General features: G+C 67.1%; 41 protein-coding genes. 11 read left to right on the top strand and 30 right to left on the bottom strand.

Annotated features, from left to right (window positions below):
• Positions 1-99: 99 nt before the first annotated feature.
• Positions 100-534 carry a YybH family protein gene (locus AC1DSO_RS11705; protein ID WP_477068983.1) on the top strand — a complete coding sequence of 145 codons (435 nt, stop codon included), beginning with the start codon at positions 100-102 and terminating at the stop codon, positions 532-534.
• A 234-nt stretch (positions 535-768) separates the two neighbouring features.
• Here AC1DSO_RS11705 and AC1DSO_RS11710 read toward each other — a convergent pair whose 3' ends face one another.
• The 8 genes from AC1DSO_RS11710 to AC1DSO_RS11745 all read right to left on the bottom strand — a co-directional run bounded on the left by AC1DSO_RS11710 (position 769) and on the right by AC1DSO_RS11745 (position 7,023).
• Positions 769-1,290 carry a cupin domain-containing protein gene (locus AC1DSO_RS11710; RefSeq protein WP_477068984.1) on the bottom strand — a complete coding sequence of 174 codons (522 nt, stop codon included), beginning with the start codon at positions 1,288-1,290 and terminating at the stop codon, positions 769-771.
• Between the two features lie 115 nt (positions 1,291-1,405).
• Complete coding sequence (locus AC1DSO_RS11715; RefSeq protein ID WP_477068985.1) at positions 1,406-2,566, bottom strand: SDR family NAD(P)-dependent oxidoreductase; 1,161 nt, start codon at positions 2,564-2,566, stop codon at positions 1,406-1,408.
• A gap of 87 nt (positions 2,567-2,653) precedes the next feature.
• The gene (locus AC1DSO_RS11720; protein ID WP_477068986.1) at positions 2,654-3,052 is read right to left on the bottom strand and encodes a winged helix-turn-helix transcriptional regulator; all 399 of its coding nucleotides are present in this window, start codon (positions 3,050-3,052) and stop codon (positions 2,654-2,656) included.
• Between the two features lie 122 nt (positions 3,053-3,174).
• Positions 3,175-3,804 carry a glutathione S-transferase family protein gene (locus AC1DSO_RS11725; protein ID WP_477068987.1) on the bottom strand — a complete coding sequence of 210 codons (630 nt, stop codon included), beginning with the start codon at positions 3,802-3,804 and terminating at the stop codon, positions 3,175-3,177.
• A 57-nt stretch (positions 3,805-3,861) separates the two neighbouring features.
• Positions 3,862-4,293, bottom strand: a complete 432-nt coding sequence (locus AC1DSO_RS11730) for a DoxX family protein (protein WP_310083310.1) — start codon at positions 4,291-4,293, stop codon at positions 3,862-3,864.
• A gap of 134 nt (positions 4,294-4,427) precedes the next feature.
• Positions 4,428-5,723, bottom strand: a complete 1,296-nt coding sequence (locus AC1DSO_RS11735; RefSeq protein ID WP_477068988.1) for an epoxide hydrolase family protein — start codon at positions 5,721-5,723, stop codon at positions 4,428-4,430.
• A gap of 62 nt (positions 5,724-5,785) precedes the next feature.
• A complete protein-coding gene (locus AC1DSO_RS11740; RefSeq protein ID WP_051950095.1) occupies positions 5,786-6,202 on the bottom strand; it encodes a nuclear transport factor 2 family protein in 417 nt (138 codons plus the stop codon).
• 68 nt (positions 6,203-6,270) lie between these two features.
• Positions 6,271-7,023 (bottom strand): SDR family NAD(P)-dependent oxidoreductase, encoded by a 753-nt coding sequence (locus AC1DSO_RS11745; protein WP_310083316.1) that lies wholly within the window; start codon positions 7,021-7,023, stop codon positions 6,271-6,273.
• A gap of 113 nt (positions 7,024-7,136) precedes the next feature.
• On the opposite strand from AC1DSO_RS11745, the gene AC1DSO_RS11750 reads away from it, so the two are divergent.
• Positions 7,137-8,042 carry a LysR family transcriptional regulator gene (locus tag AC1DSO_RS11750; protein ID WP_310083318.1) on the top strand — a complete coding sequence of 302 codons (906 nt, stop codon included), beginning with the start codon at positions 7,137-7,139 and terminating at the stop codon, positions 8,040-8,042.
• A gap of 229 nt (positions 8,043-8,271) precedes the next feature.
• Here the strand turns inward: AC1DSO_RS11750 and AC1DSO_RS11755 are convergent, their stop codons facing one another.
• The 3 genes from AC1DSO_RS11755 to AC1DSO_RS11765 form a co-directional block, all read right to left on the bottom strand.
• On the bottom strand, positions 8,272-8,679 hold the full coding sequence (locus AC1DSO_RS11755; protein ID WP_477068989.1) for a hypothetical protein: 408 nt from the start codon (positions 8,677-8,679) through the stop codon (positions 8,272-8,274).
• A gap of 46 nt (positions 8,680-8,725) precedes the next feature.
• Positions 8,726-9,469, bottom strand: a complete 744-nt coding sequence (locus AC1DSO_RS11760) for a FadR/GntR family transcriptional regulator (RefSeq protein WP_477068990.1) — start codon at positions 9,467-9,469, stop codon at positions 8,726-8,728.
• Between the two features lie 130 nt (positions 9,470-9,599).
• Positions 9,600-12,938, bottom strand: coding sequence for a TonB-dependent receptor domain-containing protein (locus AC1DSO_RS11765; protein ID WP_477068991.1), 3,339 nt, complete (start codon positions 12,936-12,938; stop codon positions 9,600-9,602).
• A gap of 383 nt (positions 12,939-13,321) precedes the next feature.
• Here AC1DSO_RS11765 and AC1DSO_RS11770 point away from each other — a divergent pair, with 383 nt between their 5' ends.
• The 5 genes from AC1DSO_RS11770 to AC1DSO_RS11790 are packed head-to-tail and all read left to right on the top strand — an operon-like array spanning position 13,322 to position 20,670.
• A complete protein-coding gene (locus AC1DSO_RS11770) occupies positions 13,322-15,511 on the top strand; it encodes a polysaccharide lyase 6 family protein (RefSeq protein ID WP_477068992.1) in 2,190 nt (729 codons plus the stop codon).
• Positions 15,512-15,516: 5 nt separating this feature from the next.
• Entirely contained in the window at positions 15,517-17,694 is a 2,178-nt protein-coding gene (locus AC1DSO_RS11775) for an alginate lyase family protein (RefSeq protein ID WP_477068993.1), read from the top strand.
• Between the two features lie 8 nt (positions 17,695-17,702).
• Positions 17,703-19,004: an MFS transporter gene (locus tag AC1DSO_RS11780; RefSeq protein WP_477068994.1), complete on the top strand. Its 1,302-nt coding sequence runs from the start codon at positions 17,703-17,705 to the stop codon at positions 19,002-19,004.
• Positions 19,004-19,756, top strand: a complete 753-nt coding sequence (locus AC1DSO_RS11785) for an SDR family NAD(P)-dependent oxidoreductase (protein WP_477068995.1) — start codon at positions 19,004-19,006, stop codon at positions 19,754-19,756. Before AC1DSO_RS11780 ends, AC1DSO_RS11785 begins: the two co-directional genes overlap by 1 nt.
• Positions 19,757-19,770: 14 nt before the next feature.
• Positions 19,771-20,670 carry an alpha/beta hydrolase fold domain-containing protein gene (locus tag AC1DSO_RS11790; protein WP_477068996.1) on the top strand — a complete coding sequence of 300 codons (900 nt, stop codon included), beginning with the start codon at positions 19,771-19,773 and terminating at the stop codon, positions 20,668-20,670.
• Positions 20,671-20,710: 40 nt separating this feature from the next.
• Here the strand turns inward: AC1DSO_RS11790 and AC1DSO_RS11795 are convergent, their stop codons facing one another.
• The 14 genes from AC1DSO_RS11795 to AC1DSO_RS11860 all read right to left on the bottom strand — a co-directional run bounded on the left by AC1DSO_RS11795 (position 20,711) and on the right by AC1DSO_RS11860 (position 37,097).
• On the bottom strand, positions 20,711-22,075 hold the full coding sequence (locus AC1DSO_RS11795) for a DUF1501 domain-containing protein (protein ID WP_477068997.1): 1,365 nt from the start codon (positions 22,073-22,075) through the stop codon (positions 20,711-20,713).
• 4 nt (positions 22,076-22,079) lie between these two features.
• Complete coding sequence (locus AC1DSO_RS11800; protein WP_477068998.1) at positions 22,080-23,771, bottom strand: DUF1800 domain-containing protein; 1,692 nt, start codon at positions 23,769-23,771, stop codon at positions 22,080-22,082.
• A 75-nt stretch (positions 23,772-23,846) separates the two neighbouring features.
• Positions 23,847-24,845, bottom strand: a complete 999-nt coding sequence (gene virB11, locus AC1DSO_RS11805) for a P-type DNA transfer ATPase VirB11 (protein ID WP_477068999.1) — start codon at positions 24,843-24,845, stop codon at positions 23,847-23,849.
• A complete protein-coding gene (locus tag AC1DSO_RS11810) occupies positions 24,842-25,957 on the bottom strand; it encodes a TrbI/VirB10 family protein (protein ID WP_477069000.1) in 1,116 nt (371 codons plus the stop codon). Before AC1DSO_RS11810 ends, virB11 begins: the two co-directional genes overlap by 4 nt.
• A complete protein-coding gene (locus AC1DSO_RS11815; RefSeq protein WP_477069001.1) occupies positions 25,954-26,709 on the bottom strand; it encodes a TrbG/VirB9 family P-type conjugative transfer protein in 756 nt (251 codons plus the stop codon). The genes AC1DSO_RS11810 and AC1DSO_RS11815 overlap by 4 nt, the downstream gene beginning before the upstream one ends.
• The gene (locus AC1DSO_RS11820) at positions 26,706-27,887 is read right to left on the bottom strand and encodes a TrbL/VirB6 family protein (RefSeq protein ID WP_477069018.1); all 1,182 of its coding nucleotides are present in this window, start codon (positions 27,885-27,887) and stop codon (positions 26,706-26,708) included. Before AC1DSO_RS11820 ends, AC1DSO_RS11815 begins: the two co-directional genes overlap by 4 nt.
• 2 nt (positions 27,888-27,889) lie before the next feature.
• Positions 27,890-30,244: a VirB4 family type IV secretion/conjugal transfer ATPase gene (locus AC1DSO_RS11825; RefSeq protein ID WP_477069002.1), complete on the bottom strand. Its 2,355-nt coding sequence runs from the start codon at positions 30,242-30,244 to the stop codon at positions 27,890-27,892.
• Entirely contained in the window at positions 30,241-30,528 is a 288-nt protein-coding gene (locus AC1DSO_RS11830) for a VirB3 family type IV secretion system protein (protein WP_056045755.1), read from the bottom strand. The genes AC1DSO_RS11825 and AC1DSO_RS11830 overlap by 4 nt, the downstream gene beginning before the upstream one ends.
• A gap of 3 nt (positions 30,529-30,531) precedes the next feature.
• Positions 30,532-30,849, bottom strand: a complete 318-nt coding sequence (locus AC1DSO_RS11835; protein WP_477069003.1) for a TrbC/VirB2 family protein — start codon at positions 30,847-30,849, stop codon at positions 30,532-30,534.
• Positions 30,849-31,466, bottom strand: a complete 618-nt coding sequence (locus AC1DSO_RS11840; RefSeq protein ID WP_477069004.1) for a lytic transglycosylase domain-containing protein — start codon at positions 31,464-31,466, stop codon at positions 30,849-30,851. The genes AC1DSO_RS11835 and AC1DSO_RS11840 overlap by 1 nt, the downstream gene beginning before the upstream one ends.
• Positions 31,467-31,804: 338 nt before the next feature.
• The gene (locus AC1DSO_RS11845) at positions 31,805-33,397 is read right to left on the bottom strand and encodes a response regulator (protein ID WP_477069005.1); all 1,593 of its coding nucleotides are present in this window, start codon (positions 33,395-33,397) and stop codon (positions 31,805-31,807) included.
• 8 nt (positions 33,398-33,405) lie between these two features.
• Positions 33,406-36,354 (bottom strand): hybrid sensor histidine kinase/response regulator, encoded by a 2,949-nt coding sequence (locus AC1DSO_RS11850; RefSeq protein ID WP_477069006.1) that lies wholly within the window; start codon positions 36,352-36,354, stop codon positions 33,406-33,408.
• A gap of 204 nt (positions 36,355-36,558) precedes the next feature.
• The gene (locus AC1DSO_RS11855; protein ID WP_477069007.1) at positions 36,559-36,801 is read right to left on the bottom strand and encodes a hypothetical protein; all 243 of its coding nucleotides are present in this window, start codon (positions 36,799-36,801) and stop codon (positions 36,559-36,561) included.
• 8 nt (positions 36,802-36,809) lie between these two features.
• Positions 36,810-37,097 carry a hypothetical protein gene (locus tag AC1DSO_RS11860; protein ID WP_477069008.1) on the bottom strand — a complete coding sequence of 96 codons (288 nt, stop codon included), beginning with the start codon at positions 37,095-37,097 and terminating at the stop codon, positions 36,810-36,812.
• 119 nt (positions 37,098-37,216) lie between these two features.
• On the opposite strand from AC1DSO_RS11860, the gene AC1DSO_RS11865 reads away from it, so the two are divergent.
• Positions 37,217-39,589 carry a PAS domain S-box protein gene (locus tag AC1DSO_RS11865; RefSeq protein WP_477069009.1) on the top strand — a complete coding sequence of 791 codons (2,373 nt, stop codon included), beginning with the start codon at positions 37,217-37,219 and terminating at the stop codon, positions 39,587-39,589.
• A 16-nt stretch (positions 39,590-39,605) separates the two neighbouring features.
• On the opposite strand, the gene AC1DSO_RS11870 is transcribed toward AC1DSO_RS11865, so the two are convergent.
• From AC1DSO_RS11870 to AC1DSO_RS11880, 3 genes are all read right to left on the bottom strand, one after another.
• Complete coding sequence (locus tag AC1DSO_RS11870) at positions 39,606-42,698, bottom strand: efflux RND transporter permease subunit (protein ID WP_477069010.1); 3,093 nt, start codon at positions 42,696-42,698, stop codon at positions 39,606-39,608.
• Complete coding sequence (locus AC1DSO_RS11875; protein ID WP_477069011.1) at positions 42,695-43,780, bottom strand: efflux RND transporter periplasmic adaptor subunit; 1,086 nt, start codon at positions 43,778-43,780, stop codon at positions 42,695-42,697. Before AC1DSO_RS11875 ends, AC1DSO_RS11870 begins: the two co-directional genes overlap by 4 nt.
• Positions 43,781-43,859: 79 nt before the next feature.
• Entirely contained in the window at positions 43,860-44,483 is a 624-nt protein-coding gene (locus tag AC1DSO_RS11880; RefSeq protein WP_477069012.1) for a TetR/AcrR family transcriptional regulator, read from the bottom strand.
• Between the two features lie 95 nt (positions 44,484-44,578).
• Between AC1DSO_RS11880 and AC1DSO_RS11885 the strand changes: the two genes are divergently transcribed.
• On the top strand, positions 44,579-46,033 hold the full coding sequence (locus AC1DSO_RS11885) for an efflux transporter outer membrane subunit (protein WP_477069013.1): 1,455 nt from the start codon (positions 44,579-44,581) through the stop codon (positions 46,031-46,033).
• Between the two features lie 20 nt (positions 46,034-46,053).
• Here AC1DSO_RS11885 and AC1DSO_RS11890 read toward each other — a convergent pair whose 3' ends face one another.
• Positions 46,054-46,791, bottom strand: coding sequence for an anti-sigma factor family protein (locus tag AC1DSO_RS11890; RefSeq protein WP_477069014.1), 738 nt, complete (start codon positions 46,789-46,791; stop codon positions 46,054-46,056).
• Positions 46,788-47,288, bottom strand: a complete 501-nt coding sequence (locus AC1DSO_RS11895; RefSeq protein WP_477069015.1) for an RNA polymerase sigma factor — start codon at positions 47,286-47,288, stop codon at positions 46,788-46,790. The genes AC1DSO_RS11890 and AC1DSO_RS11895 overlap by 4 nt, the downstream gene beginning before the upstream one ends.
• A 125-nt stretch (positions 47,289-47,413) precedes the next feature.
• Between AC1DSO_RS11895 and AC1DSO_RS11900 the strand changes: the two genes are divergently transcribed.
• Positions 47,414-48,643 carry a S8 family serine peptidase gene (locus AC1DSO_RS11900; RefSeq protein WP_477069016.1) on the top strand — a complete coding sequence of 410 codons (1,230 nt, stop codon included), beginning with the start codon at positions 47,414-47,416 and terminating at the stop codon, positions 48,641-48,643.
• A gap of 99 nt (positions 48,644-48,742) precedes the next feature.
• Positions 48,743-49,459: hypothetical protein (locus AC1DSO_RS11905; RefSeq protein ID WP_477069017.1), on the top strand; the 717-nt coding region annotated here is incomplete at its 3' end.

The raw sequence follows: 49,459 nt of genomic DNA on the forward strand, positions 1-49,459 counted from the left end.
TCTGCGCGCAGCGTCCACGATGGCAAGGCCTACCGCTGTGACCGCGTCGCAGGCAATCGCCCACCCCCTGACCGAAACCCCAAAGTCCCGGAGACCCCATTGACGAACAGGTTCGCGTTCCTTGCCAGCATGACCCTGGCGACGGCCTCACCCTTCGCGGCCCACGCCGCCGGTCCGGACATCCAAGCCCTGGAGGCGCAGTGGGCGCGGGCGTTCAACGCCGGCGACGTCGGCCACGTCGTCGAACTCTATGCCGCCGACGCCTGGCTCGTGATCCCCGGCGCAGCGCCGGTGAAGGGGAAAGCCGCGATCAAGGTGGCGCTCGCCCAAATGTCCGGGCAGGTCACGAAGATGGATTTGCGCACGCAGTCGGTGCTGGCCCTGGGCGCCGGCGTGCTGGTGGAGAACGGCGTGGCGAGCTTCGACGCCGACGACGGGGCAGCCAATCCCAAGACGTCCAACTACCAAGTCATCTGGAAGCGTGACCGGCAGGGTCATTGGCGCATCGTCCGCGACGTCGTCAGCCCTCTTTAGAACGTGCGCCTCGCGGAGGGCGGCTGCCCGGTTCACGGGTCTCGCGGTGACGGTTCTGTCGCTCCCGTCGCTTGGTCGGTTTAGATCGCCAGTGGCCACTCATAGTTCTCCGCAGCATCCGTATCAGCGCGGCAAGGTCACGCCGTGCCGAATGTCCAGATTCCGCGGGGCGGCCAATTTCCGCTTATGGCGCGGCCCGGCCGCCGCGACGCTTCGTGGGCGCGGCGGCTTACCTCAGACCGTCTCGCCCCGCACGATGGCAGCGACTTCGTCATCGGTGAGCGGAGGCCCGACGATGTCCATCCCCGCCTCGTTGGCGCAATCGATCAGCGCATCTACGTCGGCGATTGTGAGGTCTCTGTCGACGATCCGCTCGAAGAAGGTCTCAAACTCCCCCGGCGCCACCGTCACCTGGAAGCGTACCGGCGCATCGCCATAGGCGCGCCAAGTATGCGGCATGAGTTTCGGCAGCAGGATGACATCGCCAGGGCCTGCCGCACGGCAGCCTGTCGGGGTCCAGAGCACGATGTCGCCCGACTGGATCAGGAAGATCTCGTCGTCCTTGTGGTGGAAGTGACGCGGGGGGCCAAATCCGGGCGGCGCCCGATAGTCCATGATCGCAAGCGCGCCTTGGGTGTGGTCAGGAGACAGGCGTGTCCGGGAGGCCTCGCCCCAGGATGTTGTCGTAAAACCCTCGTCGGTCTCGGCATCCACCAGAAGATCGCGAACGTCATTCGACTTCGACACAGTCGTCACTTTCAACTCCATTTACTGATATTGGTCGCAGACCGCCAACACGCATGGCGCTGGCGTGAAAATGCCGACGAAGCGACAGTCTCAATCGGTACTCAGCGCATCCGCAGGACCGGCTTCACGCGCCGTTCGTTGGGACGCGCACGCCCGTCATGGTCTCGCACAACGACCAAAGGCGATCGGCGACACTCACGTCGAGGGCCCAGGATTTCACGCCGTACGGCGCACGACCCTCGTCGGGCACGACCGGCGCGATATCGCAGTCCTCCAGATAGACGCCGCCCTTGCCGTCCAGGTCTCGACTGACGGCCGCCCATGTGGCCGTCGCGCCGCCCTGCTGCACGGTCTTGTAGAGGTCGCCCCCGTTCTTTGGGCGACGCCAGAGGTTGAGAGCCTCGGTGACATGCAGGGCCCGAAGCGTTGCGGCGGCGAGGCGCCCGAGCGCGACCTGGCGGCTTGGCTTCTGGCCAACACCGCCCGCGGCAAAGAGGTCCGACGTGGGCACCGGGCCCGGCGTCGTGGCGAAGACCCGGATCTGCTTGTCGCGCCACAGCTCGTCCTCCTTGATCGACAGGAGGATCAGCGCCGTCTTGGACTGCGCGTAGGCGCGCATTCCCGTGTAGGGCGTGTGATGGAAGTTGATGTCGTCGAGCAGCACGCCACCCGCGTGGTGACCCCGGGAGGCGACATTGATCACTCGGGCGCCCTTCGCCCGTTCCAGCGCCGGCAGAAGCCGCACGGTCAGCCGATAGTGCCCAAGGACATTGGTCGCGAACTGTCGCTCGTAGCCACGATCGTCACGCTCGAGCGGCGTGGCCATGATGGCGGCGCTGTTGATGAGGATGTGCACCGGTCGTCCGGACTGGACGTAGCGCGCAGCGAAGGCGTCGATCGAGGCGGGCTGTAGCAGGTCGACATATTCGACGCTGGTGTTGGCGATGCCAGACAGTCCGCGCCGCGCACGATCGACATCGCGGGCCAGGACGATGACGTGTGCGCCAGCGCGAGCCAGGGCCCGAGCCGCTTCCCGGCCCGTGCCGCTATGGCCGCCTGTGATCACCACGACCTTGCCGCGCAGATCGACGCCCTTCACGACCTCCATGGCCCAGGTGCGATGACCGAAGGGCGACGGGATCCGGTGTTGTCGCGCGTCCGGAATATCGGGCGCGACATAGAGCGGAAGGCTCGCGGACGGGTCGCCTAGCGCCTTGTAGAAGAGGCCGACGATCCCGCCATAGGTCGCGGTCAAGATGCCGGCCGCCGCCAGCGCGAGGATCAAGGTTTTCTGCATGGCGCTAGAGTCGTCCGCCAAGCCGTTTCCATCAAGTAGGATGGATTTTCAGACCTAGTCTGGAAGAGCAGACCGCTATGAAGCGATGTTCTGGCCGGCTTCGAGCAGGCCATCATACTTCAGAGACCAGTCCAGCATCGCCCTGAGCGTTGGCATTAGGTCTATCCCTGCCTGGGAAAGCTCATATTCCACGCGCTGCGGTATTTCCGGATAGGCGTTGCGGATCACGATGCCGTTGGCCTCGAGGTTCCGAAGCTGCTCGGTCAGCATGTGCTGGGTGACGCCGGGAAGCGCGCGCCGCAAGGCGCCAAAGCGCGTCGGGCCCTGGATCAAGGTGCAGACGATCTCGATCTTCCATTTGCCGGTGATGGCGCGGATGGTGCGCTGGAAGCGAAGGATGTCGGTCGCCTCGGGGCCTTCGCACCCGTCGCAGTCGTCTCCGTAGACGCGCGGCTCGACAGTCTGGTCTCTCATTCGAACGTCCTGAAATCCCCATGCGTCTGAAACACAGCACAGGAAAACTTAGGTGAGGATGTTCGGCCCCACCTTGATGAGACCGAACATTCCCTATGCGAGTTGGCGCCGCGGCGCGCCAGTCAATGCGCCAGCGCCAGCGTGCTGGTGATCGCCGCGGCGACCGCTGGACGCGACAAGATCTCGTCGTGCCAGCGCTTAACGGCCGGGAACGGGGCGAGGTCCGCGCCGAAGGCCCTGTGGCGCCAAATCCATCCGAAATGGGCGATGTCGGCGATCGTGTACTGGTCGCCCGCGACGTAAGGGTTGCGCTGGAGGACGCCGTCGAGAACCCCGAGCACGCGTTCCACTTCCTTGCGCGCCGCCGTGCGGGCGTCGCCTTCGGGCGCCTTGCGCATCTCGAGCAGGAAGGCCTGCAGGAAGGCGGGGCTGGCGGCCGAAGCGTGGAAGAAGAGTTGTTCGAACACCTTGCCCCGACGCTCCGGATCGATCGGCAGCAGTTGGCCGGTCTTTTCCGCGAGGTAGACGAGGATCGCCGCGGACTCGCTGAGCACGACGTCGGCGTCCCCGGCCGGCGCGCGATCGATCAGGACCGGCACCTTGCCGTTCGGATTGAGGGCCAGGAAGGCGTCGCTTCTTTGCTTGCCCTGGCGAAGATCGACGGGGACGAGGCTGTGGGACAAGCCCATCTCTTCGGCGGCGATGGCGACCTTGACGCTGTTGGGCGTCGCGAAGGCGTGGATCTCGAGCATTGGGAAGTTTCCTTAATGATGCTGGCCGGAACGGTGCTGGCCGCTCCGGCCTGTTCCTCAGCCGCGGCGAGCGTCGAGGCTGATGCGGCCGCCGCCGAAGGCGACGACGTGCAGAAGGCCGCCGGCCATCGCGATGTTCTTGAAGAAGTGGATGAACTGGTTCTGGTCGCCGAGCGCGTTGTGGAAGACCGCTGCGGTGACGAGCGAGAACAGCGCCAGCACGGCCGCGACGGCGCGGGTGCGATAGCCCAGCAGCAGGGCCAGGCCCCCAGCAAGCTCGACAAACACTGAAAGGCCGAAGGCGACGCTGGGCATCGGCAGGCCGACCGATTGGATGTAGCCGATGGTCATGGCCGGCGCGGCGATCTTCGATAGGCCCGACAGCAGGAAGATGGCGCTGATCATGCCGCGGCCGACGAGCGGAACCAGGGTCGAGGTCAGGTTGGAAGCCGTAGCGTTCGGCGCATCGGCAAGGGTCTGGGTATTCATGGCTTTAGTCCTTGATTTGGGTTGCAGGGGTTGTGTCCGGGCGTGAGGGGCCATGCCGCCGATCCGGACACGGGCCCGGCGGCATGAAGGCTGTTGAAGGTGTGGGAGGCGCGGGAGCCGAAACGCGGTGGCGTTTAGCCGCCGCGGACGGTGACGAACGCCTTGCGCATTTCGCTGGCGAAAAGCGCGGGCTGCTCGAAGGCGGCGAAGTGGCCGCCGCGATCGACCTTGTTCCAGTAGATCAGGTTGGGCCAGAGCGCCTGCGCCCAGGCCTTGGTGGTCGTGAAGATCTCCCGCGGGAACACGGTCGCCGCCATCGGCAAGTCGATACGACCGGCGTTCACGCCACGGCCGTTGCGCGCATTCTCCCAGTAGAACCGGGCGGAGGAGGCCGCCGAGTCCGTGAACCAATAGATCGAGATGTCGTCGAGCATTTCGTCCAGGCTCAGGGCGTCTTCGGGGTCGCCGCGGTTGTCGGTCCAGGCCTGGAACTTCTCGTAGATCCAGGTCGCCAGCCCGACCGGAGAGTCTGCCAGCGCATAACCGATCGTTTGCGGGCGGGTGGCTTGTTCGCGGAAGTATCCATGTCCATCGCCCGTGAAGCGTTGGAAGGCCTCGATGGCGGCCCGCTCCTCGGCGGTTGGGTGCTCGGGCAGGTGCTCGGGAATGACGAACTGCCAGTTCACATGCGCCGCGGCCAGGCCCGCAGGCCGTTGATGGGCCAGCGCATGCGTAACGCCCGAGCCCCAATCTCCGCCTTGAGCAACCCACCGGCTATAGCCAAGCCGTTGCATCAGGGTGGCCCAGGCGCGGGCCGTCCGCTCGACCGTCCAACCTGTCTCGGTGGGCTTGTCCGACCAGGCAAAGCCGGGCAGCGACGGGATGACGACGTCGAACGCGTCCTCGGCGCGACCGCCGTAGGCGGTGGGGTCGGTGAGCGGTCCGATCACCTTCAGGAACTCGACGACCGAACCCGGCCAGCCGTGCGTCAGGATCATGGGAAGCGCGCCCGGATGCTTGGACCGCACATGGATGAAGTGGATGCCCAGGCCGTCGATCTCGGTGCGAAATTGCGGGACCGCGTTCAGACGCCGCTCGAAGCGCCGCCAGTCATAGTGGTCACGCCAGTAGGCGACCAGCGCCTTGGCCTTGTTCAAGGGCACGCCTTGCGTCCAGTCGGTCACAGTCTCCTTTTCGGGGAAGCGAGCCATGCGCAGGCGCTGCTTGAGATCGTCGATCGCCGCTTGCGGAACGGCGACGCGAAACGGGGTGATGGCGGCTGTTGCGGGCGGCGTGATGGGCGCGCCGACGTCCGCGCGGACCTCCGATGAGAGGCCAGCCAGTGTGACGACCGCCAACCCTTCGGCCAGACCGCGCAGGGCTTGGCGGCGCGAGGCTGAGGGAAGGTTCGGGGAGAACGGATTGAACACGGGGCAACTCCTTGCTGCCGGGGCTCGCCCTTTGAGGGCGAGCGCGTTGTCGGGAACGCGGATCAGACCGCGGGCTGGGCGCTGGCCCGTCGAAACTCGTCCGACGTCTCGTCGAGGAAGACGTAGAGCGCTGCGATCTTGCCATCGCGAACGATCAGGACGTCCCAGCCGGTGTATTCGAACGCCGCGCCGCGCGGACCCGACCCCCAGGCCAGGCGCCCCGCGTTGTGGAGCACCTGAGGGGCGCCATGGGGCGTATAGACGTAGTGCGGATGCGTCGCGCGCAGGTCGCCGGCGAACTTGTCGATCGCCTCGCGCCCGACGATCGCGCCGGGCGGCACGTAGAGGACCGCGTCCTCCGCCCAGAGTTCATCGATCGCCGCGCGGCGCTTGTTGTCATCGCCCTCGCCGAAGACCTCCTGGAGGTTTCGGTCGAGCAACTCGCGGATACGCTCCGCCGATTCCGTGGACTGGATCATGATGGTCTCCTTGGAAGGGAGCCCGGCCTCGGGCTGCGACATCGCCCCGAGGCAGGCTCTATGATGGCTCAGATCTGGGCTTGGCCGCCGTCGACGAAGAGCTCGATGCCATTGATGAAGCTGGCGTCGTCGGAGGCCAGGAACAGCACCGCCTTGGCGATCTCGTCGGGCTTGCCAACGCGGCCGGCGGGGATCAGGCCGGCCAGATAGTCCCGGGTCCCTTGCGCCTGGTCGCCGCCGCCGAACAGGTCGTCCAGGCCGGCGGTGTCGGTGACACCGGGGCTGATCGCGTTGACGCGGATATGGCGATCCTTCAGGTCGAGCATCCAGTTGCGGGCGAAGTTGCGCACCGCGGCCTTGGTGGCGGAATAGACGCTGAACGCAGGCGTGCCCGAGATGCTGGTGGTCGAGCTGGTCAGGATGATGGACGCGCCGTCCTTGAGCAGCGGCAGCGCCTTCTGGACCGTGAACAGCACGCCCTTCACGTTGGTGTCGAAGGTGCTTTGATAGTGCTCCTCGGAAATGGCGCCGAGGGGGACCATCTCGCCGCCGCCAGCATTGGCGAACAGCACGTCGATCTGGGCGTGCTTCTGCTGGATGGCGTCGTAGAGCCGGTCAATGTCGGCCAGTTTCGACATGTCGCCCTGGACGGCGGTGACGCGGCCGCCGATCTGCTTGACGGCGGCGTCGAGCGTTTCCTGCCGGCGGCCGGTGATGAACACAAAAGCGCCTTCGGCGGAGAACGCCTTGGCCGCGGCCAGGCCGATGCCGCTGGAGCCGCCGGTAACCACCACGACCTTGTTGCTGAACTTGTTCGTCATCGTCTGTCTCCTTGGGGCCGGCCGTGCGCCGGTGATGACGAATAGATGCAGTCAGAACGATGATGCGTGTAGTCAGTGAATATGGCACTTAGCGTTCTATTGGAGGAACGCTGATGCGTATCGACCTCAACGACTACGCCTACTTCGCCGAAGTCGTGGCGCACGGCGGCTTCGCCGCCGCCGGGCGCGCCTTGCGCGAGCCCAAGTCCAAGCTCAGTCGCAGGATCTCCGGCTTGGAGGAGAGACTGGGGCTGCGCCTGATCGAGCGGTCGAGCCGGCGGTTTCGCGTCACCGACACCGGCCTGGCGTTCTATGAGCGATGCCGCGCCATGCTCGCCGAGGCCGAGCAGGCCGAGGCGCTTGTCTTGCAGGCTCAGGCCGAGCCGCATGGACGGATCCGTTTCAGCTGCCCGACGGGCATGCTGCAGCCGATCAATGGCCTGATCTCGTCGTTCCTTGCGCGCTATCCTCGGGTGCGGCTGCAACTCGTCGCGACCGATCGTGCGGTGGACTTGATCGAGGAGCGCATCGATCTGGCGTTGCGCGTGCGCACAAGCCTGACCAGCGACGCCGCGCTGACGATGCGCTCGCTGGGCACCTCGACCCGTATCTTGGTCGCCAGCCCGCAAGTGGCCAGCCAGGTGGCGACCATCGAGCAACTGGCCACGCTGCCGGCGCTGGCGACGAGCGACTCGGCCGACGATCTTGAGTGGCACCTGGAGTCAGGCGATGGCCGCACCCATGTCGTCCGCGTCCAGCCGCGCATGGGCTGCGAGGCCATGACGACCATACGGGACGCGGCGATCGACGGCCTCGGCGTGGCGATTTTGCCAGACCACGTCTGTCTCGAGGCTTTGGGGGCCGGGCATCTGGTGCGGGTGCTGCCGGCCTGGCGCGGGTTTCAGGGCATCGTGCATCTGGTCTTCACGACACGCCGTGGTCTCTCCCCGGCCGTCCGAGCGCTGATCGATCATCTCGCGGCCGGATTTCCGCGCGATGTCCTGAGCAAGCGAGCTTAACTCCATAAGGCAAGTGCTATAGGCAGTGACGCCGCATATGTAGTTTGTGGATGCCGCAAACTCGCCGGGGTGCGGTTCCCTGATGCCGGCGCTAGCGGCCTGATTGACCGGTGCATCCGTCTTTTATTGTAGTCACGGTCAGTTGCCGAAGGCAGGCCCTAAGCTGTCGTTTCGTGCCTTGAAAATCATCTGCGAACGCAGGTGGACGAGGCTGGACGCGAGGTTAAATTCAGCAAAAAGTGTGGGTAGGAGTGTGGGTAGAAAGTCTCCATTCTAAGGAGATTATTGAATATAAACGATAATTTAGATGGTTCTGGCGGGCTCCGTCTCCGCCACCCTTGCCGAGCGCGCCGAAATAGTTGATCCGGCTGTCGAACAGCTGGTGAACCTTGGCGTCCGTCAGCGTACTGCCGAAGATTTCGAGGTACGCCGTCCTGGTCGCTTCGAACAGCCTTGGGCAGGCTTCCAGCCGGCAGGCCAAGGAGGCCGGTAATGGGCTCACGCCCTTACGAGCAAAGAAATGCGCCGCGCAATGGGTGATCGCTGCGCGACCTGAGCCCATCGTCGACTCAAGCTCGTCGAGGCAGGCGATAGATCCGTCGCGACCGGCCACCCCTTCCACGAACAGTCCAAGCAACTTCGCTCGTTCGCCAGGTCTCGGCGTGGCCGTCTGGTGTTGGGCGTCAGGCGGCGCCGTTCTGAACCGAGAGCTTGAAGCGGTCGCGGTGCTGCAGGGCCTTGCGGCGCAGCTGCACGATGGCCTCGGTTTCCTCGGCGGCCAGCATGGCTTCGAACAGGCGGCTGAAGTGCTCGCGCATCGCCAAGCGCGCGGCGTTCGGATCCCGCCTGCGGATGGCGTCGAGCACGGCCCGATGCTCTTCGATCCGATCCTCGAATCCGCTTTTGCACACGTTGCTGTAGACTTGGACGACGCGCGGGGCCTCGTTTCGCATCCGCCAAAGGGTGCGCACGAAATGCTCGATGATCGGACTGCCGCTGTTCTCGGCGATCAGAAGGTGGAAGCGCTCGTCAGCCTCTTCGGCCGCCTCGTCGTTGCCCGCCATCACCCGCATGGTCTCTTCCAGAAGCGTCATGGCTTCGGGGCCCATGTTGAGCGCCGCCAGCGCCGCGGACTCCGCTTCGACGACCGCCCGGACCGTCGTCAGCTCAAACGCGTCAACCTCGGTCAGCGGCGACAGATCCGCTTGCCGGCGTGGTCGGACATAGACGCCCGAGCCCGTCTTTACGGCGATATAGCCCTGCGCCTCCAAGGCGATCTCGGCCTCCCGCACGGTGACGCGCGACACGCCTAGCCGTTCTGCCAATTCGCGCTCTCCGGGCAGGCGGCCGCCAGGAGCGAACTCACCAGACTCGATGAGCTCGACGATCTGCTTCGCGACCTGTTGGTAACGCCTATCCATGGTCATCCGCCGCTGCTCCGCTGCCTTTCGTCCGGATCGCCTCGAGACGACTCAGTGTTCCCAACTCCGGCCGATGGGACATTGGAGAGTTCTATCAGGGGTGAACCAAAGCGGTATACCCCTGACGGGTCAAAGCCTAGTTCCGGAACCGGAACCCGATCGTGAACTGCCGTCCGGGCGAGCCGTAAAGCGCCGCCACGGGATTGTCGGCGTAGTAGTACCGGCTCGTGGCCTGGTTGGTCATGTTCAGGCCCTCGATCGAGAACGACGCCCGGTCCGACAGCTTGTAGCTGAAGGAGAAATCGACGTTCAGCGTATCCTTGGAACCGCCGAAGTCGTTGATCAGCGGCGTATCGCACGCCACGCCGCCGACGACGCCGGGCGCGCAGGCGCCGGCCACCAGCGGGTAGGTGGTGTAGTAGCCGTCGCGCTGGGCCAGGGAGACGCGCGTGTTGATGCGCTTGTCTTCGTAATAGAGCGTCAGGTTGACCGCGTTGGGCGACGCGCCCAGCCAAGGGGCCTTGCCCAGGGTCGCCGGCGTCGTGTCCGAGCCCGGATCCAGGATGTAGGTGAGCTCGGACTGGATGTGGGTGGCGTTGAGCTGGATGCCGGTATTCTTCAGCAGCCCCGGGAGGAAGGTGAAGGCCTGCTGGTAGTTGATCTCCCAGCCTTTCAACTCCCCGCCGGGCGCGTCGCGGAACTGACGCGCGGTGGCGTCGTAGTCGCCGCGGATATAGGCGGCTTGGTCACTGTTCGGGCCGAACTGCTCGATCAGGCTCGCAAGCCCCGCGGCGTCGAGGAAGGTCGACAGCGGCGCGGCGAAGCGCACGGTCTGCGGATAGGAGCCGATCTTCTTCTTGAACACAGCCACCGAAATCAGGCCGCCCTCGGCGTAGTACCACTCTACCGCGGCGTCGAAATTGTTGGCGCGGAAGGGCGACAGCTTCGGATTGCCGATCGTCAGGGTGGCGCCGGAGGTCACCCCGCCCTCCGGGATCGTCAGCTGGGTGATGGTCGGGGCCAGCTGCTGCAACGTCGGGCGTGACATGGTCTGCGCCGCGCCGAACCGGAAATAGAGATTGTCGCGCGGGCGGATGGCGATGTTGAACGACGGCAGGACGTCCGAATAGGAATTGCCGCCCTCCACGGTCCGTCCGCCGGTCGAACGGCCGGTCGAGTCGACATCGGTCGTGGCGTAGCGCGCGCCGATGTTGCCGAAGGTGTTCCAGCCGTCCAGGAAGTCATAGTTGAAGTTGACCTGTCCGTACGCGCCGGCGGTCTGCTCGCGCACCGCGAAGGTCTCGCGTCCCTGCTGGCGGAACTGGGTCAGGCGCCAGTCGCCCCACTTGTTGACGCACTCGCAAGTGAAGCCGAACAGGGCGTCGAACTTCTCGATGTCCGGGCCGAACCACGACGTCGTCGTGCCGGCAGGCACGTCGAGACCCTGGCCGAAGTCGATGACCTTCCCTAGACTGGCGATCGAAACGCCCGCTTCCTTTTCGGTCGGGTTGATCTGGACGTTCTGGCGCTCGGTCTGCGAGGTCGAGAAGCGATAGTCGCGCTGGGTTCCGCCGAACTTCAGGGTCAGGTTGTCGCTGAGCTCCCAGGTGAAGTCGGCCTTCCACGAGTTGTAGCGGTTTTCGACGACCTTCTTGTGGTAGCGCAGGAACGAGACCCCCTTGAGAATCGTCCACTGGTTGGGATCGGCGGCGTTGAAGCCGGCGTCGAACATTGGCATGTCGCCGCCATCGCGCTCGTCATAGGTGAAGGTGGCCGGCTGATCGAACTGACCCCACTCGGCCATCTTGCCGTAGGAGTTGAGCTTCGAGCGCGACGCGCCATAGGTGAAGTCGGCCTTGAACCGGTCACTGAACTCGTGGGTCAGGTTGAACGAAAGCTGGTCGAAAGTGGTGTTGTAGCTGCCCTGGTCGGCGCGCGCCGACCAGTCCAGGTTCCGCAGCTTCAGGTAATCGGCGACCCCGTTGGTGACGCTGGCGGCCAGCACGTCCGTCGCCGGGCGACCGATCTGCTGGGCGCGCATGGCCAAGCCGTCGGCGGAGGCCACATAGCCGGGCGAAACGGGCGAGTTGTAATAGTCGTAAACGTCGAGATTGTTGGGGTTGTATGAGAAGCTCGTGCCGGCGACGAGCGCGCCGCCATAGGTTGCCTGGCCGCAGTCGATCGGCGAGGCGAAGGGACCACCGGCCGTATAGGTGCAGGCGCCGGGGTAGAGCCCGCGCTTGGAGGCCAGCGCGGTCGCGGCGCTAGCCGTGGCGTAGGTGGCGTTGGTGTTGTTGCGGTTCAGGCCGAACGGCAGCAGCTGGTTCAGCGTCGAGGTGCTCTTCTGGTTCGAATGGAGCCCATCGATGGTGAGGCGCGTCCGCGACGAGATATCCCACTGGTAGGCCGCGGTGAGGCCCAGGCGCTTTTGATGCAGGTCCTGTTGTTCGGGGCCGGCCAGGGCGGGGAAGATGATTTGCGAGCCGTCCAGTGACGGGTGGAGCAGGGCGTAGGCGGTTGGATCCGAGCCGGTCACCGCGTCGATATAGGCCGGATTGGTGATGGCGGCGGTGGCCGACACCGTGCCTGGGTTGGTCGCCGTCGGATTCGAGATGCGGTTGCTGAACAGCGTGCCGACGGGCGCGGAGAAGCCGGCGCGTCGCGGGTTCTCAAGCGTGGCCCAAGTCGCCGAGCGATAGACGTACTCGCCCGTCACGATCTGACGGCGGTACTGATCGGTTTCGGAGTCCTTCTCCGAATAGGCGGCAGAGGCCAGGAAGCCCATCTTGCCGTCGGCGAAGCGCTTGGAGAACAGGCCGGCCAGGCGCGGATTGTGGTGCTTGCCGTTCTGATAATAGGCGTCCTCGACCGAGAGCGCGTAGCGATCCTTGCGGTAGTCGAAGGGGCGGCCCGTCTGCAGGTCGACCGTGGCGCCCAGCGAGCCTTCGTCGGTCTCGGCCGAGGCGGTCTTGCGGACCTTCAGGCTGTTGAAGAGCTCTGAGGCGAACACATTGAAGTCGAAGGTCCGGGTGGAGTTGATCGCGGTGGAGTTGGTGTCGTTGGTGCCCGCCGTCGACAACGCCTCGAGGTTGTTGATGCGCACCCGCGTGAAGTCGCCGCCAAGGCCGCGGACGGTGATCGTGCGCCCTTCGCCGTTGTCGCGGTCGATCGAGATGCCGGGGATGCGCTGCAGCGACTCGGCGAGGTTGGCGTCGGGGAAATCGGCGATGTCTTCGGCGTTGATGGCGTCGACCATGACGTCCGACTGCCGTTTGACATTCAGCGCGCTCTGCAGGGAGGCGCGGTAGCCCGTGACGATCACGGCCTCAACCTCATCGGCGGCCTTGGCCGCGCTCTGGTCCTGTACCGACGGCGCTTCCTGGGCGCAGGCCTGACCGAAGCCCGAGCCGATAATCAGGCACGTCGATGCGAGCAGCATGGCGCGCACACCGGCGCGCCGTGGATGGGTGTCCATAGTTCTCATCCTCCCCGAATACCAATTTTCTAAATTTGGCTTACCTATTTGGTTGACCCCGTGTGAGCGAATGTCAACTCCCCATCATGCTGTTTTCCTAAGGCGCACCCAGGTCAGGGCCTGATAGAGTATGGGCTACCGACGGCCGGGCGCGCCGGTTTGAAGCTCGCCAGCATATGGATTGCTGGCCGCGAAAGCGCATTAGATCCATGCTCTTCGGGTCGCCGCAGGCAGCGCAGCGGAAAATTGGTCGACAAATTGGTTGACAGCTTGTCGCCCAGGTGGTCGGCTAGCGTGTCCCGTCCCATTGGAAGCGCAGATCGCGCGGCGTTGGTTTGAGGGGCATAGGAAGCGATCACAGCTTCGGGCGGGGAGGACGTCGATTGAGAAACCTGCGCTCGAACCTTGCCGCCCTGCTGGGCCTTGGCGCCCTGGCCGGCTCGGTCCACGCCGATGCGGTCGAGCGTCTGGTGCGCACCCCGGAAGCGTTCAAGGCGGCGGTGGGAGCTTCCGTCCCCGGCGACGCGGTCGTGCTGGCCAACGGCGTCTGGCGCGATTTCGAGATGGTGTTCACCGGCGAGGGGACGGCCGCCAAGCCGATCACGCTGCGGGCCCAGACGCCGGGCAGGGTCGTGATCTCCGGCAAGTCGAACCTGCGCATCGCCGGCCGGCGCCTAGTGGTCTCGGGCCTGACCTTCAAGGATGGCTTCAGCCCTTCGCCCGAAGTCATTTCGTTTCGGGGGGACGGCAAAGCGCTGGCGTTCGACTCCCGCGTGACCGAGACGGTGATCGACGGCTTCAACAAGCCCGATCGCGCCGCCGAGGACTATTGGGTCGGCCTCTACGGCCAGAACAACCGCTTCGATCACAATCATCTGCAGGGCAAGCTGAACAACGGCGTGACGCTTGCCGTGGTGCTGAGCTCGCCCGAGAGCCAGCAAAATCATCACCGCATCRACCACAACTATTTCGGTCCCCGGCCTCCACTGGGATCCAACGGCGGCGAGACGATCCGAGTCGGGACCAGCCCATTCTCGCGCGCCCGTTCCCTGACCGTGGTCGAGGACAATTATTTCGAAGGCTGCAGCGGCGAGGTCGAGATCGTCTCGAACAAGTCCGGCGGCAACATCTATCGCCGCAATGTCTTCGTCCGCTCGCAAGGGTCGCTGGTGCTGCGCCATGGCGAGGACAACTTGGTCGAGGACAATGTCTTCCTGGGCGGCGGGGTGGCCCATACCGGCGGCGTGCGCGTGATCAACGCCGGCCAGACGGTGCGCAACAACTACTTCCAGGGCCTGCGCGGCGACGGCTTCGCCGCGGCTCTGGTGCTGATGAACGGCGTCCCGAACTCCCCGCTCAACCGCTACAATCAGGTGCTCGACGCCCGTATCGAGAACAATATCTTCGTCGACGTCGGCTCGGTGGTGTTCGGGGCGGGCGCGGATCAGGAGCGGACCTTGCCGCCGGCCCGGAGCACCCTGACCGGCAATGTGTTCCTGGGCGCGGGGCGGCGGGAGATCTTCAAGGTCCTGGCGCCGATCGACGGCCTGACCTTTACCGGCAACCGCCTCGATGGCGTCGCGCCGCTTGCGAGCGTGGCTGGGTTCGAGACGCGGGTGATCGGCCGCGAGACCCTATCGGATGGCCGGGTCTATCCGGACGGCGCCGCGCGCAAGGCGCTGGGCCTGAGAGAGCCGGTCAGGCTGCTGGCCCGTGAAGAGACGGGCGTGGCCTGGTATCCGAAGGGCGATCGGGCCGTCGCTTTCGACAGCGGCCGCGTCCTGAGGATCAAGCCAGGTCAGGACCAACTGTCGGCGGCCGCCGCCAAGGCCAAGGCTGGCGACATCATCGAGCTGGCCGCCGGCGACTATGCCGAAGGCCATGTCATCGAGGTCAGCCGGCCCCTGACCTTTCGCGCCGAGAGGGACGCTGAACCGGTCGTGACCTTCGATCGCGCGACCCTTTTCAACCTGGTGGGTCGAAGCGCTCTGAAGCTGCAAGGGCTGCGCCTGTCGGGCGCCAACGCACCGGACGCGACCGGCAACGCCGTGATCCGCGTGAGCCCCAGCGACCCGCCGAGCAACTACGCGGTCGAACTGATCGACACCGAGGTTTCGCACCTGCGGGTCAGCAAGGCGTTCGCCGTGCTGAAGGGCGAGAAGAACACCTTCGCCGACCATGTGACGATCAGCGGATCGCGCTTTACCGACATCAGCGGGTCGGTGCTCGACCTCGCCGGTGAGACCGGCGGCTCGGGCCTCTACGGCGTCGAGACGGTCGACATCGCCGGCAGTCAATTCACGCGCCTGGGCGGACCCGCGCTCGACATTCTGCGGGGCGGGACGGACGAGAGCACCTTTGGTCCGCGCGTTCTGGTCAGGGGCTCAGCGTTTCGCGACGTCGCGCCGGGCCAGCCGTCGATGCGACTGGACGGCGTCCAGGTCGTGAAGCTCGACGGCAACCTCTTCGAACGCGCGGCTCCGGCCCGCGTCACAATCCACGTCGGCAAGCCCGTTCTCAGCGAGGCCGGCAACACCGGTGCGGCGCTCGAGATCGTCGATCAGCGCAAGTAGGTCAGATGTCCAAGCTTAGAGTGAAGTTGTGCGCCGGGTTCGCGGTCCTGGCCCTGGCCGGGGCGGTTCAGGCCGCTACGCCCGCCAACCCCGCACCGCCCCAGCCGTCGTCAGCCGCCGCCGCTCAGGTCCCGCCTCTGTTCGCCACCACCTTGGCCAAGAGCAAGGCCTTCGTGGATCCGCAACTGCGCAAGACCATCGACGTGCCGGTCCCGGCCGACGCCGGCGGCGGCTACACCCACGAGCGGCACAAGGACAATTATCGCCTGATCTACGAGGCGGGGATGCTCTACCGGCAGACGGGCGACCAGGCCTATGCCGACCTCGTTCGCCGTGTGCTGCTGGACTACGCCAAGCTCTATCCGTCCCTGCCGCTGCATCCCAAGCGCGCCAACCAGGTCCCGGGCAGGCTGTTCTGGCAGGTGCTGAACGACAGTGTCTGGTTGGTCAATTCCGTCCAGGGCTATGAGGCGGTCAAGGACGCCATCCCGGCCGCCGACCGCGCGACCATCGAGGCGGGCGTGTTCCGGCCGATGGCGGCGTTCCTGTCGACCGGCTCGCCCAAGACCTTCGGCAGCATCCACAATCACGGCACCTGGGCGCTGGCGGCGGTCGGCATGACCGGCTACGCGATCGGCGATCAGGGCCTGGTCAAGCAAGCCCTTTACGGCCTCGACGGTTCAGGCAAGTCGGGCTTCTACAAGCAGCTGGAAGAGCTGTTCTCGCCCGACGGCTACTATGCCGAGGGGCCGTACTATCAGCGTTACGCCCTGTCGCCGTTCCTGCTGCTGGCCCAGTCGATCCAGCGCCACGATCCGTCGCGCAAGATCCTCGACTATCGCGGCGGCGTGCTGCGCAAGGCCGTCTACGCCAACATCCAGCAGAGCTACGCCGGCCTGCTGTTCCCGATCAACGACGCCATCAAGGATAAGGGGATCGACACCCCCGAGCTGGTCCACGGCGTGGCCGTGACCTATGCCGCGACGAAGGATCCGGCCTTGCTGTCGATCGCCATCCAGCAAGGTTCGGTGGTGCTCAGCCCCGAGGGGCGCGAGGTCGCCGCCGCCATCGCGCGCGGCGAGGCCAAGCCGTTCCCGTTCGCCTCGATCAAGCTTCGCGACGGAGCGAAGGGCGACAAGGGCGCGTTGGTCGTGCTGCGCTCTGGGCCCAAGGCCAAGGACCAGGCGCTGGTCTTCAAGGCCACGTCCCAGGGCATGGGTCACGGCCATTTCGACAAGCTGTCCTGGCAGTTCTACGACGCCGGCCGCGAGGTCGTGACCGACTACGGCGCGGCGCGGTTCCTGAACGTCGAGGCCAAGGCCGGCGGCCGCTATCTGCCCGAGAACGACAGTTGGGCCCAGCAGACGGTCGCCCACAACACGCTCGTGGTCGACGAGAAGAGCCAATTCGGAGCCAAGACCGAAACGGGCGAGGCGCACTGGCCGACGATCCTGGCCTTCGACACCAAGGACGGCGTCCAGATGACAGCCGCCAGCATCGACGACGCCTGGCCGGGCGTGCGCTACCGCCGCGCCATGGCGCTGATCGACAGGCCCGAGGTCGGGCGTCCGATCGTCCTGGATCTGGTCCGAGCTGAAGGCGGCGGCAAGCATCGCTTCGACCTGCCGCTGCACTATGACGGTCAGATCGTCGAATCCGGCTTGAAGTTCCAGGGCGGGACCAGCGAGCTGAAGCCGCTGGGCAAGGCCGACGGCTATCAGCACCTTTGGGATCGCGGCCGGGCGCCGGTGAAGGACGGGGCGCGTGTCTCGTGGTTCAACCAAGGCCGGTTCTACGACTACGTCTTCGCGTCCGCCGACATCGATCAGGTCGTCCTGACCGAGCTGGGCGCCAACGATCCCAATTACAATCTCCGCAACGAGCGGGCCTTCGTCCTACGTGGCGATGACAAGGACAGCTTCACGCTGGCCGGGGTGCTCGAGCCACACGGCGCCTACAGCGCCGCCGAGGAATACGCTCGCGACACCATCGCCTCGGTGAAGGCCGTCGAGCGCGTGTCGGAGAACGGCGCGGACCTCGTCTTCATCCGCCTGAACTCCGGCAAAAGCCTGGTGATCGGTGTCTCCTGGGATCCCGATCCCGCCAAGCGCCACCGGGTCACGACCTCCGCCGGCGCCTACGCCTGGACCGGGTTCTCCGGTCTGGCCGGTTCCGCACAATGAGGCGCGAGATGAAGTTCAAGGGCCTTCGCTGGCTGATCGTCGGGATGGTCGGCCTGGCCACGGTGATCAACTACATCGATCGCAACGCCCTGGCGGTGATGTGGCCGCGGATCTCCAAGGACATGGGCGTCGGCAAGGAAGAGTATGCGCTCATCCTGACCTGCTTCATGCTGTCCTACGCCGCCGGCCAGACGATCTTCGGCAAGATCTTCGACGCCCTGGGCACGCGGGTCGGCTTCATGCTGTCGATCCTGGCCTGGTCGGCGTCGATCGCCTTGCACTCGGTCGCGCGGTCGATCCTGGCGCTTGGCGTGTTGCGCGCGGCCCTGGGCGTCAGCGAGGCCGGCAACTGGCCCGGCGCGGCCAAGGCCAACGCCGAGTGGTTCCCGGTGCGCGAGCGCGCCTTCGCCCAGGGCATCTTCAACGCCGGCGCTTCGGTCGGGGCCATCATCTCCGCGCCCTTGATCGCCTGGCTGTTCCTGACTTTCGGCTGGCGCGCGACCTTCCTGGTCATCGGGGTGCTGGGTGTCATCTGGGTGGTTCCGTGGGCCATCGTGTGCCGCGCCGGGCCCGAGGACCACCCGTGGCTGTCGGACGATGAGCGCCAGCACATCCTCACCGGCCAGCGTCTGACGACGGGCGAGGCCGAGGTGGAGTACAGGCCAACATGGCTGGGCCTGCTGCGCCACCGCGAGGCCTGGGGCCTGATCCTGGCCCGCTTCTTCATCGATCCGGTCTGGTGGCTGTTCGTGTCCTGGCTGCCGATCTATCTGGCCGAGCGCTTCGGCTTCGACATCAAGCAGATCGGCCTGTTCGGCTGGGTGCCCTATGTCGGGGCGGCGGCGGGCAGCCTGTTCGGCGGCTGGATTTCCGGCTGGCTGATCGGTCGCGGCTGGCGGCCGGGCCTGGCCCGCAAATGGGCGATCACCCTGGGCGGCGTATTCATGCTGCCGGCTCTTCTGCTGACCATCGGCGCGTCCACGCCGCTGCACGCGGTGTTGCTGATCGCCGTGATCCTGTTCGGCTTCCAGATCGCCATCAACAACATCCAGACCCTGCCCAGCGACTATCTGCCCGGCCGGTCGGTCGGCTCGTTGGCTGGGATCAGCGGCACCGCCGCCGTGGCCGGGGTCCTGATCACCACCTGGATCGTCCCAGTCGCCACCAAGGTCAGCTACGCCCCGGTCTTCGTCATGGGCGCAAGCCTGGTTCCTCTTTCCATCCTGTCCATCTGGCTCTTGGGCGGCCGAGGCGAACGCCTCGCTGATCCCGCCCTCGCGGCCCGCACTCCCAATGGAGCAAAATCCTGATGCGCCTCGAAAACAAGACCGTCATCGTCACCGGCGGCGCGCGCGATATCGGCAAGGCCGTGTCCCTGAAGCTGGCGGCCGAAGGGGCCAATGTCGCGATCAACTACTTCGGCAGCGAAGAGGGCGCCAAGGCGACCTTGGCGCAGATCGAAGCCGCGGGCGGTCGCGCGCTGATCCTGAAGGGCGACATGACCTCCGCGAGCGACGTTCAGGCGCTGGTCGACACGGCCCTGTCGACCTTCGGCGCCCCGATCGGCGCTCTGATCAACGTCGCTGGCGGCATGGTCGCTCGCAAGACGCTGGATGAGATGGATGAGACCTTCTTCGACCACGTCATGCGCCTGAACCTGACTTCGGTGTTCCTGACCACCAAGGCCGCCGTCCCGCACATGGCCGCCGGCTCGGCGATCGTCAACCTGTCCTCGCAGGCCGGCAAGGACGGCGGTGGTCCTGGCGCCACGGCCTACGCCACGGCCAAGGGCGCGATCATGACCTTCACCAAGGCCATGGCCAAGGAACTGGGCCCACAAGGGATCCGGGTGAACGCCCTATGCCCGGGCATGATCGGCACCACCTTCCACGACACCTTCTCCAAGGACGAGGTTCGCGCCCGCGTCGCGGCCGGCACCCCGTTGCGCCGTGAAGGCCGCGCGCCAGAGATCGCCGATGCGGTGGCCTATCTAGCCAGCGACGAGTCCAGCTTCCTGACGGGGGTCTGCCTGGACATCAACGGCGGCCTGTTGATGAGCTGATGGGAGAGACATCGATGATCGCCCAAACTCTCGCCGCCAAGGCTCTCGCCGCCATCACCCTGCTGGCCGCGACGTCCGTCGCCGCCCAGGCCCCGACCGATCCCGCCCCGCCGGTCTCGGTCAAGGCGCCGAAGGTGACCAAGGACGTTGTCTACCTGCAGGCCAGCGGCAAGGACCTGCATCTCGATGTCTACCGCAACACCGCCTTCAAGGGACCGCGCCCAGTGCTGGTCTATATCCACGGCGGAGCCTGGTGGAAGGGCGAGAAGCCGGCCGGATGGGGCGGTTTCCGCGCCTATCTGGCCGCGGGTTTCTCGGTGGTCACGGTCGAGTACCGCCTGACCGACGTCGCGCCAGCGCCGGCGGCGGTGCAGGACGTTCGCTGCGCCCTGTCATGGGTGAAGGCCAACGCCAAGGCCTATGGCTTCGACGCCAAGCGGGTGGCGCCATACGGCACCTCGGCCGGCGGTCACCTGGCCTTGATGGCCGGCATGCTGCCCAAGACCAACGACATCGATCTGCCAGCCTGCCGCGACCAGCCGACCGTGTCGGCGATCCTCGATTTCTACGGGCCCTATCACCTGCGATCCGACCTTCCCGGCGCATTCAAGAGCCCGTCGACCGCGCGGTGGATCGGCGGAGGGCCGGAGGCGCTGTGGACGACGATGTCGCCAGCGGCCTACGTGCGCAAAGGCCAGCCGCCGGTGTTCATCGTCCATGGCGATACGGATCCGACCGTGCCTTACGAAGCGTCGCTGGCGCTGAAGGCCGACCTGGACAAGGCTGGCGTTCAAAACCGTTTCCACACCGTGCCGGGCGGCGTGCATGGCAAGTTCCCGAAAGAGGAACAGGACAAGATCGAGCGCGAGGCCCTGGAATTTCTGACGCTGAATAAGGTGGTTGGCGCTCGATAGCGCCAGGCGCTGGCCGGCCAGACCGAAAGTCGGCTGGGACCTAGCCGAACAGCGGCACGGGCCCGCGACCGCCGCCGTTCCAATTGGCCCAGTTGGGGAAGACATAGGGCAGGTCGGCGGCGCTGACACCGTACCACTGGGCGATGGCGCCGACATATTCCTCGGTGGCGATGGAGGGGATCCAGCGGCCGTCGTTGGAAGCGTCTTCCGGACCGCCGAAGGCCGTATCCGGATAACGGCCGTGCACCTTGCCGTTGGCCAGGGCCCCGCCGACGACGAGGTGGTTGGAGCCCCAGGCATGGTCGGTGCCGCCGTTGGCGTTGCCTTTGAACACCCGGCCGAAGTCCGACATGGTGAAGGCGGTGACGTTGTCCTTCAGGCCCAGGGCCTTCATGGCGTTGTAGAAGCCGGCCAGGGCGTTGGCGAGGTCACCGTAGAGGGTGTTGTGAGCGGCCAGCTCGTTGGTGTGGGTGTCATAGCCGCCCTGGCTGACGAAGAAGGTCTGCTTGGCGTGGGCCAGGGTGTTGCGGGCCTCGATCATCCGTGCCGCGCGCAGCAACTGGCGGGAGATGTCCGAGGTCAGGGCCGCGCCGGTGGTGGGATGGACGAAGTACTTGTCCACGGCCGAGGTGGTCGAGGTGATGATGGCGTTGGCGGCCGTGGCTTGGGCGTAGGCCGAGCTCATGCCCTTGCTGGTCAGGTCGGTGATCGCGCCGTAGGACGAAGCGTCGGCGAACACCTCCAGCGCCGCTTGGCGGGCCTTTACGGCCGCGTCGGTGCTGGCGGCGTTGTAGCCGTTGCGGACGATCGATCCCGACGACGGCAGGATCAGCGGCGCGGAGCGGTCGCCGATCAGGGCCAGCTGCGAGCCGGCGATCGAGATCAGCGGCGGCAGGTTGGCGGCCGCGGCGCGGTCGTTGATCCGGCCCATGAAGCCGTCGCGGTTGGCCGCGCGGGCGCGCATGCCCTGCCACTGGTTCTGCTGGTCCTCATGGGACATCAGGTTGATCGGCCGCAGATCCGGGCGGCTGGTGTAGAGGGCCTTGGTCAAGGGCGCGAACAGGGTGCCGGTGTTCAAGACCACGCCCAGGCCGCCGTCGTCCCAGGCGGTCTTCAACGGAGCCAGGGCGGCGTGCAGGCCAAAGGCCGTGCCGCTCAAGGGCACGAGGCTGGTCTGGGCCAGGGCGATACTGGACCCGCGCTGCTTGGCGTAGTCGGCGTAGCGGCCGTCGGTGGGCGCGACCAGGTTCCAGGCGTCGTTGCCGCCGAACAGGAACACCCCGACCATGGCGCGGTACGATCCGCTATCGGCGGCCAGGGCGCTGGCCAGGCCCAGCTGGCCCAGGGCCGCGACGGCCGAGCCGCCGGCGGTCAGTTGCAGGATTTCACGACGAGAGACGGACATACGCTTACCGATCGACTTGGAAGAGGGGCGAGGAGGCGGCGATGTACAGCGCCGCCTGGGCGCGACGACGGGCCTGCAGGGCCGGGTCGGAGTTCTTGATCGCGGCCATGGCCGAAGCGATCGCCTGGCGTTGGGCCGGGGTCATCGCGCCGTTCAGCATCACCAGATTGATCCGGTCGATCGTCTTGGCGTCATTCGCGCCGCTGGCTTCCCACGACGCCCAGTTGGGGACCGTGCCCGTCGCGCCCAATGTTGGCTTGAACTCGCTGCGCGTCGCGTCGCCGCCCACTGTCCAGTCATAGAGGAAGTTGTGCCGGCTGATGGTCGTGGACGTGGTCATCAGCTTGCCCACCGGACTAACCAGGCCGGCGCCCTGCGGCAGCGGGAAATCGTAGGGGTAATAGTTGAATACGGACGGCGGCCGGAACGGAGCCTGGCTCATGCCGGCGTCGCGGGTCGTGAAAGCATAGCCATCGGTCGTGTAGCCGATGGCGCGGCCCAAGGAGGTGGCCAGCAGCACCGGTTCCTTCACTTTGCCCGGCAGTTGCGAAACGACGCGCGCCTCGCTATCGAGATAGATCGCCCGAACCACGGCCTTCAGGTCGCCGCGCACGCCCGCGCCGTTGTTGGCGAACACCGCCGCCACGCGCTCGACATAGGCCGGAGTCGGATTGGCCAAGGTCAGCTGCTGGATCAGCCGCTTGCAGATAAAGGGTCCGGTGTTGGGGTGGTAGAACACCGCATCGACCACCGCGTCGACATTGGCCTGCTGGCTGGCGCCGGCCGCGACCGTCTTGCCGAGGAACGTCTTGGCGCCGGTGTCGAAGCGCGTGGCGTACATCACCATAGGCCGCGACCAGTCACGCTTGTTGTTGTCGGTCAGGGCCGCCCCGTTCAGCCGCGCCCAGGTCCACCCCGTCAACGCTCGCGCCACCTCCCTCACGTCGGTGTTGCTGTAGGTGGGAATGGTCGCGCCCGTGCTGTCGGTCTGGGGCGTGCCATCCGGATTGAGCAGCACCGTTCCGACCGAAAACAGCTGCATCAGCTCGCGGGCGTAGTTCTCGTTAGGCTGGCTCTTGTTGGAGTCGGCCATGTCCAGGTAGTCGCCCATAAAGCCGTTGAGCGTGACGGCCTGGAGGATGTCGCGGTAGTTTCCAAAGGCGTTGCTGAGCAGGATCTGCTGGAAGGTCGCCAAGCCGGCCGTGTTGTGGACATCCTGCTCGGACGCGACGACGATCTGCGAGAGGGCGAAAGCCACCCGTTGGCGCAGCTGGTCATCCCTGCCGATCGCATCGGCGTAGAACCGCATCTGCATCGGCGAAGCCGAGAAGTTGTCCCGGTTGCAATTGGTCAGATCCGCGCCCGTCAACGTCGAGCAGAAGTTTCCCGGCACCGGCTTGCCGGCTAGATCGGCATAGCTGCTGGAAGTCAGGGTGAACTGCTCGTCGAGCCAAGCCGTCACCGACCTCTTGGCGACGATCGCGTTGATCAGCTCCGGCGTCGGGCCAAAACTGGCCTGCTTGGCCAACCGCGCGGCCTCGTCCGGCATGATCTCGCCCGTCGGGGCGAGCGCGATGGCGTCGGCGGCGCCGCTTTTCGTCGAGCCGCCGCCGGCGCTGTCGCTCGGCGCGCCGCCACAGGCGGAGAGGAAGATCGTGAGGCTAAGCGCCGCCGAGCCAAGGTGCTGTTTACGCATAACAAAGTCCCTGACGCGCCAACGGGCGGCGCGCCTGAAGCTGGAAAACCAGAGAAAAACTGAATGGGAGAGAGCTTAGCGGTCCTGGAAGACGACCTCCCGGACCTTGCGGACGCCGCTTTCGCGGTGAAGCTGAACGAAGACATCGACGACGCGCCGGACATGATCGACGACGTCGGCGCGGCGCAGGTTGGCGCCGGCCTGCAGGGCCATCAGCGCCAGCTGGTCGATCGCGCCAGCCGGATTGTCGGCATGGACAGTGGTCATGGAACCGGGATGGCCGCTGGACACCGCGCGCAGAAAGCTGAACGCTTCGGCGCCGCGCAGTTCGCCCAGGATGATCCGATCGGGCCGCAGGCGAAGCGAGGCCTGCAACAGGTCCTCGGCGGTGACACGGGCCTCGCCCTGTTCGCCACGCACCGCCACCAGGCCGACGGCATTGGGATGGACGAGGCGGATTTCGGGCGCGTCTTCGATCAATATGAGGCGCTGATCGAGGGGAACTTCCTTGAGCAGGGCGTTCAGGAAGGTGGTCTTGCCTGTCGAGGTGCCGCCGCTGACCACGATGTTCTTGCCGGCGCGCACGGCGGCGGCCAGGAAGTTTCGGACATCGCCGGCGTCGAGAAAGGCGCGGAGGATCGCGTCGGAACTGGCCGGGGGCGTCAGCACCTGGTCGAAGGCGCCGGTCGAGGCGTAGTCGGTTAGGCTGAGGTCGCTGACCACGTGCTTGCGGATGGCCAGCGCTAGACCTCCACGCGTCGCCGGCGGGGCCACGATCTGCACCCGCGCGCCGTCGGGCAGGACAGCCGAAAGCAGCGGGTGCTCGCGGCTGACGCCCTGGCTGGAGAGGCTGGCCACCTGACGCGCCAGGCGCCAGAGGTTGGTTTCGTCGAGGGTTGGAACCTCGACGCGCTCGGCCAAGCCGCCCAGCCGCTCGATCCACAGCTCGCCAGGACGGTTGACATAGAGATCGGTCACAGCCGGTTCGGCCAGCCAGGGCGCGAGCGGGGCGAGGTAGGCCTCCAGATAGACGCCCATTCTCGACGAGAGGGGCTTGGGCGCGAGGGCGGTCATCGGCGTACGCCCGAGAAGTCGAGATCCCGGGCGACGAAGATCGTCACCGGAGCGCCTTGCGCGGTCTGGATGGTCGGCGAGACCTTCTGGTCGGTCTTGGCGACCGTACCGGCGAGATTGGCCGCCTCGGCCGCTGTGCCGATGTAGATCTGCGAGGTCGAGCGGGCGTTGCCGACGGCGGCGACGCCGGCGTTCAGCACCGACATCAGGATCGAGCCGCCGAAGCGGCTGAAGAAGTGGCGGTCGACCTTGCCTTCCAGACCGCCACGACCCAACGGGTCGGCAGCGGGAGAAGCAATTTGGATCGAGACACCGTCGGGACGGATCACCCGCGTCCAGATGACGAAGACGCGCGAGGCGCCGAGGGCCACACYCGACTTGTACTGGCCGATCGCCCGGCTGCCGCGCGGGATCAGGACGGTGGAACCGTCAAAGCTCTTGATGTCCCGCGTGACCATCGCCCGCGCCAGGCCGGGCAGGTCCGAATTGATCGCCGTTTCCATGACCGCCGGGATCACCGCGCCTTGCGGAATGATCGCGTCGAGGTCGCGCATGGCGGTGGCCTTGGCCGGCTCGGCGTCGCTGGCCGAGACGCGGTCGGCGAAGCGTTCATCCGGGTTCAGGCCGGTGTCGGCCTTCGACATAGAGGAGGTCTGGGCCATGTCGACATTGGCCTTGATCAGCGTGGGCGCGCCGCCGAAATCGACCACGAGGGTCGGAGCGCGGCGGCGCTGATCGACGTCAACGTCTGGCGTTGGCGGCAGCGGCTCGGCCGCCATCGCGGCGATCTGCGCCGGTGTCGGCGGCAGGCTGTTGTTCTCGGTGAACTGTGGGCCGGGAATGTTCGGGGGCGGCGCCTGGGACGAGGTCGAGGGCGTCGTGGCCTCGGCCTTAGCCGCCACGGCGGCGCGGTGTGGACGCGTGTGGGCGTCGGCGCGGTGGCTGGACATCCACAGGAAGACGCCGATCCCCAGCACCCCGAAGCCTGCCAAGATCACCGGCGTCGGGACGCCGGCATGAGCGCGGGCCACAGTCGGACGGACCTGGGCGTCGGCGGCGGCGAGGTCTTCGACAACCTGGGCGGACTGTCGCGGATCGAGGTGGACGCTCATTGGGCGGCCTCCTGACGAGTCGAAAACGCGCCGTTGGTGACGGTCAGGCTGGACTTGCCCGAGCGCAGCACGAAACGCGGAGCCAGCTGGTCGACGACCAGGTAGCCGTCGCGGAACACGGCGTTGGCCAGGCCCTCGACGCCGTCGGCGCCGACCACGAATACGGCCGGCAGGTCGGCTTGCGCGGGCCAGGCGAAGTAGGTCGCCACGCCGTCATCGAAGACCTTGGCGGGCTGGATGGCGGCGTCGCCCTTGACGCTGTAGGCGCTGTTGCGCGCCACGGGCGCTGCTGGAGGTGGCGGCGGGGCCGCAACAGCGACGGGCGCAGGCGCGGGAACGAGGAAGCGCACCACGTACGCCAGGTCCTTGGTCGAGGCCTTTGGCGCGGCGACGACCAGCTCGAACAGGTAGCGACGACGATCGGTCACCACGGTCATGTTGGTGGCGGCCGTGCGGTCCAGCGGCTTGAGGAACAGCAGGTTGGCCTTCTTGTTCGGCGTGACCTGCCAGCCCATGGCGTCGCCGATCGAGACGTTCTCGATCCGCTCGTCGGGCGCGAATTCCAGCATGGTCTGGATGCCGAAATAGCCGGTCAGGCGCACGACCTGGTCGGCGTCGTAGGCGACAGTGCGGATACGCGGGTCCACGGCGCCGGGGCGCGGTGTCTGAGTCGCGAAGGCCGAGCTGGCGACCGCTGTCGTCAGAACGCACGCGACGAGCAGAGTTTGGAAACGAGGGTAGGCGAAGGTCACTGGTCTCTCCGGGCGCCCGAGGCGGCGCGGCGGGGGGCGGGTGTTCGGCGATGGCTGTGGCCCAGCGGCGGGACTTGGCCAGCTTGAGCGGCTTGGGCGACGTGTCCGCGATCGGAGACGATCGTCAGCAGGCGTGGCCCGATGGGATCGGCGGACGTGACGCCGGTGTCGCGGCGGTCGAGCGCGATCGCGGCCGCGGCGATGGTGGCGGCCCGGCTCATCGGCTCGACTTGCGAGGCGGCGTAGCGTGGCGCGTCCGGCGCGACGGCGCGATCGGACCAGGCCGCGCCGGCCAGGCCTCGCGGCAGGCGCAAGCCCGCGGCGGTGACGCAGACGGCGATCACAGCCAGTACCATGACCAGGGCGAAAACCAGGGTGAGCACCAGCACGGTGACGGCCGGGTCGACGTCGAAGGCGGCGAACTGTTGGCCTGCGCGCGCCTCGGCCAGGGCCTTCAGCGACGGGGACAGCATGGCCAATTCCAGCGACAGGGTCAGGGTGGCGATCAGCGGGGTGAGCGCCAGGGCGATCATCGCCTTCAGCCATCCTTCGACCAGACCGCGCGTGGTCTCGAACAGGGTCAGGCCGACGACCAGCGGCGCCAGGGCCAGCAAGATGGCGAGCACGACTTTACTGGCGAGCAGCACGCCCAGGGTCGACAGCACCAGGGTCAGACCGCCGGTGTTGACCGCGAAGGCGCCGAAGCCGGGCCCGCTCTGCATCGCCGCCGGACCCGCGCCGGCCCGGCTGGCCATCAGGGTCGCCGACTCTTGTAAGCCGTCGAAAGCGTCCTGCAGGCGTGCGAACGGATTGGCCGATTGACCCTGCAAGCCGCCGAGCAGCAGACCGCCCACCTCGGCCGGCGCCTTGGTCAGGGTGTCGTAGACCAGAGTCTGGAACAGACCCCAATTGGTGGCCAGCGCCACCACCAGGCCGATCTTGATCACCATCAAGGTGGCGTCGCCGACGCGCAGGCCGCCTCGGCCCAGGATCAGGCGATAGCCGACGAAGATCACGTACAGGGTCAGCAGGCCGGTCAGCAGCAGGCCGACGGGCGAACCCGGCGCGGCCAAGACGGCATAGCCGGTCTGAGCCAAGTCCTGGACCCGGCAATCGACGGAGCCAATCAGGCCTTTGACCATTTGGGCGTCGGCGGGGAGTTGCGCGCAGCCGGCCATGGTCACGCCGCCTCCAGCAGCTTGGCCATCCAGGCCCGCGGCTCGTCACCAAGTTGCTCGCGCAAGGCGTCCAGCTTGCGGACGGTCGTTTCGCGGCCCGACAGCACGGTCAGCAGTTCGGGCGCGCCGGCGAGATTCAGGCGGGCTACGACGCTGTCGGTCCCGTGCTTGATCAGGAAGCAGCGCGAGGTGTCGGGCAGGGTCTTGACCAGTTCGAACTCGTGTTGGGTCAAGCCGAAGCCCTCGCAGTAGTCTTTCGCCTGGGCCTTGGGGTTGGCCATGAAGATCTGGGTCGCGGCCTGTTCGATGATGGCGCTGGCGATGCGGCTTTCCAGGGCGTCCTGGGCGCTCTGGGTCGCGAAGCCGACCACCCCATTGCGCTTGCGCAGGGTCTTTTCCCAGTCGCGGATGCGCGCCACGAAGGCGTCGTCGTCCAAGGCTTTCCAGCCCTCGTCGATGACGATCAGGGTCGGGTGACCGTCCAGACGCTGCTCCACGCGGTGGAACAGGTACATCATGGCCGGGGTGCGCAGCGTCGGGTCGTCCAGCAACTGGGTCATGTCGAAGCCCAGGGTGAGCTGGTCGAGGTCCAGGCCGTCGGTCTCGTTGTCGAACAGCCAGGCGTGCTCGCCCGAGCCGTGCCAAGGCGCCAGGCGCGCCGCCAGGTCGGCGGCGTCGGGACGGCGCGCGCCGCGGAACAGTTCGGCGAAGTACCGCAGGCGGCGCAGGGAGGGGGTCTGGTCGTAGCTGGCGTCGACAGCGTCCTTGATCCGCGCGACGTCTTCGGCCGAAAGGGCCTCGCCAGGCACGGAAAGCAGCTTGGCGACCCATTCGGCCAGGAATTTGCGATTGGTCGCCGTGTCGGCGAGCGCCAGCGGGTTGAAGCCGGTCGGTTGACCCGGACGGAGGGTTTCGTAGCGGCCGCCGATGGCCCGCAGGAAGATCTCCGCGCCCCGGTCCTTGTCGAAGAAGACGATGCGCGGGCTGTACTTGCGGGCTTGGGCCAGCAGGAAGTTCAGCACCACGGTCTTGCCCGAGCCCGACGGGCCGATCACCGTGAAATTGCCCAGGTCGCCCTTGTGGAAGTTGAAATGGTACGGCCCCGCCGAGGTGGTCTCCAGCAAGGTGACCGCCGGGCCCCAGTGGTTGCCGTCGGCTCGGCCGATCGGGAAGTTATGGCCGCTGGCGAAGCCGGCGAAATTGGCGGTCGAGATCAGAGCTTTCCGGGCGATGTCCTTGAAGTTGCCCGGAAACTGAGCCCAGAAGGCCGGCTCGAGGTTGATGTCCTCGCGCACGGCGATGGCGCCCATCTCGGTGAAGGCCGACATCACCTCAGCGGTCGAGCGGTCCAGGCCGTCTAGGGTCTCGCCGCGCACCAGCACCGACAGGTGGTGCTCGCCGAACGCGGCGCGGCCCGAGACGACGTCGTCCTTGGCGCGGGTCAGGTCGGCGCGCAGGCTGACGCCATCATCGTCCGCCGCCTTCATGCGGCGCAGGGCCAGGTTCATCCGCTCCAGGGTCGGTTGGCGATCGACGAAGCCGAAGCTCTGGGTGATCACCATCTCGCACGGCAGGCGCAGCAGGTCGTCCAACATCCCGGGCGTGGTCTGGGCCGGGTAGTCCTTGATCGACACCATCGATCCGAAGCCACGCACCAGGGCGCCGGCCCGCGACAGTTCCAGCGTCTCCAGCCCAAAGCTGGCGCGGCGATAGGGCAGGTACTCGCCGGCGTCGCCTTGCGGGACCAGCACAGGACGCATCTCGCCATTGTAAAGGCAGGACAGGAATTCCAGCGGCTCCGAACAGCGGCCGGCCGCGCCGTCATAGACGCCCAGTGCGCGCGCGCCGTAGGGGGCGAGGGCGGAGATCAGGCTGTCGCGGGCGCTGTCCAGTTCGCGGCGATCGGCGGCCAGGGTCGCGGCCGCCTCAGCCTTGCCGGTCCCTTTTAGGGCGCGAAGGACGCCGTCGATCACACCGCCGTGGCCCTGCAGCGGGCGGCGGACGATCGTCAGGAACAGGTCGTTGACGTAGAGCTTGCGCGCGGCCAGTCGCTCGCTCCAGACGGCGTCGAGATCAGCGCTGAAGGCGTCCGGGAACGCACCCTGGGTCTGGGCGTCGACCTCACGGCGGACCACGTGGTGGTAGAGGGCGAAACGCGAACTGGCCAGGCCGCGCAGCATCACGTCGCGCACGGCCTTGCGGTAGTTCAGCTCCTCGCTGTCGGCGGTCTCGAACGGCAGGCCGGCCAGGTGAATGACCTGGATCAACAGGTCGTCGCGGGTCTCCAGCGTGACGTCGTCGAGGTGGCGAGCGTAGGGCAGGCGTTTGCCGGCCGTCGCCTCCTTGCGAGGATTCATGCGCTGTAGCTGTTGCATCGCCAGGCCCGGAAATTGGGAACACGGGGGCAGCGGCTGACCTTGGTCAGCCACAGGTCGAAGATGCGCGGTTCACGCAGGCAGGCCGCGTAGCCGATCGCGTGGATCACCAAGGCCGCGGCGATGGCCCAGAACGACTTGGTGATCAGGAAGAGTTCGGCGGTCACCACCCCGTTGATCACGAAATAGCTGTAGGTCACGCCCGCGAACATCTGCGGGCGGGTCAGGGCGCCGAACACCACGTCGCGATCCAGCGGGGCGGCCATGGCTCAGGTCCCGGCGGCGGAGCGGATGCCGCTGACGATGGTCGTGGCTCCGAACAGGATGAAGCAGCCCAGGATGACGGTCGCGCCGTAACGCCAGTTCAGGCGGCCGGTCAGCATCATGAAGCCGACAGCGGCCACGGCCATGACGGCCACGGCGGTGGCGACATTGCCCATCAGCGTGCCTTGCAGCCAGGTCACGCCGGCCAGCAGCGCGCCCGAACCTTGCGGATCGGCCTGGACGGCTTGAGCGTGGGCCTGCGAGGCCGCCGCGAGGAGAACGGTCGCCAGGGCGGCGGCCTTGGTTTGGAAGTGCTTGCGCATCAGCGGGAGGCTCCGAGGGCGGGGACGGCGAAGGCCGGACTCGATCCAGCCATGCGGCCGAGGATCGAGGTCACGTAGGCTTGGGTTTCGGCATAGGGCGGCACGCCGCCATGCTTGCGGACGGCTGCGGGGCCGGCGTTGTAGGCGGCCAGGGCCAGGCGGACGTCGCCGCCGAACTCCGACAGCATGCGGCGCAGGTAGAGCGCGCCGCCGCGAATGTTCTGGGTCGCGTCGAAGGGATCGACGCCCAGGTCGCGCGCGGTGCCCGGCATCAGCTGCATGACCCCGACCGCGCCCTTGGGCGAGCGGGCGTCGGCGCGGAAGCGGCTTTCGCGCCAGGCGACGGCTTCGATCAGCTTGGGATCAAGGGCGTAGGCGTCGGCGGCGGTTGATAGCTGCTGACGCACGGCATCGACGTCCGCGTTCCCGTGAAGCGTCGGTTCCGCGGGGGCGGCCAGCGCAATGGCTCCGTCTCGGGTAAAGATCGCCGGGCCGTCGAAGCGCGTCACCGCGCCGTCGACGCCGATCTCCAGGACCTGGGCCGCGGCGGATCCGGCCGCCAGGCAACACGCCGCGGCGATCGCCAGTAGGACCGCTTGGCGGGCGATATCGAACACCAGTGACGCCCCCTCGATACGCGAAACAAATCAGTGTGGTTAACTGAAATGTATCTTGGGGATTGGGGAGTCGTAATGCGGCAGGATGGCGCAACTGTAATTTGATATTCGCGTCAAAAATACTGAATTCCGAGAGTAATTTATGGTCAAGCTTGGAGTAGTGTCGAATTATAGACTTTGTCAAAATGTTAATTGATGGTTAAATTTTACAAGCGCGCGGGGGCTTGTACTTGTGTGGCGTGCAGGATGATTGTCTCAGCGGCCGCGAAGAAAACGGCGACTCGAAGCCGGCCTCGGGGGCGGCGCGTTGGTTTTGGCCCTCAGGCTAGCGGCGTCGGCTATCCGACAGCCAAACGCACCGCGCGGCTGAGATCGGCGATGGCGATCGGCTTGCGTAGGACGGCCGCGGCTTCGATCTGGTCCAACGCCAAAGAGTCGGCATAGCCGCTCAGGAACACGATCGGCAGGTGAGGGTGGCGCGCCAGGGCCCGGCGCGCGACTTCGGCGCCGGTCATGCCCGGCATGGCGTAGTCCAGCACCACCGCGTCCGGCGTCTCGGTTTCAAGCTCGGCCAAGCCCGAAGGGCCGTCGGATGCGGAACGCACCAGGAAGCCTTCGCTCGCGAGCGCCTCGCAGAGGCTTTCGCGAACGTGGCGATCGTCATCGACGACGAGCACCTTGAGCCCTTCCCGTTTCGTCGCGACCGGTTCGGGCGTCGGCTCGGCAAGCGGCGCCAATGGCTCGGTGCGCGGGAGTAGAATACGAACGCGGGTTCCCGCGCCGGGGGCGCTCTCGATTTCGCAATCACCGCCGCATTGACGCGCGAAACCATGGACCTGCGCCAGGCCCAGACCCGTGCCAGATCCGGTCCTGGTGGTGAAGAAGGGCTCGGTGGCCCGGGCCAGGACCTCCGGCGTCATCCCCACGCCCGTATCGGCGACCTCGAGGACGATCTGATCAGACACGAGGCGGGTGCTCAAGCGCACCAGACCGCCGTCGGCCAGCGCTTCTCGTGCGTTGACGATCAGATTCAGCGCCGCGAGCTCCAATTGCGTGGCGTCGGTGCTCGCCCAGGCGCCTTCCGCCTCGAGGCTCACCTCCAGATCGACCCCAGGGCCGAGCGCCTGACGCAACAGGGGATCACTGCGCCGCAAGGCCGCGTCGATCTCGAGCGGCTCAAGCCGCAGCCGTTGGGTGCGGGAGAAGGCCAGGAGTTGGCCGGTGACCTTGGCCCCGCGGTTGGCCGCCTCCAAGGCGTTGTCGACGAACCGGAGACACGCCGCCGCCTCGGGAGGCAGCTTGCGCTGCAACAGCTCCAGATTGCCGATCACGGCGGCGAGCAGGTTGTTGAAATCGTGAGCGACTCCGCCGGTAAGCCGGCCGACGGCTTCGATCTTTTGAGCCTGCATCAGGGCTTGCTCGGCCTTGAGACGTTCGGCCGCTTGGCGGTCGATCTCCTCGAGCGCCCGCTCCAACTCGGCCGTGCGAGACCGTACGCTCTGTTCGAGCTGGTCGTTCTCGCGCCGCAGTCGGCCTAGGGTGCGCGCGCGCGCCAGGACCGGCAGTAGATTGCTGAGCTTGAGGGGCTTGAGCACATAATCGACCGCGCCGCTGCGCATCGACTCCACCGCCGAGGCGATCGATCCTTCGCCGGTCATGATGACGCCGGCCAGATAGGGGTCGCGTTCGTGGGCGCTCCGCAGGAGTTCGACGCCGGTGGTCGTCGGCATTCTGAGGTCGGTCAGTAGAATGTCGAAGGCGCCGAGAGTGATCGCCTGCAGCGCCTCGGCCGGATGGGTGAAGCCGGTCACGACGAAGCCCTGACCTCCGAGAGTCACGCGCAAAGCCTCCAGGTTGGCCGCCTCGTCGTCCACGATCAGGATGCGCGCGCGTCGATCGCCGTCGTCCGTCGGAGTCTGGGTGTCGACCATGGAGCCGCTCATGTCGTGAAACGGGCCAGGGCCGCACGAAGCTCCCGTAGCTTGGGCGGCTTGCTCAACACCAGATCAACATGGGGCGGGATGTCCTCGTCGGCGAGCAGCCCCTGACCCCATCCCGTGAGCAGGATCACCGGCGTGGTGGCCGACAACCCCTTGATCGCGGCAGCCACGCGGCGACCGTCGACATAGGGCATGCCAAGGTCGGTGACGACGGCGTCGAAGCCGCCTCCGGCCTGACCGGCCCTGAAAGCCTCGATCCCGCCGCCGCCGTCGTTCGCCGCCGTCACGATATGGCCGTCGTTTTCCAGCGCGTCGCTCAGCGCCTTGAGGAGCACCGGATCGTCGTCGACGAGCAGCAGGCGCAGTCGCCGATGCGGCGCGTCCGACACCGTGTCGGGCGCGGCGGCATCGGCGGATGCTTCGGAGAAGGTCAGCGAAATGGCCGTGCCGGCGCCCGGCGAGGAATTGACGTCCAGTTCGGCGCGGTGACGCTGCGCGACTCCATAGACCATCGCCAATCCGAGGCCCGTTCCGCGTTCACCCTTGGTCGTGAAGAAGGGTTCGAGGCACCGTCGGCGAGCCTCGGCGTCCATGCCAATTCCGTTGTCCGCGACGGTGACCCGGACGGCGCCGTTGACGCCGGCGCCAATCCTGACGGTGCTCACCGAAAGGACACCGCCCTCGGGCATGGCGTCGATGGCGTTGAACACGAGATTGACCAGCGCCTCACGGATCTCGCTGGCGACGCCCAAAATCGGGGGCAAATCGGGGACCAGATCGGTTTCGACCTTGATGACCACGCCGCGCTGCATGGCCATGTCGTTCCAACGCGCCCGGGTGAGCTCCAGAACCTGCTCGACCAGCTCATTCAGCTGGAGGGGCGCGGTCTCCAGCTGGGCCTCGCGGAGCCTGTAGAACTCGCGCATCTTGCCGATCGTCTGGCCCACGTCCTCGACCGCGCGGCGGATGATCTCGAGCTGGCCGCGCCCCGCCGGGCTAAGGCCGGTCTCGGTTTCGAGCATCGCGTCCGTATACAGGGAGACCGGCGACAGGGCGTTGTTGATATCGTGGGCGATGCCACTGGCCATCTGACCCAGCGCCTTCAGACGCTCCTGCTGCATGATCGCCTGCTGGGACTGGCGCAGGTCGTCATAGGCGGCTTGGAGCGCCGTATGCAACTGAGCTTGATGGGCGGCCAGGGCGACGTGCTCGCTCACCTGGCGCAGGAACTCGCACTCGGCGCTGACGAAGGCGTTCGGCTGGAAGCGGGCCACGACCAGCACGCCGAACACTTTGCTTTCGACCTGTAGGGGCGCGCAAACCATCGACCCGAGGCCGCCGCCGGCGAGCCGCGTTGGAAACGGAAAGGGGACCTTGGCGATGTCTGGTTCGTAGACCAAGCGTCCTCGGACGCACTGCGAAAGACCGTTTTGGTCGATATCCACGCGCGCCCGTTCCGGCATGGCCAGGTCAAGCGCCAGGGCCTGGCTGTGGACTCCGACCGCGGCGACGGTGAGCGCGCGTTCCACGTCGTCATAAAGGCAAAGACAGGCGAAGTCGGCCGGCAGTTGGTCCTCGATGCTGCGCACGACGACTTGGAAGATGCTTTGGTTGTCCTGGCGCTGACCGATGGCCCGAGTGATCTCGTCCAGCAGGCCCATCCGCTCCAGCTGCGTGTGAAGCTTGGCTTCCGCGGTCTTGCGTTCGGTGATGTCCGTCGAGATTCCGAATACGGCGTAGGGATTGCCGGCTTCGTCGCGCAGGGGGGACTTTACCGAAATATAGGCGTGGGGCCCGTCGTCGTGCGGGGCGCTTTCCTCTTCGGTCAGCGGCTGGTCCGCCGCGGCGACACGCACGTCCATGGCGCGGAAGGCGTCGGCGATCTCCGTCGGAAAGATATCGTGGTCGGTACGCCCAATCATCGTGTCGCGGTCGATGTGAAAAATGTCGCCGTAGCGACGATTGACCATCAGGTAGCGGCCATCGAGGTCCTTGACGTAGATGACGGCGGGAGAGTTTTCGACCACGGCCTCGAGCAGGCGCTGGCCTTGCTGGCGGGCCAGCGTCTCCGCCTCCAGCTGCGCTGTCCGTTCGGCGACACGCTGATCCAGTTTGGCGTTGAGCTGCGACAGGGCGGCCTCGGCGTTGATACGGTCCTGCATGTCCCGCGAGGCGGTTTGAAACAGAAAGAACAGAAGCGTCAGATCACCGGTGAGCTTGCCCAGGTGCGCGGTCATCGCGGGCGCGTCGGCGGGCGAACGCGAGTACAGCATGATGATGTTGGCCAGGATGAGGATGACCGCGGTCGCCGGCAGGGCCGCGACGATGCGGTCACGATCGGCCAGACGCCAAGCCACGACCGCCACCACGACCCAGAGCAAGGGCGCCGCGATTAGCGCCGGACGGGTGATCCCTAGTGGCCCCGGGGGAAGGTAGGTCGGCAGGCGCTGATAGATGGCGAACAGCGCCGCCGCCGTCGCCAGGATCGCCACGGCGAAGACGAGAAGGCCACGGCGGTTGTTTGCCGGCCATGCCAGGGCGCCGACCGCGCCCAAGGGCAGCAGGTGCGACGGCGGCGGCCATGTCGACGGTCGCAACACCCCGCTGGCCGCTCTGATCGGCGCCAGAGGGCCCGACCATTCGACGGTCACGAGGACATGGACGACCTCCATCGCGCATGTGGCCAGGAACACCAGGGCGAGGCGTTTGGCGATGTCGCCGTGGGCATGCTGGCCCGCGCCCCATAGCTTCAGAGCCAGGATCCCCGAAAGCAGTCCCATGCCGGTATCGAGGATGGTGTGGAGATTGGGATAGTCGCCGCGTCCGCCCACCAGCAGGAGGCCGCCCCCGATGAGGCCAAAGGCCGTGAGCCCGATCACGGCGCCACGAAGCGACCCGAACGCGAGAACTTTAGATCCTGAGGTTCCCGAATACGGGGGTTCGGCCAAGGCGCTCACTTCAAGCTATGCTTTCGGGCGATTGATATTGGTATCTCAACTGACGTTGTCCGCAACCCAGAGACGTCAATCAGTTGGCGATCCGCCGCGTCATTGGGCGGCCGCGATGGGCGTTGTCGGGCTCGTCTTTTAAAGCGCGCTAGGCGCATGGCCTTAGCAAAAAGCGCGATCCTGTCGCCGAAGTCGTCCCGCGATCTAAGCGCGGCTGTCGGCGATGATCATCTCGCCTTTCCTGATGACGATCCGGCGGCCGGGAAAGTCCTGCAGGGCCGCCAGGTAGATCGCTCGCGCCAGGGTTAGGTTGAGCGCTCGGCCCAGGACGCGTTCGGGTCGATCTTCCTCGGCGTGGCAGAGCTCGACGACGAACGAAAGCGACTCCGGCGCGGCCTTGCCGGCGAAGATCCGCGAGAACCGAGTATCCGGGTGCGGCTTGACCATCGCTCGGCTCAGTGTGTTCGCGCGGCCCAGCGGCTGATGACGCGGCCCTCATGACGCAGCGTGATCTCGCGCCCCGGAAACTCGCGGGTGGCGGCGTAGAAGGCGGCGTAGCCGATCGCCGGGCTCGCCGTCACCGCCACCACCTGGGTGACCGTCTCGGCGGCCTCGTCCCAGATCTCGACCTTGTACGGGAGGTCCTCGCTGTCGGCCGGGAACCGTCCGAACAGGGGCGGCGTTGACCCCGAGGGGTTCGAGGGATCATCGTTGGGGCTGAGCTTCATCGCAAGGGACGTCATGTCGGCTCCGGGGACCGCCTTAGAGTTCTGTGCGGGGCGGAGCCTTGTCAATTGCGATTGGCGCCTGGAGCGCGACGCGTGATGGTCCAAGCCCTGTCCGACAGCGGAGGATCTCGCCCGTGAGCAGCGTCACGCCGCCGAACGATCTGAGCTTGGAACTGTTAGTCGACGGCCTAACCGGCTACGGCATCTACATGCTCGACGCCGAGGGGCGGGTGGCGACCTGGAACACCGGCGCCCAGACCTTGAAGGGCTACACGACCGAGGAAATTCTCGGCGAACCGTTCTCGCGCTTCTTCACGCCAGAGGACCGTCGCGACGGCTTGCCTCAAGCGCTTATGGCCAAGGCCGCCAGCCAGGGCAAGGCCGAAAGCCAGGGATGGCGCGTGCGCAAGGACGGCGGGCGTTTCTGGTGCTCGGCCACTTTGCAGGCGCTGCGGAACGAGGCCGGCGAGATCATCGGCTATGCCAAGATCACCCGCGACATGAGCGCCGAGCGCGAGGCTCAGCAAGCGCTCATCGAGAGCGAGCGGCGCTTTCGATATCTCGTCGAGGGCGTGATCGACTACGCCATCTACATGCTCGATCCGAGCGGCGTGATCATCAACTGGAACCGTGGGGCCGAACGGATCAAGGGCTACCAGGCCGATGACATCGTCGGGCGACATTTCGGCCTTTTCTACACCCCAGAAGATCGTCAACGCGGCGGTCCGGCCAGGGCGTTGAAGGCCGCCGAAGAGCACGGCCGCTTCGAGGGCGAAGGCTGGCGCCTGCGCAAGGACGGCAGCCGCTTTTGGGCCTCGGTGGTCATCGACGCCATCTTCGACGACGAGGGCCACCACCTCGGCTATGCCAAGATCACACGCGACATCAGTGAGCGGAAGGCGGCCGAGGAGGCGTTGGCCCAAAGCGAGCGGCAGTTCCGGCTCCTGGTGGACGGCGTGGTCGACTATGCGCTCTACATGCTCGACCCCAACGGGATCATCACCAACTGGAACGCGGGCGCCGAGCGGATCAAGGGCTATGCGGCCGACGAGATCGTAGGCCAGCACGTTTCCCGCTTCTACACGCCCGCCGATCGGGCCGCCGGCCGCCCGCTGCATGGCCTCCATCAGGCGGCGACCACGGGGCGCTTCGAGTCAGAGGGCTGGCGAGTGCGCAAGGACGGCTCGCGCTTCTGGGCCAATGTCGTGATCGACGCCATCCGCGACGGAGACGGCGCGCTGGTCGGCTTCGCCAAGATCACCCGCGACATCACCGAAAAGCGTGAGGCCGAGGCCGAGCTTCAGAAGACGCGCGAGCATATGGCGCAGAGCCAGAAAATGGAGGCGTTGGGCCAGTTGACCGGCGGCGTGGCCCACGACTTCAACAATCTCCTGATGGTGGTCGGCGGCCAGGCCCAGCTCCTTCGCGCGAAGGTGGGGGGCGACGAGCGCGCTTTGCGGGCCCTCGATGCGATCGAGATCTCCGCCCAGCGAGGCCAGGACCTGACCCGTCACCTACTGTCCTTCGCCCGCCGTCAGCGCCTGCAGACCACGATCGCGCCGTTCTCGGAACGTTTGGCCGGGGTGCGCGAACTCGTCTCCACCAGCCTGCCGCCGAACGTGCAGCTTCTCGTCGACGCCGCCGCCGAGCTTTGGCCCGTCGAAGTCGATCAGGGCGAGTTCGACCTGGCGCTGCTCAATCTGGCGGTCAATGCCCGAGACGCCATGCCGAGCGGCGGCGTCCTGTCGATCTCGGCCGAGAACGTCGTCCTGACCGCCGCCGACGATCTGGGGCTCGTCGGCGAGTACGTGGCGGTCCATATCGTCGACACCGGCGGCGGCATTCCGCCGGACATCCTTGAGCGCGTCTTCGAACCGTTCTTCACCACCAAGGAGGTGGGACGCGGCACGGGCCTGGGTTTGTCGCAGGTCTATGGCTTCGCCCAACAGGCCGGCGGCGACGTGAAGATCGACAGCCGGCTGGGAGAGGGCACGCGGTTCTCGATCTATCTGCCGCGCAGTCACGGTGAGCGCGCCGCCCCCGCCCCGAGCGAGTTCGCGGTGAGCGAAAGCGTCGCCGGCGCGATCCTGCTGGTCGAAGACAATCCCGACGTGGCTGACGTCGCTGTGGCGTTCCTCCAGCAACTGGGTCATCGCGTGAAGGTGGCGACGAGCGCGGGGGCCGCGTTGAACGCATTGCAGAACGGAGAGGCGCCGGACTTGGTGTTCAGCGATATCGTCATGGCCGGCGATGTGGACGGTCTGGGGATGGCGCGGGTGCTGCGCGAGCGTTATCCGCAGCTCCCGGTCCTGCTGGCGACCGGCTACAGCCATGCCGCCGAACGGATCGGTGACGAATTCCCAATCCTGCGCAAACCCTACAATGTCGACCAGCTTGGCCGGGCCATCACGGCCCTGCTGAACCCGCCCAGCGACGCCGCGGGCAACCTCGTGCGGATCGATGACGCACGACGGGCCCGGGCGGCGGGCAACGGTGAGGGCAGCTAGGGCTGGCCACCCGCAGCTAGGTGGCCAGTCCCTCCGAACTGTCGGTCGGCGCGACGTCGCGCCCAGGATCCTGGACCCGGAACCACATGGCGTAGAGCGAGGGCAGGAAGACTAGCGTCAGGATCGTCCCGCCGATCGTGCCGCCAATCAGGGTGTAGGCCATAGAGGACCAGAACACCGAGAAGGTCAGCGGAATGAAGGCCAATATGGCCGCCAGGGCCGTCAGGATCACCGGCCTGGCGCGCTGCACGGTCGCTTCGACGACGGCGTGGAACGGGGCCAGACCCTCCTCCTGGTTGATATGGATCTGGCCGATCAGGATCAGGCTGTTGCGCATGATGATGCCGGCCAGGCCGATCAGTCCGAGAATGGCGTTGAACCCGAATGGCTGGTGGAAGATCAGCAGGGTCGGCGCGACGCCCACCAGCGCCAGGGGCGCGGTCAGCAGCACCATGAACATCGCCGACAACGAGCGGACCTGGAAGATGATCACCACCATCATCAGGATGAACATCAGCGGAAAGATCGCGGCCAGGGCGACATTTGCCTTGCCGGCTTCCTCGATCGAGCCGCCCATCTCGATCCGGTAGCCCGTAGGAAGGGCCGCCATGATCGGCTTGAGGTCCTTGAGGACCTGGGCCGAGACGTCCGGCGGCTGCAGCCGCTCGTCGATGTCGCCGCGCACGGTGATTGTCGTCAGCCGGTCGCGGCGGCGCAGGATGGGATCTTCCATACGCACCTCGGCGCGGCCGATCTGGTCGAGCGGGATGCGTTCTCCCGACGCGCCGACCAGCGTGAAGGCCCCGAGCCTGGACGGGTCAAGGCGATCCGCGCCCGTGGTGCGGGCCACGACCTCGACCGAGCGGATGTCCTCGCGCACCTGGGTCACGGGAACGCCCGTCAACAGGAACTGAAGCTGCTGGGATGCATCGCTCGAGCTGAGGCCGAAGGCCCGAAGGCGGTCCTGGTCGAGCACGAAGTGGATCGTCGGGACGCGCTCGCCCCAGTCGGTGTTGACCTGGCGCAGGCCATCGTTGCGCAGCATCACCGCGCGGACCTGCTCGGCGATATCGCGGACATGGGTCGCATCGGGTCCCATGACACGGAAGGCCACGGGGAAGGGCGAGGGCGGGCCGAACACGATCTGCGTGGCGCGGATCTTGGCGCCGGGCACGGAGCCTTCGGCGGCGAACTGGCGCACGCGCCGCTTGAGCACGTCGCGCGCCTTCTGGTCGGGCGTCAGCACGACGATCTTGGCGAACGACGGGTCGGGCAATTCCGGCGAGATCGCCAGGAAGAACCGCGGCGCGCCCTGGCCGATATAGCTGGTGACGATCTTGGCCTCAGGCTGCCGGCGCAGCCAGGCCTCGACCTTGGCGACCGCCTGGCTGGTCGAGGCGATGCTCTGACCCTCGGGCATCTGCACCTCGATCAGCACCTCGGGGCGGTCGGAGATCGGGAAGAATTGCTTCTTGGTCGCGCCCATCATCAGGATGGCGATTACCATCGCCACGCCCACGCCGGCCGCCACCTTGAATCGATTGTCCACCGTCCAAACGACCATCGACCGTAGCTGACGATAGCGCGGGGTGTCGTAGATCGCCGCGTGACCGCCCTCGACCGGCTTGATCTTGGGGATCATCAGGACGCCCAGATAGGGCGTGAAGATCACCGCCACGAACCACGAGGTGATCAGGGCGAAGGCCACGACCCAGAAGATGTTGCCGGCATATTCACCAGCCGTTGACTTGGCGAAGCCCACCGGCATCAGGCCGATGATCGTCACTAGCGTGCCGGCCAGCATCGGCGCGGCCGTGTGGCCCCAGGCGTAGGTGGCGGCGGAAACCCGGTCGCGGCCTTCCTCCATCTTCACGACGATGGTCTCGATGATGATGATGGCGTCGTCGACCAGCAGGCCCAGCGACAGGATCAACGCGCCCAGCGTGATGCGGTCGAAGTCGCGGCCCGTGACCAGCATGATCACGAACACGCCCGCCAGGGTCAGGGGGACGGCCATGGCCACGACCAGCCCGACCCGAAACCCGAGGCTGATCAGGCTGACGACGATGACGACCGCGAGCGCCACGAAGAATTTGAGCATGAACTCGTCGTAGGCTTCCTCGATGTTCACGGATTGATCGGTGACCTTGGCGAAGCTCATGCCCAGCGGCATTTCGGCGGAAATGGCCTTGGCTTCCTTTTCCAGGCTCTTGCCCAGCTCCAGCCCGTTGTAGCGATCCTTCATCACCACGCCGAGCTCGATGGCTGGCTCGCCGTCGTTGCGGATCAGGAAGGTGGCCGGGTCTTCGTAGCCGCGCTTGACGTCGGCGATGTCGGCCAGCTTGAGCGTGCGGCCGCCGACCACGATCGGCGTCTCCCTGATCTTGTCGAGGTCGTCGAGCGCGCCGTCGAGCCGGATCTGCACCTGCGGGCCCTGGGTCTCGATCGAGCCGCCCGGCGTGACGAGGTTCTGGTCATTGAGCGCGGCGAACAGGTCCCTGGGGCTCACGCCCAGCGTCGCCAAGCGCGCCTGCGAAAACTCCACGAAGATCTTTTCGGGCTGTTCGCCGATGATCATCACCTTCTTGACGCCGGGCACGTGCAGCAGCCTCTGGCGTAGCGTCTCGGCCTGGCGCGCCAGCAGGCGGCGCGGCTCGCCCTTGGCCTTGAGGGCATAGAGCGCGAAGGTGACGTCGCCGTACTCGTCATTGACGAACGGACCCAAAACCCCGCGGGGCAGGTTGGCGGCCTCGTCGGTCATCTTCTTGCGGGTCTGATAGAACTGTTCCGGAACCTCCTTGGGCGGGATCTGGTCCTTCAGCGTCAGGGTGGTGAACGCCAGGCCTGGCCGCGTGAAGGTTTCGCTGCGGTCGTACCACTTCAGTTCCTGCAGCCGCTTTTCGAGCGGTTCGGCCACCTGGTCCTGCATCTCCTGGGCGGTGGCGCCCGGCCAGGCGCTGACGATGGTCATGACCTTGATCGAGAAGCTGGGATCCTCGGCGCGCCCCAGTTTCATGAACGCGAAGGCGCCGGCGAACGTCATGGCGATGATCAGGAAGAGGGTGACCGAGCGCTCGCGAACCGCCAGGGCGGAGAGGTTGAGGTTCATTGGGCCGCTCCGGCCTGGATACGGACGCGCTGACCCTGGTGGAGCATTTGGGCGCCCAGGGCGACGAACCGGTCGCCGCCGTTCAGGCCGCCGGAGATCGTCGCCGTCTCCGTTCCCAGCGCGGCCACCCGAACAGGACGCCACTGGACGGTGGAGCTGCGCGGTTCGATGACCCAGACACCCGGCCCCTTGCCCGTGTCGTAGAGGGCGCCGATCGGCGCCTCGACGCCGCGCTGGACGCCGGCTTGCGCGGGCAGGGCCACGACCATGGTCGAGCCCAGCGGCGCCTGGGCGGCCGCGCCGCTCAGCACGTACTTGGCCTCATAGGTGCGGGTGCGCGCGTCGGCCGCGTCGGAAAGCTGGCGAAGGCGCGCCTGGCCCGCCCTGGCGCCGGTGAAGGCGTAGGCGTCCGCCAGCGAGCCAAGCGCGGGGCGGACGGTCTCAGGCAGGGTGATGGTCGCCTCGCGTGGTCCGGCATGGGCCAGACGCACGACCGGCTGGCCGGCGGCCACCACCTGTCCGGGTTCGGCCAGGGTCTCGACCACGACGCCGTCAGCGTCGGCGGTCAGGACCGCGTAGCCGGCGGTGTTGCGAGAGACGCGGGCCTGGGCCTCGGTCGCGGCGAGTTGGGCCTTGGCGGTGTCGGCGGCGGCCTTGACCTGGTCGTAGGCGAGGGCGGAGACGGCGCCGGCCGAGACGAGCCCGCGATAGCGGCGCTCCTCGGACGCCGTCTGCACGGCGCGAGCGCGAGCGGCTTCCACCAGTTCGTTCTCGGCCGCCACGGCCAAGGCGTAGTCCGCCGCGTCGATACGCATCAAGGGCTGGCCGAGACGAACCGTCTGGCCAGGGTCGACCAGGCGCGCGACGACCTTGCCGCCGATACGGAAACCCAGGTCGCTCTGGACGCGCGCCGAGACGACGCCGCTGAACCGTCGCTCGCCGGCGATGGCGGGATTTGCGACGGCCACCCGGACGACCGGAGGCAGGGTGCGCGGATCGTTGGCGTCGGCCTTGCCGCCACAGGCGGCCAAGGGCGTGAGGCCACCCAGAAGCAGGACGGCGGCGACGGTTCGAGACGACATGGCTTGGGGTCCTGCCTTGACGGAAGAACCTTAAGCTGGAGGCTTGTGACTAAATTGTCAACTAGTCACTTTCCGCACGTCACGGTGCGAGGCTCCGAAGCACGAGGTTGATCGCCTTGGTCGGAGCCTCGGGCAGATCGTCCAGGTTATGCTTGAGCATCAGCGGATTCATGAAGCTCTGCATGACCAGCAAGATCGCCTCGCAGACCTCGTCGGTCGGCGTCTTGCGCTCGAATTCGCCGGTCTCGCGGCCAAGCAGGATGATCTCCTTCAGGAGGCCTTCGGCCTTTTCCAGATAGGCCATCGCCGAGGGCCAGCGCTCCTCGGCCGAGTGCGCGGCGATGTCATAGAGCAGCTCGTTCTCGAAGAAGAGTTCGGCGCTCGTCCCGATTATACCACTGAAAAATCGCCGCAATTTCTCCGAAGCTGTCTTGCCGTCGGCGATGCCAGCCTCGCCCGCCGCGAGCACGCTGTCCAGGCATTGGACGCAGATCGCCTGGCCGATCGCCTGCTTGGAGTCGAAGAACTTGTAGATGTAGGCCTTGGAGAATCCGACCGCCTTGGCGAGGTCGGCGACCGTCGTCTTGCCATAGCCAAAGCGGCTGAAGTGCGCCCGGGCCGCGTCCACGATCTGGTCGCGAATGCCATGTTCGACGGGGCCGCGCTGACCGGCGGTGGAGGGCGAAGGTTCGAGGGTGCTCATGATCGACACGATATCATCGGGTGTCGTAATTGACAAACGAGTGACGATATCGGCATATGGTCACAACCCATATCGACCTCCTCAGAAAGTACGCCATGCGCTCCGTCCTTCTTCGGACCCTCTCCGCGGTCGCCGGGGTCGCTGTACTAAGCGGGTGTGCGATCGGCCCCAGCTATGTGGCGCCGACGATCGCCGCTCCGGCGCGCTTCATGGGCGAGGCCGCTGTCGTCGCCAGGCCAGCGCCGACCGCGCCGGTCGACTCCTGGTGGCGCGGCTTCAACGACCCCGTCCTCGATCGGATGATCGATCGGGCGCTGGCGCAGAACCTCGATCTGGCGCAAGCGGCGGCCCGGGTGACGCAGGCCGGAGCAGGTCTAAGCGCGGCGACCGCCGCCTTGTTGCCCTCGGCCTCGGTCGAGGCCCGTGGCGCGCGGTCCCACGCCTCCACCCAGACGCCGACGGGACGCTTGCTGGCGGCGACGCCGAACTTCGATCGCGACGGTGCGCTGTACGAGGTCAACGCCGTCGCCGGCTGGGAACTCGACGTGTTCGGTGGATCGCGGCGCGATCGCGAGGCGGCCCGGTCCGAGTACGAAGCGACGCGGGCGGGCGTGGACGCGGCCCGACTGACGGTCGCGGCCCAGACCGCCGACACTTACATGCTGGTGCGGGGGCTACAGGCCAGGTTGGCCGTCGTCCGCCAGCAGGTGGAAACCCAGGCCCAGCTCGTCGATACGGTCCGCCTGCAACGCGAGCGAGGCGTCGTGGCCGAACTTCAACTGCAGCAGGCGCTGGGCGCCTTACAACAGACGAAAGCCAGCCTCCCTGTCCTTGAAGAGGGGCTGGAGGCGGCGCTCAACGCCATGGATATCCTGCTAGGCGCGCAACCGGGGACCTATCGCGCCGAACTCGCCGTACCCGCCCCGATTCCGACCGCGCCGGGACTGGCGGAGGCTGGCGGTCCGGCCGAGTTGCTGCGGCGGCGTCCCGACCTGGTCGTAGCCGAGCAGCGGCTTCGCGCCAGCAATGCGCGGGTAGGATCGGCGCTGTCGGAATATTTCCCGAAATTCTCCMTCAGCGGCTTGGTCGGCACGGCCTCCACCAGCGGCAGCACCCTGTTCGAGAGCCCGGCGGCCCAGGCCCAAGGCGTTCTTGGACTCCGCTGGCGGCTCTTCGACTTCGGTCGCGTCGGCGCCGAGGTCAGCGCCGCGCGGGGGCGCAAGGCCGAGGCGCTGGCGGCCTACCGGCAATCGGTCCTACGGGCGACCGAAGATGTGGAAAACGCCTTCTCCAGCCTCGTTAAACGCGAAAGCCAGGAGCGCGCCCTGGCGGATGGCGAGGTATCGTTGGCGCAGGCCAGGGACGCCTCCAAGGCCGCCTATGATGCTGGCGTCGTCAGCCTGATCGAAGTTCTAGACGCGGATGCGCGCCTGCTCGCCGTCCGCGACGGCAGGGTTCAGGCTCGGACGGAAGCGGCGCGCGCGTGCATCCGGTCGTTCCGAGCGCTGGGCGGCGGCTGGCGCGAGACGCCGGACGCCAGCGCAAGCTAGGGCCGGCGGCGGCCACGCCGTTACCGACGCCAGTTCCTAGCGCGGGCGCTCTCTTCATCGCGGGCGTCGAGGGGCGCGCCATCGATCATGTCGTCGACGGCGGACAACACGGCCGGAGGCGCTTCCGAACCTGCGGTGCGATAGGTCGAGGCCTGCGCCGCCACGGGGCTGGCTACGCGCAGCCTCCAGGCGCCATCCTCGCGGCAGGCCAGGCCGGCCAGGCCTTCGCGGCCGTTCGGCTGGAAGGTGCGACAATAGACGCCCGCATGGTCGCGGAAGCTGAGGCCGATGCGGATCGGGCCCGAGGTCTCGGCCGCCAGCTGGCCGTCGAGGGCGCGCGCCAAGCGGCCGGACGCGACGAGCGGCTGATCCGCCCCGCCGTTCAACCCGACCGAGCTTGGCAGAGCCAGGCGCCCGACGGCCAGGCCCACCACCAGACACGCGGCCATGCCGGCCCAGGCGGACAGGCGGAACGGTGGCTTGCCGGCCGGCGGCGCGCTCGCACGTCGGGCGACCAGGTCCACCACCTTGGCCGGGGCTGGGGCGCCTTGGCGGATGGACCTCAGCAGCCGTTCGGGGATTGGCTCCTCGGCGACGGGGCCATAATGGCCGACCAGCAGCGCCTTCAGGTCCTGCTCCGCCTTCAGTCGAGCGGCAAGCTCAGGATCAGCGCGGGCGGCGGTCTCGACCAGGGTCCGGGTCGCTGCGTCCAGTTCGCCGTCGACATAGGCGGCGAGGGTCTGTTCGTCGAAAGTCACGGCTGGGCTCCATGGTCGATCAGGGCGGCCTGCAGGGCGGCGCGGCCGCGCGAGAGGCGGCTGGTCAGGGTGCCGACGGGCGTCTCCAGCACGGTGGCCGCCTCGTCGTAGGACAGGCCCTCGATCAGCACGAGCGCCACGGCGATGCGCTGATCGTCAGGCAGGGCGGCCATGGCCCGCTCGATTGCCGACAGCCCCAGCCGCGCGTCCAGCGTCGCCGAGGCTGGGTCGGGGGCCAACTCGCCCTGCTCGGGCGCGGCGGTGACCTTGCCCCAGCGCGCCCGCCGGCGGGCCTCGTCGATCCAGGCATTCTTCATGATCCGGAACATCCAGCTGTCGAGCCGCGTATCGGGACGCCACTGATCCCGCCGGAGCAGGGCCCGCTCCAGCGTCAGCTGCGTGAGATCGTCGGCGTCGGCTGGATCCCGGACCAGGGCGCGCGCCATGCGTCGCAGGCGCGGGGCGTGGGCGACCAGCTCTGATTGGAATGCGTCCAAAGGACCGCCTCGTGTTCTCAATGGATGAAACGACCGGGTTCGGGCGTTCCATCCCTTGAACGGGAACTATTTCACCGCGGCGCGGCTTGGGCCAAGCTCATAGGGCGGTGGCCCTGGGAAATCGAATGAACCGACGAGTCATCCTGGGGACCATGGGCGCCTTGATCTTGGGGGCGAGCGCGACGGCGCAGATCCTGCCGGGCCTGCCCGGTCTGCCGCGCGATCCGCTGGCCGGCGTCGGCCCCTTGGCGCGGGAGCCGCTGGAACAGATCGGGAGCGCGGTGCGCGCCCTCGACGTCACCGACCTGCGTCTGAACCGCTTGACGATCTTGGTGCGCTCAAATCCGCGGGTGCTGGACCTTGACGATAGGGGGCAGGCGGTGGTGCGGGGCGAGGTGTTGGCTGTCTCTCCGGACGAACCGGCGCTGCGCCGCTTGGTCGCCGCCGGTTTCTCGATCAGCCGAGATGAAGGCGCCGATGCGCTCGGCTTGCGGATCGTGACCCTGAAGCCGCCGGGCGGCATGAACGTCCGCACTGCGATGCGCCGTGTGCGCGAGATCGATCCGGCTGGCGATTACGACTTCAACCATCTCTACGCCGGGGCGGGGGGAGGGGGCAGGGCTTGGGTCGATGGACCTGGCGCGGCGAACCTGCCGGCAGGGCGTGTCGGCCTGCTGGACGGCGGCGTCGACCGCAAGCATCCAATCTTCAAGGGTGTCGAAATCGAGCAGAGGAGCTTCGCGCCTGGCGGCGGGAACGCCAGCCGCCACGGCACGGCGGTGGCCTCGCTACTGGTGGGCAAAGGATCGGGCGGGCTTGGCGTCGGTTCGCGCCTCTACGTTGCCGATGTCTACGGAACCGGCCCCACCGGCGGCGCGGCCGTCGCGATCGTCGGAGCGCTGAACTGGATGGCTCAGGTCAAGGCGCCGGTGGTCAATATCAGCCTGGTTGGTCCCGACAACGCCACCCTGCGCGCGGCCGTGCGGGCGCTGCAAGCGCGGGGCGGATTGGTGGTGGCGGCCGTCGGCAATGACGGCCCCGCCGCGCCGCCGCTGTATCCGGCCTCCTACCCGGGCGTGGTGGCCGTTACGGGCGTCGACGCCAAGGGCCGATTGCTGCCCGAGGCGGGCAGGGCCGAGCATATCGACTTCGCCGCCTTGGGCGCGGGCGTGAAGGTCGCCGCGCCTGGCGGCGGCTTCACCAGCGCGAGGGGGACGTCATACGCCGCGCCAGTGGTCGCCGCCCGCCTCGCCGCGCGGCCGGACCTGGGCGCGCTAGCGGCCCAGGCTCGCGACCTGGGCGCGCCAGGACCGGATCCCCTGTTCGGCAAGGGCTTGGTGGAGCCACTCCGCTAGCAGCGAAAAATTTTCACGGCCCGAGGATGAAACGCCGGGGCCCCATCGTTGGACAGGTTGAAGCGCCATGGAGCGCGGCAAGCCTCGAAGGATAAGACGATGTTGAAGCCCACCCTGTTCCTAACCGCCGCCGCCCTGGTCGGCGCCCTGATCGTTGGCCCCGCCCAAGCCCAACTGCTGGGTGGCGGCCTGACGGGCGGCGGGACCGGAAACCTGACCGGCGGCCTCGGCGGTTTGACCGGCTCGGGGAGCGGCATGCTGAGCGGCTCGGGCCAGTTCGGCGCTCCCGATCTTGGCGGTCCGATCTCGCGCGTCCGCGGCGCCGGCGACACCTTGCGCGACCGCGCCACGGGCGCGGGGCGGACGGCGACGGACTCCGCCGGCCGCGCCGCCGGCAAGGCCCGCAGGACCGCCGGTTCGACCAATCTGGATGCGGCGGGCGCGTTGAACGGCGCGGGGGCGATCGCCGGATCGTCGGCTTCGGGCGCGGCCTCGGGCAACGCCTCGACCGGTGGTGGTGACCTGATGACCTTGCCCTCTTCGAGCGGGGTCACCTCGTCCGCCTCGACCCTGGCCTCCACCGCCCGCGATCGCGCGGGTCAAGCCGCCGGCCAGGCGCGCGGTGCGGCGACGGGCGCTGTCCGCTCGACCAGCCTGGACGGTTCGGCCACCGGCTCGGGTTCCGCCTCCCGACAAGGCGCCTCGGCTTCGACGAGCGGTTCGGGCGGTGGCCTGCTGTCATCAGGCGGCGCCAACGGCGGTGGGTCACTGGCCCTTTCGGCCGACCGTCAGGGCGCCAACGCCTCGACCTCGGCC

This window comes from Caulobacter sp. P4_E5 (assembly GCF_056401555.1).

What these genes read in the sequence shown, in the direction of transcription:
- AC1DSO_RS11720 (WP_477068986.1), bottom strand. Translation starts at nt 3,052, where the DNA reads ATGAGAGACCAGACTGTCGAGCCGCGCGTCTACGGAGACGACTGCGAC.
- AC1DSO_RS11725 (WP_477068987.1), bottom strand. Translation starts at nt 3,804, where the DNA reads ATGCTCGAGATCCACGCCTTCGCGACGCCCAACAGCGTCAAGGTCGCC.
- AC1DSO_RS11730 (WP_310083310.1), bottom strand. Translation starts at nt 4,293, where the DNA reads ATGAATACCCAGACCCTTGCCGATGCGCCGAACGCTACGGCTTCCAAC.
- AC1DSO_RS11740 (WP_051950095.1), bottom strand. Translation starts at nt 6,202, where the DNA reads ATGATCCAGTCCACGGAATCGGCGGAGCGTATCCGCGAGTTGCTCGAC.
- AC1DSO_RS11745 (WP_310083316.1), bottom strand. Translation starts at nt 7,023, where the DNA reads ATGACGAACAAGTTCAGCAACAAGGTCGTGGTGGTTACCGGCGGCTCC.
- AC1DSO_RS11750 (WP_310083318.1), top strand. Translation starts at nt 7,137, where the DNA reads ATGCGTATCGACCTCAACGACTACGCCTACTTCGCCGAAGTCGTGGCG.
- AC1DSO_RS11760 (WP_477068990.1), bottom strand. Translation starts at nt 9,469, where the DNA reads ATGACCATGGATAGGCGTTACCAACAGGTCGCGAAGCAGATCGTCGAG.
- AC1DSO_RS11765 (WP_477068991.1), bottom strand. Translation starts at nt 12,938, where the DNA reads ATGGACACCCATCCACGGCGCGCCGGTGTGCGCGCCATGCTGCTCGCA.
- AC1DSO_RS11775 (WP_477068993.1), top strand. Translation starts at nt 15,517, where the DNA reads ATGTCCAAGCTTAGAGTGAAGTTGTGCGCCGGGTTCGCGGTCCTGGCC.
- AC1DSO_RS11780 (WP_477068994.1), top strand. Translation starts at nt 17,703, where the DNA reads ATGAAGTTCAAGGGCCTTCGCTGGCTGATCGTCGGGATGGTCGGCCTG.
- AC1DSO_RS11785 (WP_477068995.1), top strand. Translation starts at nt 19,004, where the DNA reads ATGCGCCTCGAAAACAAGACCGTCATCGTCACCGGCGGCGCGCGCGAT.
- AC1DSO_RS11790 (WP_477068996.1), top strand. Translation starts at nt 19,771, where the DNA reads ATGATCGCCCAAACTCTCGCCGCCAAGGCTCTCGCCGCCATCACCCTG.
- AC1DSO_RS11795 (WP_477068997.1), bottom strand. Translation starts at nt 22,075, where the DNA reads ATGTCCGTCTCTCGTCGTGAAATCCTGCAACTGACCGCCGGCGGCTCG.
- AC1DSO_RS11800 (WP_477068998.1), bottom strand. Translation starts at nt 23,771, where the DNA reads ATGCGTAAACAGCACCTTGGCTCGGCGGCGCTTAGCCTCACGATCTTC.
- virB11 (WP_477068999.1), bottom strand. Translation starts at nt 24,845, where the DNA reads ATGACCGCCCTCGCGCCCAAGCCCCTCTCGTCGAGAATGGGCGTCTAT.
- AC1DSO_RS11820 (WP_477069018.1), bottom strand. Translation starts at nt 27,887, where the DNA reads ATGGCCGGCTGCGCGCAACTCCCCGCCGACGCCCAAATGGTCAAAGGC.
- AC1DSO_RS11825 (WP_477069002.1), bottom strand. Translation starts at nt 30,244, where the DNA reads ATGAATCCTCGCAAGGAGGCGACGGCCGGCAAACGCCTGCCCTACGCT.
- AC1DSO_RS11830 (WP_056045755.1), bottom strand. Translation starts at nt 30,528, where the DNA reads ATGGCCGCCCCGCTGGATCGCGACGTGGTGTTCGGCGCCCTGACCCGC.
- AC1DSO_RS11835 (WP_477069003.1), bottom strand. Translation starts at nt 30,849, where the DNA reads ATGCGCAAGCACTTCCAAACCAAGGCCGCCGCCCTGGCGACCGTTCTC.
- AC1DSO_RS11845 (WP_477069005.1), bottom strand. Translation starts at nt 33,397, where the DNA reads ATGGTCGACACCCAGACTCCGACGGACGACGGCGATCGACGCGCGCGC.
- AC1DSO_RS11855 (WP_477069007.1), bottom strand. Translation starts at nt 36,801, where the DNA reads ATGGTCAAGCCGCACCCGGATACTCGGTTCTCGCGGATCTTCGCCGGC.
- AC1DSO_RS11860 (WP_477069008.1), bottom strand. Translation starts at nt 37,097, where the DNA reads ATGACGTCCCTTGCGATGAAGCTCAGCCCCAACGATGATCCCTCGAAC.
- AC1DSO_RS11870 (WP_477069010.1), bottom strand. Translation starts at nt 42,698, where the DNA reads ATGAACCTCAACCTCTCCGCCCTGGCGGTTCGCGAGCGCTCGGTCACC.
- AC1DSO_RS11875 (WP_477069011.1), bottom strand. Translation starts at nt 43,780, where the DNA reads ATGTCGTCTCGAACCGTCGCCGCCGTCCTGCTTCTGGGTGGCCTCACG.
- AC1DSO_RS11880 (WP_477069012.1), bottom strand. Translation starts at nt 44,483, where the DNA reads ATGAGCACCCTCGAACCTTCGCCCTCCACCGCCGGTCAGCGCGGCCCC.
- AC1DSO_RS11900 (WP_477069016.1), top strand. Translation starts at nt 47,414, where the DNA reads ATGAACCGACGAGTCATCCTGGGGACCATGGGCGCCTTGATCTTGGGG.